The organism is Paenibacillus sp. Z6-24 (genome assembly GCF_054161335.1).
In genome coordinates this window covers 1,841,389-1,899,059 of sequence record NZ_CP096398.1, presented here as the reverse complement: position 1 = coordinate 1,899,059, position 57,671 = coordinate 1,841,389, and the positions used below count along the sequence as shown (strand labels likewise).

Here is a 57,671-nt window from a genome sequence, read left to right as displayed (position 1 = left end):
ATAGAAATAGCGATCACACTGCTCCTGCTGCTGAATCACCTGCTCTACCGCCTGCCGAAAGCGGCTGGTCAGGCTGCCTGCGACCGCCACAATCTGTGCTTTGGCAAATTTGCGTACACTGTCGATAATCCGGTACATGACCTCCTGCATCAGACGTTCCTGCTCCAGCGTGGAATGTCCCGGCAGAGCGAACCAGATGTAGCCTTCACCTGTACTTTTGCTTAAATGAATAGCTGTACCGGAGCTTTCGGCCACTTCTTCTACAATATTTTCCACAGTAAAAGCAAGCAGGTCCATGTCATGGAAGCATTTTTTGCGCTCTTCGCTGGCAGTCACACTGTAGTAGACAGGCAGCAGCAGCTTGCCCTGTACATCCAGACCAAAATGCTGCAGCCGCTGGATGCCGTACCGTTCGTCTACGATCCTGTCGGTCAGCAGCTCGGTGGTGAACTTGCGTTTAAGCAGCAGACGATGACGGCGATGTTCTTCTTCCAGCCGCTGACGCTCCTGCGATTCACTTTTCTCCTCATTTAGATGATGACAGATACTTTCCAGAACAGGGTATAGCTGGTCTGCCGTCAGGTTCTCCTTGAGCAGATAATCCCTAACACCCAGCTTGACCGCTTGCTGAGCATAGAGGAATTCCCCATGGCAGGAGATGATCACCGATTGAAGGCGGGGCTGTACCGCCTGTATATGCTGAATGAGTTCAATACCGTTCATCCCCGGCATTCCGATATCCGTTACCAGGATGTCCACCGGATGATCCTGCACATAAGTAAGCGCTTCCTCCGAACTGCTGAAGCATCCCTTCAGCAGCAGTCCAAGCCGCTCCCAGCGGATAGAACGGGACAGATAGTTGAGTACGGGCCTATTATCGTCGACCAGAATGACATTATGCATTTCACTCATCCTCCTGCTTCCTGTTGTTCCCTGATATAAATGTTCGCGATCATCCGGGACTATGCTAATGATATGTGCCGGTGTTTTATAACAATATTTATGATACAGGATTATTTGGACCATTCACGCATGCCTGCTGCATGACGATCATCGATATGCTGTACATTATGCGGCAGCCCCAATACAATCTCTGTGCCTTCTCCCGGCTGACTGTCCACACGAATCTGTACTTCCGGGCCGTAGATTATATACAACCGACGGATCACATTGCTCAGTCCAATGCCGGACACACCGGGCAGACCGGAGGAATGGGAAGAAGCCCAGTTCGGCTCCTCCCCAGGCTGCAATTGTCGATGCTGCCGATTTGCATGAACCGCTGCTGTAGTCCGATCCCTGACACTATCCACTTCTGTATCGCTGTTATCCTCTTCTGCCAGCCGCTGGATCTGCTGGCGTACCTGGTGCAGTCGTTCGGGAGCCATGCCTTCTCCGCTGTCCCGGATACTGATCCACAGCGTACCCTGTTCCAGCCAGCTTTGTATCCAGATAATGCCTCCATATTTGGAAAGCCCATGCTGGTAAGCGTTCTCAACAAGCGGCTGAACGATAAATCGCGGCAGCAGCGTCTCCAGCGCATCGGGTTCAAGTTCCATTTCCAGATGCACCCGCACTTCACGCTGGAAGTCCACCAGGCTTACATAATGACGTACTGTCTCCAGCTCTTCCCGCACTGTAACAAACTCGTTGCCCCGGTTTACCGTCATCCGCAGCAGTGAGGACAGGGAACCGAGCAGCCGGGCTGCCTCCTCCGATCCCTGTAGCAGCAGGTCCATACGAATTGCCCCCAGAATATTAAACAGAAAATGCGGATTGATCTGCGCCTGCAGCATCTCCAGTTCGGCCCGACGCCGCTCCCCCTGTTCCTGTCTGACCTGCACGATCATACGCTCCACCCGATCAAGCATTTCATCAAGGGACTGGCCGAGCAGTCCGGCTTCATCTTTTCCCCGGATGCCCGAGCGGATATGCAGATGGGTATTATCAATCTTGCGCACAACCCGGACCAGCTTGGCGATCGGGCCGGTCATGCGGGCGATGCCCAGCATCAACAGCAGTAGAAACAGCAGCACGACAATCATCTGTACCAACGAAGTCACCTGGTAAATTCGGTTAATCTTCTGCGCGGCAACACCGTAGGGCACCAGTCCTTCCAGCCGCCAGCCGGAGATCGACATGGGCCGCTCCACCTCCAGCATATCACTGTCTGCTCTCACTATCTGATCCAATGACTGCCCGATCCGTGTCTCATCCGAATGCGAGATAACCCGGTTGTCGGGACCAACCACCATCATCTGAATTGTGGAACGATACTGGTTCAGCACTTCCCTCAACCGCTGCTCATCCATACTGACGACCACATAGCCGTATACCTGTCCCGACAGCAGCCGGAGGCTGCGGGCGACCGACAGCATATATACCGGTTTGCCCTGGTCCGCTGCCTGCAGATAGGACGGATGCAGCCAGAAGTTCAGCCGTCCGCCGGGTGTGAACTGCTCACTGTGAATAAGGCTCCCCATATCCAGTCCCTGTACGTGATACTGATCCGACTGGAAATTGCTGTACATCATCTGTCCTTTGCCGTTCCAAACCGAGATGTACACCCGCTCACCGGCATAGGACAGATTATCCAGCTTGCGCATAATATCCGAAGCCTGGGTCTGTCCGACATAGAATCCGCTCTGCTGGTATTTCAGAGACAGATTCAGCTCATTGTCCAGATACAGATAATTGGAGATGTAGATCAGCCTGTTGATCTGATCGGTTAAATACAGATTCGCGGCATCGAGCGAATCGCCTGCATTTTGCTCGACGGTTTCTTTCATCATATCTTTGGTCAGCCAGCTCGACAACAGTGTTCCTGCAACTATCGTAAGGAGAAGACAACAGACCGCAGAGACAATCAGCTTGCCCCGGAGTGAGGTAGGCAGGATGCTGCGCCATCGTTTCATACGGTCCGCCTCATTTCAGTAATAGTGTGACTGGAACAGACAGGATGCTGTCTTTGCCAAAGTTAGGCTACTTCTGGTTGGCGTCCACAATCTGCTGTACAATCGTGCCGGCATTGGTAATCGTCGTATCCAAATCCTGCTTTTTCAAAATATATTTCTCAAACTCTGCGTTCACTTCCGATTCGATCTCGGATAGATACGGCACAGCCGGCGGTTTGTTAATTCCCTGGCTTACTTCAAAGGTATGGGTTAGCGACGGCAGATCAACATTCTCCGGATGTGTTCCATTATTGACGATACTTTCAAGCGCTTTGCTGACATCTTCTTTTTTCCAGGAAGAGATATCGGTCCCCTGGGCCCGGATGCCTTCGGTCGTCATCCAGCGGATGAACTGATAGGACAGATTCTGCTTTTCCGAACCGGCTCCGATTCCGTAATAATCGTAGTCATTGCTTGTATAGATGGTTTTGTCATCAGCATTGTTTTTCGGATAAGGAGCAACCGCCACTTTGAAGTCGGGCGCAGATTCAGCTGTGCCGGCAATATTGGAATTCATCCAGCTGCCCATAACGAGCATACTGGCCGAACCGCCCAGGAACTGGTCACGATAGTTCAGCTTCTGGGAAATGGCATCGCTGTACGGTACCGCAGAGTGATCGGTATGTTCGGCATCATAACGGAGCTGGAATGAAGCACGCAGATTCGGATCATCCATATTGGAAGTGCCGTCTGCCTTGAGATAGCTGTTGTTCTCCGGCTGATTGAACAGTTTTAGCAGCGTCTGGGAAGCCCATGTGTGAAAGTAGACGCCATGGTAGCTGCCATCTGGTGCCGTCAGCTTTTTGGCATACTCGCGGAACTCGTCCCATGTCCAGTCCAGCGGTACTCTCAGTCCAGCTTGATCCAGCCGATTCTTGTTGAGCAATACATAGATGATCGAACGCTTGCCTGGCAGTGCATAACGCACATCATCAACTGCAAAGTCCGCCAGGTACTCTTCGCCATAATCAAAATCAATCTGGTCATTTAGCGGGGCAAACATTCCCATATCGACACGCTGTGCATAGGTGAGTGAATTATTGACCATGATGATATCCATATTTTCACCTGATCCGGCAGCCAGATCAAGCTTTTTGATATATTCCTCCGTATCGCCCTTTTCGGACAATCCGACATAATTGACTTCAATATCAGGATGTTCCTTTTGCCAGGCTGCGTATACCTTATCCCAGTTGAACTGATCCTTGGTGTACCAGGTATAGAAGGTAATGCTTTTCTTGCCGTCTGTCGTTGCTGCGGTGTTCTGTGAAGAACCACAGCCAGCCAGCAGCAGTACTACGCACAATCCGAGTATGCAAAGTGATCTGATTTTCATAAGTAGCCTCCTTCAAATAAGTGGTCAGCCTTTGACGCCTCCAAGTGCAATGCCGCCGATAACATGCTTCTGGGCGATCAGGAAAACAATCAACAGCGGCAAAATCGCCGAGCAGGTGCCTGCCATGATCAGCGAATAATATTCACCGGTCGCATCGGCAAACCGGTTGATCCCCAGCTGCACGGTGAACAGTTCCGGCGAACGCAGGAAAATGAGCGGTGCCTGGTAATCGTTCCACGTCCAGATAAACCGCAAGATGGCATAGGTCGCAATAAACGGCTGCACCAGCGGAAGCGCAATCTGCATAAAGATCCGGGCATGTCCAGCGCCATCGATCTTCGCCGACTCGATAAAATCGGTATGAATCGACATAAACGCTTGTCTGAGCATAAACGTTCCCAGTGCGCTGAACGATTCCAGCAGCACAAGCCCGATATGGGTATCGAACAGACCGAGACTGCGATACATAATAAACTGCGGAACGAGCAAGGCTTGACCCGGAATCATAAATGTCAGCAGCACAATGACGAATAACGTATCCCGGCCCCGGAACTTGATTTTGGAAAAGGCATAAGCCGCCATCGCGGAAGCGGCAACCGAGAGCAGAATCGTCATGACGGATACTTTGATCGAATTCCAGTAATACAACAAAAATGGTGGATCTCCGAACCAGACGGTGCGGTAATTCTCAATCGCATTCCATGTTTGCGGAATCCACTGTATCGGATACTGAAATACATCGGCCTCTGTCTTGAAGGAAGCGGACAGCATCCATACAAATGGAAGCAGAAACAGAATGCCGACAACAAGCATGATAGCGGTTACAATTATTTTCGTCAAAGATACCGCTGATCCGAAAGACGGCCGGCTTGGAGCGGGTGAAGCGGTCGGTCTAAGCGGTTGTTCCATTGGAATGCACCTCTTTTGCGGTTGGTATCAGTAATTGACCCACTTTTTCTGTCCCCAGAACTGCAGCACCGTAATAAGCAGAATGACAGCAAACAAAAATACCGATTCAGCTGCCGCATAACCCATTTTTAGATTGATAAAAGCCTGGTCATAAATCTCGTAGACCATTACATTGGTTGATTTGGCCGGCCCTCCCTGAGTCAGCACAGCGATCAAATCGAATGTTTTGAACGAATAGATCACTCCCGTAATCAACAGGAAAAAGGTAGTCGGTGAGAGCATCGGTATCGTAATCGCCGAGAACTGCCGCCATTTGGAAGCTCCATCGATCTCTGCTGCTTCATACAGATCCCGGGGAATCGCCTGCAGTCCTGCCAGATAGACAATCATATTGAACCCGATCGATGTCCAGATAATGATCAGCATGATCGAAGGCAGTGCATACGTAGGATCAGCCAGCCATTTGGGCGGATTGTCCATACCAAGCGACATTAGAAAGGCATTGATGGGTCCCTGGGAAGGATGGAACAAAATCTGAAACACAATCGCCACCGCCACAATGCTGGAGATATACGGCATAAAGTAAATAATTTTGAAGAAACTTTTGAAATAAACCAGTTCATCCACCACAATCGCAATCACCAGAGATAAAAACAGAGCGACCGGAACAGCAAGCAGCAGCTTCAGATTGTTAAACATCGATACAAAAAAGGTCTTGTCCTGAAACAAATGATGGAAATTGTCCAGCCCTACCATCTCTACCCCGCTGAGCCCCTGGATAAAGTTCCATTTGGTCAGACTGATAAAAAACAGCGACACCATCGGAATCAGTATAAATACGGTCAGCCCGAGCAGCATTGGTGCGGCAAATAAATACCCGGCCAGCGTCTCTTTGGCAGTCATCGACACCCATGACCGTGAATGATTGAGCCTGGACGAGGATGAAGCGGATGCGGAACGATCCATTGGAACCAACACCTCCTGGGAAAAAGGACATCGCTGCAGCCGCGGACTGCAACGGTGTCTGGCTTATATTTCTGCTGTTATTGTATCTGTTCGAGCCGGACACCATAAGACACAGATATGACTCATTTGAAGACGGTTTTTACTTTTTAAATATGTCACAGGCATAAATATCACCATTCCATGCCAAAAACCACTTTGATCAGCTGTGGAGTCAAAGTGGTTCGGCTGTTTCATCGTGGAATTTTACTTTACACCCGTCTCTCTGTCTCTCCTCCACCTTTGCTGCGCTTGCACGTCCGCTCGTCATCTCATTTCCATTTCCACTCTTACCTCTGCCTATCCAGCCTAATTTCAAAAGCCAGCTGTTTGCCGCTTGCTTCCAGCCGTGCCCCTCGCAGTAGACCATTGCGGCAGGCCACCGACGATGCTTCTTCCGGAAAAACAATCTGCACATCCCGCGTTAACGGTATAATCTCCAACTTGCTGCCACGGTAGCTGACCCGGATGCCCTGTCCGCCGACAGCCATACCGGCTGAAGGCGTGGACGAGGATTGCATGGCTTGCGATGCGCTTACCTTCCCGGGCAGTTCCTGCACCTGCTCCGGCTGCTCTATGGAAAATGGTTCAATATCGGAGAGATGCTGTCCATCGCTCATAAACAGTGGCAGCCAGGCACCGATCCCCATGATATTACCGCTTTGCTCCCGAGGCTCCTTCTCTTCCAGTTCATAAGTAACACGTATCGTTCCGGGAACATGCTCATACCTGGCAAGAACACTTCCAATCGCTCCAAGCGGTCCTTTCCATTGCAGCGTAAACCGGCTGGCTGTACCAGTACCGTCATCTTCCAGCAGTGTACAGCATCCGCCGCCAGCCGCTGGATCAATGCCCACATCGCAGTTGAATGGCTCTGTACCGGCAATACCTTCGGCCAGATGATGCCAATGTCCGTCACTCGTCTGCCAGGCAGGCGTATAGGCGAGCGGGAATACATCTCCTTCGGCAAACCGGGTAAATCCCTGATCCCGGTATCCAGCTGCCGAAGGTCCGATCAGTCCCGGCAGACCGCTGCGATGAATACGCGCCATACCCGGTATATTATACGGATCATTCAGCGCGGTATGAATAACCAGCTGCTGCCCGGGTACCGTACTAAAGGTGGTCTGGAACCAGCCATCTGTCTCCAGCACCCGACTGCCCAGTTCGGCAGGTACTGGATAAGGAACGATCTGTTCCAGCTCCTCTCCATACTGGATACTGTAAGCTAGTGCAGCGGCTGTCCAAAGGTTATAACAGGTATGATTCGTGTATACCTCATAGCCGTGCCGCTGCTCCGGCGGATGATAATTACGAACGATATGCAGGCAGCCTTCCGGCATCTGCCACTGCTCTACCGCATTCCAGGTTAGATCGGCAGCCCGGCGGTAAGCACCTGCCAGCTGCTGCTGTCCCTGCCGATAGGTCTGAACAGCTTGCACAGTAAAAATCAATGCCGCCGCTGCTTCATTCCATTGATGCTGGGAACTACGCCCACGAATCGGCATTTCACCCAGCGGGGACAGGGACAGCAGCGAACTCATAGCCCCATATCGCAGATAGCGGCGCAGTTCCTCTGCAGCCTGACCGTCATAGCCGGAAAGCATCATCAGAGTCAGATGATACCGGGTCACCACATCATAGGCAAAAGGACAATTCGGCAGATTCAGCGGACCATCCTGATACAATCCGAGCGAAGTGAACCGGGGCAGATGATAGTTCTGCAGATAGACATCCATCCAGTCGGTTCCTTTATTCGCCAGCCCCTCCGTATGACGCATATATTCACCGGACAGCATAATCGCATTCCAGTTGATCATACGGTTGGGATTATTTATTTTGTTCATCGTAAATACGTAGGCTTCTTCAGGTACAATTCGGGATAACTGCTCCCGCCAGTAGACTGCCTGCTGCGGCACGAGACGATGGAGCAGACGATAGGCTCCCATAATCATTACCGGGAAGAAATCCGGATGTTCATCCGGCGCTTGATGCCGGACAAGCGAATCAATACTGCTGGTCAGTGCAGCCGCTGCGGATGACAGCAGATCCTCTCTGCCCTGCTGTACGAGCAGCCCAGCTGACATCGCATACGAGGGTGTAGAATAATAACGCTCTGCGCCTGAATAAGGATCGATAATTTCTCCGGTTTCCTGCTGATACTGTCGATAATGATCCACCATACGGGACAGCAGACGGATCCGCCGCGTGTTATCCCAGTCCGAAGCTTCCAGTGGATGGGTCTCCTCCAACTGACTGCAATAGTCTTCCATCGCTTTTTCCCATCCATAACGCTGTGTGTGCACCTGCTCCATGAGGTTCCGTAATCTCCCTTCATTCCTGTGCTGATCGTATCGGGAATTATTGTATCACCGGTATTCCGGCCGCAAAATCGATAGAATTGACTGATTTCAACACAATCTTGACCATCCCTTTCAGATGAGCCTGCTGACCGACTAGACAAGCGGAGAAATCGTAAATTCCAGGCTGCATTCCAGCCGCTGTTCCGGCAGATCATCCATGACTTTGCTTCTAAACCCAAGCAGGGTACGGTACAGCACAATCGGCTGTCCATCATGATCGTGGTGCGGGATGCGTTCTACCTCGACATGATACTGCTCTTTTGGAATCTGCAGCCGTATCTGTGCCCGTTTGCCTGTCCAGATCACCTCTTCGGCATGTACGTCTGGTTGTAGATGGCTAATCAGACGCTCAATCACACAATTATCGTTTCTTTGGTCTGCTCTACTTGGATGCAGTTTTCCCTTTGCCGCCTCATGGGGTGTCTTATTGGCTTCTGCATAAGCTGTCTGCGCAAACTGAAAACTATCCTGCAGATGCAGCTTCATTTCCGCTTCGCTCCTATGCCAGTGAAAATTCCGGTGCATCGCCACCAGACCTGCTTCATTCGGATACGCATCCGTCAGATCCAGCACGAAGTGCACTTCATGACCGGCAGTATGGATATGCTGTACAATCGCTGCTGCTTCAGGGCCGGAGCGCTGTTCATAGCCGTTAATCTGCGGAACCGAATGACCAGCGGATGAGATATTCAATATATGTTCTCTTCCCGTAGCAAAATATGCCTGTGTATACATTCCGGCTCCAAGATCGCAGAGGATATTTTCCCCGCTCGCATGCAGGATAAAGCTGCCCAGATCATTATGATTGTGCGGCTCATCATTATGCCCTCCTTTCGCAGCAAAAGCCGCAGTAAAAGCATGATCCATCGGGAAATGGACAACTTCGGGAAAGCAACTGCTATTATCGTCTGTTTGGAAATGATGCTTACCGGCAGAAGATTTCGCTTCTTTAAGGACAGATGGGTGATCTGCTTCCGATCCTTGCTTTATTGGCTGTTGTTGCTGAATCTCCTGCTCTGCCCGGCTGACGAGCCAGCACAGATCTGACCAGTAATAATTGAAGAGGCCTCCTCGCTGTCCGGAAGCTTGCTCCTCAGGAGATGCAGATGCGTTATGCGTTCCTTTCACCGAACTTGTACCGGCAGCATCAACAAATCCATCCTCCCAGTTCACATTCTCTCCTTGGGATGACCTGAAATAACGTGGTTCCGACCATAGTATATTCCGCAGCAAATGTCCCCAGCGGCGGCAGGGGTCTTGCCGGAGAACCGGCAGAACGAACGGAAGGGAATACGACCGCCCGGTCACCTCCGCCAGGCAGGATAATAATCCCGGCGGCAGCATCTCCTGTTCCCCACTATCCGAAAAATTAACAAATCTTCCTTCTGACAGATGAACATGTTCCGGAAATACAGCTATCGCCGCAATCTTGGGATCATCCAGCCAATACTTTCCATCAAGATCCCCTGCCGACAGCATATCCATCCAATACGTATAATAGCCAAACCCGTAGACCCAGTATCCCAGCCCTTCCGCACAGCCTCCATCCTCTCCATATCCGGCCAGAAAATGCTGTGCTGCACGCTTCATCCGTTCAATTACCGCCGTCTTCTGCTCACGATCCTCCAGCAGCAGCAAAGCTGCCATACCGCAGCCAGCTGCACATACCGCCGACCAATTGTGATGTGCCGTCTCCCAGCCAAAAGTACGTGACAGATCACCTGCAGGCTCCAGCACCCGACGCTGTACTTCATCACGCATACGCTGGATGATACGATTATCCACTTTTCCATCCAGCAGCATGGCCAGCTCGGCCAGCATACCGGCGGTCTCTGCTGCGAACAGATCGATTTCTTCCCATACCGGATAGGCAGACACCTCAGGCAGATGCGCAGGCAGACACCAGGTATACTCCCCGCACAGATTCCACAGTGCTTCTTCCAGCGCGCGCACGTAGACAGCAGCCGATTCGGCGACCGATTCGGCGACGGTACCAGTAATATCAACTTTATATGTAGTATCAGATCGTTCTTTTATTACCAGATCTCTATCGATACAACCAACATTCGGAGACTCTTTATCCAATCTCTGTCGCGAATGATCTGTATCCCTGCCGGACATACCAAGCAGCACCATCAATGCCAGCGCTCCTATCCGGCCGCGCCTTTCAAAGTAAATCCGCTCATATTGTTCACGACCACCCGTATCCGCAAATTCGCGAAAAGCCTCAAATGTCAGCGCAGGCAGCGGCTCTTCCGCCGCAAGCTCTGCATATTCCCGGATATCCTGCCACCAAGTCTCATATTCCGGCTCATCCACCGTGTACCGCAGACGCTCTCCTATATCACCGGTACGCCACCAGTCCGGCTGTTGCCCTGCATTGTCTGAACGGAAACTCATTCATTCTCGCCCCTCTCTGCTCTACTACAGACTATATAATTCGTAAATAAGATAACGCTTTCATATTGAAATGTATAGTTCTTATACACAAAAAAGAGACAGGTTTGCTTCACCTGTCCCCTTTTCTTTTTCGGTTATCGTTGATTTTGATGCCGCCCTTGAGGAATGATTAGTGCAATTTTCAGTTGAAATGCAGACCTCTTCTGCGAGATCGCCGGCGCCGGATCAGCATGTAAATGACCAGCACTAACACGATCCCAATAGCATCAATCAGCGTATCGGAGAAATGCCCCGTACGACCTGCAATCCATTTCTGATGCCACTCATCCGTTATCGCATACGCATACGCGACCAGCCCGGCCCAGAGCATAGGTACATACCGGGAAACGGTCAACAACGAAAATACTCGAATCAATAAAAAAGTCAGCAGCGCAAATTCACTGACATGACCGGCTTTACGAATAAAAAATTCCCAGAAATCATAAGGATGATGACCACTGACGGTATACCCTCCATATGTAAATTCAATCGACGGCGTAAAAGCGGCAAGTGACGATTCAGCAATCCAGTTAGACAGGAGTGGCTTGATATCCTGCTGCTGGTACGGCTGATTGGATACATTGAAAATGAGTCCCATCCATAATAGCGTAAGCACAATCCAGATCGTGAGTCGGACCACGGGCAGCCGACGGGAGCGGTATGACGGCAATGTTGAACGCATATCGCATCCTCCTTTCGGTAACTTGAGTCCCGGACAGCTGTCCGGACACATGCCCCGTATTATAACATAGTGCGGTCGGCAGTTCATGCATGTCTGCGGCCCACCCTTTGCACCCTGAATTTATACGCATCGAGTCTCACTTATATGCAGTGCCTTACATGCCCAAAGTCAAATCCATGTACATATGAGATTCAATAAATAAAACTGTACACAAACAGTCTGCTTCCGGCCGCATCTCCATAGGTAACACGGAGAATAAAGCCGGAAACAGACTGTCTATGCTATTCGATCGGACCGCGCTCCACAAAATACTTATTGGTCATATAATAAGCTTCTCCACGGGATGTCTCGACCTTGCCTTTTTTCGGATCTAGGAAGACAATCTCTTTGCATTTGGTGCAGTACCATTTGGTACGCATAAATGGTGAATCTGTTGTATAAGCAGTTCCGCATTTGCAGTCTACTTTAATCAGAATCTCATTTTGTTTGTAAGCGGAGCTCAGGTGGTCCACAGCCTCTTCCGGCTGATTCGGCACCAGCACCCGTTGATAATCGGAAAATTGATTCTGTACTTTGAAATCAGCGACCAGCTCGGGATTCAATCCGAAAAATTCCTTGCCGATACTGGTGATGAAACGGGTATTGGTTCTATAACTTTCAAGCCATTCTTCAATTTGCTGGTTAGATAAAGGCACAGTGCCCTTAATACCACTGTTCAGGGTGTAAGTCATGATGTGTAAAGCGTCACTCTGTTTGCTTGAGTACATTAGAAACCTCCTCTTTCTTCAACAGCTAATGTACTACAAAATATCGTTTTAATCAAAGCGTGAATTTAACTAAAATTCCATGTTATGCAATTCGCAATCAGCTTTGATTTAACTACGAATATCCGGTGTCCAGTCCGCTCCTCCAGTTTGTATATGTTCTGGAAATTCAGCTTGCAGCTGGTCCGCGTAATCATCAGCATTTGGATTAGTATGAATACAATTATTAATGTAAATGGTATAAACGCCCTGGGCTATAAACTTCATACACACCTTTGCATAAATATCCACCTTACCTGTAACTACATGTACGAACAAGTCATTGGCCGGCAGATTATGTAATCATGATTGCCAGACGTACACTATCCGATTTATTCTTTCTTCTGATTGGACTTCTCACATGCTATATAATCGCCCAGGTCGACCGTCCAGTCAATCCGGTTGCGGGCCACCCATAATTGCACCGCTTCATGAAAATGAACAGCATAGTCAGCAGCCGTCACTTCATTTACCCGGCAAAAATGCTCGACCAGTTGATACTTCTCCACCCAGCCATTTATTCCGGCATAACCGATATGCTTGATCATATGGCACTGAAAACACAACGATTGCAGACCGGTCAGATGCTGAATACGATCTATTTCATTAAATGCCCAAATTTCATGACAATGAAGCTTATCGATATCGCGCCCTTTCACCCGTCCGCAAAGCTGACAGGTATATCGATCACGCTCCTGTATGCGTCTGGACAGCTGGCGCCAGCGATAAGGAGTCATATACGAGCGAAGATTGATCGTCATCGTTGAGTCAGGAATTAATTCGATCTCTAATTTCATGGGATGTTCCTTTTTAGTTGAATCTCGCGTTTCCAAGGCTTATCGCCGAAGATTAAAAAGACAGTTTACTTTGCAAAAATCATCTCTTTATTGAACCTTCCATGCATAGTGCCAAATGCTGAACACAGAAACTATCTTACCAGAGTAATGGCATTTATCAAGTTAATGCGTTTAAACTTTCGGTTACGAGGGGTTTGTGGTTAGTAGAGAACATCTTTTATAATGAAGACAGGACAATGAAATCTGCCTATTCGCACTATTCACAGATTCCGTATAATTTGACTCTGTTTATAAGGCATTATACAGGAATTCGGCAAAATTTCACCTATTAATTCAGCGTTTTAGTAAATAATCGCGAATTTGACCTAATTCATATGTAAGTGTTCATGTATCAAAGTTTATTTTTATCTTTTTTTGTAAATAGTACTAGAAGTTTATGTAAACCTATGCTAAGATAAGTTCATACAGAAAGGAGGTGCGTCAACATCAATAATCACATGTTGAACGCGTCCTTTACCCAAACCGAGGTTCTGGTTTAATTATCAGAACACCGGCGGCGCGGGATGCGGTCAGAATTAAATAGCGCCATCTGGGTTAGAAAGGTCACCTGCGGGTGGCCTTTTTAGTTTGTGTTTTGCTTTTCGCTGCAATTTTGAAGGATTGACCCTACTTCCTATAGTACTAATAAGAATTATATGGTAAATTTCCATTATGACCCAACACATATTTTCTTTCCTCTTCCAGGATGGGTACTACATGTGATTGGAGGGATGCCTTACCGTTTGCTGCAGATGCCTGCCTGGTCGGTTGATCCTGTCCTACCCATTTTGATCCTTGAGGAGGAAGAATAATGAGAAAGTGTGCCATGTTATTTGTTATGTTTTTGAGTCTGGTCGGTATGCTGGTTGCCAATGCCAATCCTGTTCAAGCAGCATCGGATGATACGGTATCCCCTATGGGTGGAAGCTTTTATTCAGATTCTCACCAGTTTGTATCGGATAAAGATGTGTTTTACAGTTTTTCCTGGAATACGCCGGATACCAGCAGTATTGATGTTCGGTACTATATCGCGCCGGGAGAGCATATGATCTTTTCGACAGAGAAGTATAATTATGATAAAGCCAAATGGGAGCCGGTTGAAGTTACCCGGCTCGATTCGTCCAGGGAATATCAGCATTTCTCTATCTCTACATCCGACTGGGGCACGTTTCGCTTTGTAGCTTCCACCACGGATAGCAGAGGATATATCGCTACTGAAGTTGTTTTCTATAATGGCTGGGACGAGAATTCGGCGAATCATGAGACATTGCCGCAGTAATTGGTTCTTGTATTTGTTCTTACTGTAAAGTGATTTGTTCTTATTGCAAAGTAGTTGGTGCTTATAATTCCCATGCATAGCTATACCCTGGAGCCTCCTTCCCTGTAGTTGGGATATGAGGCTCTACCGCATGGATTTCCTTATTATTATTGGAGGACACAGCTGCTAAATATACATTGTTACCGTTACCCCTGCCTATTGTGGAAAATACATACCTCTTTACTCATGAAGTAATTGCCAATTCCTAAGATAACGCTTACAATTTAAATGTGATTCAACCTTTACTTAGTTAAATGCTAGACCTTACTTATCTTTAAATGCGATCTATGCAGGAGGACGATTTGATGATGAGCGAACAGGAAAGAGCTTCACATATATGGACGGATGAGTCTACCCGTCTAATTCTCACCCCGTCTTCAACTGCACAGGCAAGCTATTTTTTTGTACAGGAGATCGGTTATTTCAAGACAACCTTTCCCTATTTTATAGAACGGGATCATTTGCATTCCTATTTGATTTTGTATACGCTCTCCGGACGCGGCAGATTGCATTATCAGGGACAGCAGTATACGGTCGGTCAGGGGGATCTGTTTTTTATTAGTTGTAAGGAGTATCAGCGGTATGAGGCGATTCAGGAAGAAGATTGGGAATTCCTGTGGGTGCATGTGCAGGGAGCGACACTGGATGGGTACTATGAGCAGTTTCGACAGAGACAGGTACCTGTCTGCCATCCGGCTGAATCTTCCGAGATTCCCGAATTGATTCGCCAGCTGCTCCAGATTCAGATTCCGCGAAATAATAAAACAGAACTGATCAGCTCTCAAATGATTGTTCAGCTGCTGACCCGGATTCTGCTTACTTCTATCTGTACCGGGGCGAAGAACAACAGTATCCCTTCCGCTATTCTCGATTTGCAGAAATTTCTGGAAAATCATTATACCGAACCGATCACACTGGATGATCTAGCCCAAAAATATAATACTAACAAATTTCAGCTCAGCCGGGATTTCAAACAGTATATTGGACTGCCACCGATTGAGTATCTAATCAATATTCGTATTAATGCAGCCAAAAGCATGCTGCGCTATTCGGACAAAAGTATTCAGCAGATTGCCAGTGCCGTCGGAATTTACAATGTGTCTCATTTTATTAATCTATTCAAGGCAAGAGTCGATTGTACCCCGTTGGCGTACAGAAAAGAATGGACTTGATTGGCGATAATCTGTATAAGGCGACTATTTTTATACTGTCGTCTAAGTTATCTTGTCGTGCAGGGATGAATTGAAGCCTCTTCAGACTACAGCAGGCTAAAGGCTCACCTCTGCTGTCTTATTGTAGGACACTGGTCATGCTGGCTGTCAACAAAAAGGGCTATCCGTTTACTGGCGGATAGCCCTTTTAATTGCGTTTTGCGGTCTGTCTGCATGGAAGCTGTAAAGTATCTTACCTGCTCCTACAGAACCTCGCTGGTCATCATACCGCTAACTTATTGGAAGAAAAGCAGATCACTAACTTTCCATGTTCCAAAGAACACACCCACTGCTACCACATACGTAGCAATTACAACTACCCAAGCATTTGTTTTTTCCATCTCTCTTCCTCCATCCGTCATTCTGTTCGGCCGCATGCTACCTGCCGCCGATCTAACGATACTGTTAAATTGTAAAGAATTACAACCAACTTTTCAATCAGTCTATTTATACACTGCATAATACAAATCTCAATTACGATGAAAGCCTTTTGCTTAACAGCAATTCATCCCGAATGGGAATTCCATTATCCGCTATCAGCGGGATGGACGGCTTATGCAGTCGTGCCAGTCTGACCGCATCCGGGTATAATGCTGTCAGTACATATCCTCTTTTTTGATAGAACTCAAGTGCTGGCAAATTATCATTGGTGGTGATCAATTGCAATTCTGTACAACCTGCTGCACTAGCTGCATATTCTGCATGCTTCAGCAGCTGACTGCCTATACCTTTACCTGGCTGAAGACTATCCAATGAAATTAATTCACCAACTTTCTCTTCCACTCCAATTGCAAAGGTTACCAATCCGCAAATCTTGCTGTCTGCTGTCAATGCCGCATATCCTTCCAGCTCCAGACAGTTATAAATTCCACTGGATATAACCATCTCTGGACTTCCCCAGCTTTGAATAAAAAAGTGTTCTATATCCTCTCGTGAAATCTGGTTAGTGGCGAGAATCGAGTACACTGCCAGGTCATGAGCAGTCATGTCATTTTGCCTGCCAATGGGCCGGTCGGAGTAGTGCATCCGGCAGGATTGTATTCATATCGCCGAGAGCAGCATTAATCTGAGATTGTGTCAGGAACAGCGTCTCGCGCAAGTCTGTTCCCCGCAGGTCCGTATCTCTCAGATCCGCCCCAATCAAATCCGCTCCGCGCAGATCAGCCTGACGGAGATCAGCGGCAATCAGATAAGCTCCGCGCAGATTCGTACCGATCAGATTGGCAGAACGCAGATTTTTGCCGACCAGGTCGGCTCCACGTTCATAATTACGTGGTTGACCCGAAGCAGTGCGATATCGCCTGCGTGCCTCGGTACGTACCTGCTCACTGCCTTCCGTCAGCAGCCGGTTCACACGCATATGAAGTTCTCCTCTGCCAAGCTGCAGCAGTTCGGCAGGTCTTAAATCGGTCAAAGACAGCAATTCCTGTACCAGCTCAGCCGCTGCCGGATGCAATGCAGCAGCAGCTTCCAGCGTAGACAGCTGTACCAGATACCAGATCAGCTCATGCAGATGCAGCATGACCGGAAAGACTTCGAACATCTCCTGTGCAATATCTTCCTGCCGCCACGACTGTCCACCAAATGTAAACCGGGCAATCTGCTGACCTGCACCAAAGCAGTCATATACCGTACACCCACGAAATCCTTTCTCCCGCAGATTCATATGGATACCGCAGCGGTAATCCTGCTGTAAATGATAACACGGCTGTCCTGCAGCCTTGTCGATACTAAAATCTGCTGAAGCATTAAAAGCAAGTGCCGTGCAGCACAACCCTACACACTGCTCACAATCTGCCCGCAGATGTTCTCTGATCAAGACAGGGATTTCTGCAGAAGCGGAGTCGGTAAATTTACTGTATGTAGAATGCTTGGTAACGCGATTATTGAATTGGGACAAAGATGTCTCCTCCTTTAATATTTTGCATCATCCATTGATAATCCTGAAATTATTCCTATCCGGTTGTTCAATTTTGTTCGACTGGATAACATACATTTCATGGATGGTCTGTCTGTAATGCAAGCAAAAGCGCCCATCCTTTGAAAGATGAACGCTCCTGTCAACGATTCAACCCGTATGGTGACTTGCATAGCTTATTAGCATAAATTGCGATTCCGAATTAATTGGTTACTTTATTCTCAATGCGCAGTTTGTCTGCTACCATTGCGATAAATTCGCTGTTTGTCGGCTTGGATTTGCTGATATTGATCGTATAGCCGAACAGATGGCTGATGCTGTCAATATTGCCTCTTGTCCAGGCTACTTCAATCGCATGTCGAATGGCCCGTTCCACGCGGGATGGAGTCGTTTTGAATTTTTCGGCAATGGCCGGGTACAATGTTTTCGTGATCGAACCTAGAATCTCGATATTATTATACACCATCGTGATTGCTTCACGTAGATACTGATAGCCTTTAATATGAGCCGGAACACCAATTTCGTGGATGATTGCCGTGATACTGGCATCGAGGTTACGGGTTTTTGGCGGTGATGACATCGACGATTTGTTCATCAAATTGTTATTGCCGGCAGACTGCATAGTACCGCCACCGGTTGTAAGCGGCTGCCCAACCAGCTGACGAACCCGGCTTACCAGCACTTCCATATCAAACGGTTTCAGGATGTAATACGACGCACCAAGCTGCACTGCACGCTGGGTAATATTCTCCTGACCAAATGCTGTCAGCATAATTACTTTCGGAGCCGGATTCAGATTCATATCACGCAGGCGTTCCAGGACACCAAGTCCATCCAGATGCGGCATAATAATATCCAGAATGAGCACATCCGGCAGCTCAGGCAGCTGTTCTACCGTCTTCAGTACCTCTTCTCCGTTAAAAGCAACACCAGCCACTTCCATATCTTCCTGGCCTGAAATATACTCGGCCAACATATTGGTAAATTCACGATTATCATCAGCCAGTAATACTCGAATATTAGACATCAAAAATTCCCCCTTGGGTCATTGGTTAAAATCAGCATCATTTATTAGGAGCTATACACGATCATTTCTCACCATTGATTTAGCTTTTTATCATGTCTTTTATAATTTTCGACATTTTTATTATAATCCCTTCTGTCGAAAATAAAAATCGGGTTTTTTTACCATATTTTCTAAAATAAATTGAATTTACAAAACTTTCTGAATGATTATTCTAACATAAGTATCTTTATAAACGCATTCCAACCTGATTTTACTATAATAACATTTCATTTTAGGCAGTAGTTTTATGATCTCTGTACCATTTTTACGGTACTTTTGTGCAGGAGTACTCATCATTTGTGGCATACCTATGCAAGGTATTCTCCTCATCCGTCTTTGCCTATGTAATCAAAAAGGAGAGCTTACATCAAGCTCTCCTGCGTTACTGCTTTCAAATAGCCTATATTATAGTTACCTCAGCTGAATAAATCCATTACACGAGGTTACACACTCTCCTGTAGCCGTGTTAATATCCATACTTAAGCTGTCTTCGTTATTAATGAACCGCATAGGAGGAATCATCTTTGCGTGCTTCTGCCAATTTGAGCATCTCATGCGCATGATGATTTGTTTTCTCGGTAATTTCGACGCCTCCCAGCATACGTGCCAGTTCGTCGACCCGGCCATCTTCATGCAGGGAGACGACACGGGTAGCTGTACGATCTCCGACAATCTGTTTCTCGATCAGATACTGATGATCTGCCATACACGCCACCTGCGGAAGGTGAGTAATCGAGAACACCTGACATTCTGACGATAGCTTGAACAGTTTCTCCGCAATCGATTGAGCTGCGCGTCCACTGACGCCGGTATCCACTTCGTCAAATACAAGTACAGGTACCTGATCATGACGGGCAAAGATACTTTTAAGTGCCAGCATAATACGTGACAGCTCACCTCCGGAAGCAATCTTGCCCAGCGGACGAAGCGGTTCACCCGGGTTCGGAGAAATTAGGAATTCTGCTGTATCAATACCCTGACGGGTAATGCGAATATTGCGGCCATTCCAGCAGACGCCGTTGGCATCTTCGATATAGGCGATATTCACACGCAGCGAGGTACGCTGCATCTGCAGATCCTTCAGTTCCGCTTCTACCTGTTCGGCCAGCTCCTGAGCGCACTCTCGGCGCAGCTTACTCAGCTTTTCACCGGTCTCCAGCAGCTTGTTGCGCAGCTTGTCCCGTTTGTCGGTGAGCTCCAGCAGGCGCTCATCCTTATTTTCCAACAGATCGGTCTCATGCTGGATCTTCTCGTAGTATTCCAGAATCTGTTCCACGTTCTCGCCGTATTTGCGGCGCAGGCCGGAGATCAGATTCAGGCGGGATTCCACTTCTTCCAGTCGGCCCGGATTGAATTCAATATTCTCCTGATAGCTCCGCAGCTGGTAAATGGCATCTTCCAATTGGTAATAGGCGGACTGCAGCTGTTCCACAATCGGGTCCAGGTTCTTGGAGTCGTAGCGGGATACATCCCCCAGACGGGACAATGCCACACTGAGTGCTCCCATGCTGCCGTCACCGTTAAGATTATGATAGCTGCCGGATACCGCATCCATCATTTTCTCACTGTGTGCAAGGCGCAGACGCTCATCCTGCAGTTCTTCATCTTCCCCTGGCTGCAGATTGGCCGAAGAGATTTCTTCCAGCTGGAAGCGGTACAGATCCATCATCTGATAGGTTTTCTGGCTTGTTTCCTGCAGATCACGCAGTTCACGTTCTACCTTGATATAGGCATTGTACTGCTCATGATATTTCATTTTGACCGGGCCGATCTTGACATCGCCGAATGTATCCAGCAATCCAAGATGGCGTTCCGGCTTCATCAGGGACTGATGCTCATGCTGGCCATGAATGTTAACCAGCTGTTCGCCCACTTCACGAAGCATGGACAGATTGACCAGCTGCCCGTTAATGCGTGCGGTACTTTTGCCATTCACCGTTACTTCACGACGAATAACCAGATGTTCCTCTGCCGTACCCTGGATACCGAGACGGGATAGTGTATCCCATACCGGATGGGTCGCACGCAGTTCAAACAGCGCTTCCATCTCCGCTTTGTCACATCCGTAGCGTACAAGATCCGCTGAGCCTCTTCCGCCTGCAATAAGACCGAGCGCATCGATAATGATGGATTTACCAGCACCGGTCTCACCGCTCAGTACGTGGAATCCTTTATGAAAGTAAACGTCGATTTCTTCAATAACAGCCAGATTTTTAATGCTCAGCATGACCAGCATGGAGCTCACTCCTCTTCGTGTACAAGACTATGGAGCAACGCTTCTAACGAACAGGATCGCATTTCCGGCATCTCAGCAGGCAGTTTGATCCAACCGGCTGTATTGAATTACGACGTCATCTTTCGCAGAGTGATCGGTGACTCAGGAAATGAATCCCATAATCTGTTCGATGACTTTCTGGCTGTCTTCTTCAGTGCGGCAAATGATCAGCATTGTATCATCGCCGGAAAGGGTGCCCATAATCTGTGACCATTCCATGCTGTCGATCAGAGAAGCAATGGAATTGGCTGTACCGGGCAGACACTTCATGACTACCAGATTATTCGTAAAGTCAATTTGCAGGAAATTGTCCACCAGTGCACGTTTGAGCTTTTGCACCGGGTTATAGCGTTGATCCGTTGGTAAAGAATATTTATATCTTCCATCATCCGTTGGAATTTTGATTAATAATAGTTCTTTAATGTCCCGGGATACCGTAGCCTGGGTAACCTGAAAACCTGCCTGACGCAGTGCTTCTACCAGATCATCCTGTGTCTCAATATCCTGATGCGTAATAATTTCTCGAATTTTGATATGTCGCTGTCCCTTCATACAGACCTCCGTTAGTGGTATGCTCTATAGCTAGCATGCAAGTGATTATTGTCATGAACACCTATTCATATCGCTGCCATTCTTATGCAGGCAGATCTATAATTATTCGCTATAATCAAGGTGTATTCCTTTGTATAAATGGAAAATATTGTAGTCCATTTAACGACGTTTAATTCAGCTTCGCACATTATCCTATTGTAACATCCAGAACGGTAAGGTCCAACCCAGAGTGAATATTACTGTCGGGAGGAACGTTCGTTCTCATTATATAGGAATACCTGTTCGTAAATCAATAGCCAAATCAAACTTTAATCGTCAAACTTTTTACAACTCTGTATCTGTACTATGGACGACGCAGCAGCGGCGAAAAGAAGCCTTTTGCCAGCTTGACGCTTAGCAGCAGGCTTCTCCTGTATCTGCTATCCGATTGTTTCAGCTCTGTTCCGGTATGCGCTGAAGCTACAGGCTCTGCATCTGTCTAGCCATTTCCCTACTGGTGCTTGGCTGCGCCGCCTCTAAATGTATGCGAAGCTTCGGCTGCAGTCTGTGCTGAAAGCTGTTCAATATCCAGTGTATCCAGCTGTTCGACCGTGTCGTCCCCTTCACCGGAAGGAAGGTACCAGTGTGCAAGGAATTCAATATTCCCCTCTCCCCCTGTTATCGGCGAGAAAGTCAGGCCTTTTAGTACATATCCCAGTTCACGGGCAAAGGATAATACGGTCAGCAGTACTTCCTGATGAACTTTGGGATCGCGTACCACTCCGGTTTTCCCTACTTTTTCGCGGCCTGCCTCAAACTGAGGCTTGATCAGTGCTGCAATATCCGCCGGTCTGCCGAGCAGTTCCTTGAGCGGAGGCAGCATGAGCCGCAGTGAGATAAACGATACATCAATACTGGCAAAATTGGGCACAGGACCTTCCAGCTGGTCCGGTGTCATATAGCGGAAATTGGTCCGCTCCATCACACATACCTGCGGATGATTGCGCAGCGACCAGTCCAGCTGGTTGTATCCGACATCAATAGCATAGACATACTCTGCGCCATTTTGCAGGGCACAGTCGGTAAATCCACCGGTGGATGAGCCGATATCCAGCATCGTACGCCCGTTCATCTCGATGCCAAAATGCTTGAGTGCCTTTTCCAGCTTGAGTCCGCCGCGGCTGACATACGGGTGTACAGCCCCTTTGACATTCAGCGCTGTATCGCGTGCAATCTTCATGCCCGGCTTTTCCAAACGTTCGGTTCCGGCATAGACCAGGCCCGCCATAACGGCTGCCTTGGCCTTTTCACGGCTCTCATAGTATCCCTGCTCTACGAGCAGTACGTCAACCCGTTCCTTATCGCTTGCCATGGTGAGTAACTCCTACATTCATTTTAATAATAAATCGCCTCCGGATCAGTCCTGCTATGATTATCGTATTTGAATATCTATTCTGTCTATTGTAACGCCAAAGCGAATTGGGCTATTAGTTCAGTCATCTACAACTGACAGAGAAGTTGATCTGATCCATATGATATTCGCTTTTTCGCACTCTCTTTTTACAGTCTGATAGTAATTATACCTGGAGCCGAGACACTCCAACAGCAAACGAAGCGGAAAGAACCCTTCCCGCTTCGTGCATATCTATTCAACTACTGCTCACAGAGAAGTACATATCGTTCACTGTTCTCCCCAAGACAGGAATGCACAGGGAGCCGATGTACTCTCTATAATCACCTTATGCTTATACGGAATTTTTCTGGAAGGTCCAGGCTTTGCCGGGAGCCAGCGCACGCAGGGATGCAGCGATATTTTCCGGTGTTAATCCGGCTTCAGCCTGCTGATCCTTAATACTGCCATGCTCGATAAACTCATCCGGTACACCCATCAGCCCCACTGTGACTTCATGCAGTCCCTGTGCAGCATAGAATTCCAGCACCGCGCTGCCCATGCTGCCTGCCTGGGATACTTCTTCCACAACAAGCATGCGTGTACCTTTGTCCGCCAGTTCCAGCAGCATCTTTTCATCCAGCGGCTTCATGAACCGTGCGTTAATTACCGCTACGTTCATGCCGTCACGTTTAAGTTCCTCCGCCACTTCCATTCCCATCTGTACCATCGGGCCGGACGCCAGAATGGCATAGTTATCGCCCTCACGAACCTTCTCCCAAGTACCGATCGGAATCGGAACAAGCTGCTGATCCATCGCTACACCGAGACCGTTGATACGCGGATAACGGTAAGCGATTGGACCTTCGTTGTAATCCAGCGCCGTTTTCATCATATGGCGCAGTTCATTCTCATCCTTGGGCATCATAATGACCATATTCGGGATATGACGCATGAACGCGATATCATATACGCCCTGATGGGTCTCTCCATCCGCTCCGACGAAGCCGGCACGGTCAATCGCAAACATGACATTGGCATTATGACGGCAAATATCATGTACGATCTGATCATAGGCACGCTGCATGAACGTGGAATAGACCGCATAAACCGGCTTCATTCCTTCCATAGCCAATGCTGCACACATGGTCGCTGCATGCTGCTCGGCAATGCCGACATCAATCATACGATCCGGGAAGCGCTTGGCAAACGGGAACAATCCCGATCCGCCAGGCATCGCTGGTGTAACGGCTACAATACGCTCATCCTGTTCCGCCAGTTCGATCAGTGTCTGACCAAATACTTCGGTGTACATCGGATTGCCCGCAGCCTTGAGCACCTGACCGGATTCGATTTTGTATGGCGTAATACCATGCCACTTGTAAGAATCCGCTTCGGCCGGCAGATAGCCTTTGCCTTTGATAGTCACGATATGGATCAGTACAGGACCGTCCACGTTATCCGCCTGACGGAAAGTCTCCAGCAATTTGGGCAGATCATGTCCGTCGACCGGACCAAAGTAAGTAAAGCCAAGCTCTTCGAACAGCACACCCGATACCATCGCATATTTGAGGGTATCTTTAAGTTTTTCAGCTGTTTTGGCAATTTTGCCACCGATCGCCGGAATCTTTTTGAGCAGCTGTTCCACTTCGTCCTTGGCACGAAGATACCCTTTATCCGAACGGATTTTGCCCAGGTATTTGTGCATGGCACCAACGTTCGGTGCGATGGACATCTCGTTATCGTTCAGTACGACGGTCAGCTTACGCTGTTCGTGACCGATATGGTTCAATGCTTCGAACGCCATACCACCGGTCAGCGCGCCATCACCGATCACGGCAACGACTTTGTTGTCTTCTTTTTTGAAATCACGCGCCAGCGCCATACCCATGGCAGCAGACAGCGATGTGCTGCTGTGACCAGCTTCCCACACATCGTGTTCGCTTTCATTTCGTTTGACAAAGCCGCACAATCCTTTGTATTTACGCAGGGTATCAAAGCGGTCCATGCGTCCGGTCAGAACCTTATGCACATACGCCTGATGTCCTACGTCAAAAATAAACTTGTCTTTGGGACTGTCATACAAGTAATGCAGTGCCAGGGTAAGCTCCACGACCCCGAGATTGGAGGCCAGATGACCGCCGGTTGCCGATAATTTTTCGATCAGAAACTGACGAATCTCTCCTGCCAGTACGGTTAATTGTTCTGTAGTCAGATCTTTGAGATCACTTGGTTGATGAATCTGTGGAAGCAGCACACCATTTCCCCGCTTTCCTTTGGACACATATTTACATCCAAATTGATTTTAATTCAGCTATTCTTCGATATATTATTACTATTCACTATACCACAAGCCGGACTTAATTCGAAATCCTGTCACTTTTATGGAGTGAATGCGGGTGATCTATAGAATAGACGAACCTTCATGGCTATACGTAACCTTTAATGGTCACGTTGCACCAAATAGTCAGCAATTTCCTCCAGCCGACTGGAATCCTGCAGACCGGCCTGCTGCAGCGCTGCCTTGGCACTCGCTGTCAGACGGGCGACTTCCCGCTGCGATTCTTCCAGACCGATGAAGTAAGGATAGGTGACTTTTTGCATTTTGCTGTCACTTTGCGTCTTTTTGCCCAGCTTGGCTTCATCGCCAATCACATCGAGGATATCATCCTGAATCTGAAAAGCAAGCCCGATATCCGAACCGAACTGACGCAATGCAGTCAGCTGTTCTTCTGTCGCTCCGGCTGTACGCGCTCCGGCGGTTAACGAGAACATGAACAAATCAGCCGTCTTGTGCAGATGAATATACTGCAGCTGACTCAGCTCTGTCATCCCCTGCTCGCCTTGCATATCCGCCACCTGACCACCGACCATCCCGCGTGGACCGGCATATTCGGCCAGATCGCTGATGATGGCTACGACAGCTTCTGCCGGTACACCAGCCTGCAGCGCTCCGGCTGCACTGTGAAAAGCATGGGTCAGCAGCGCATCGCCGGCGAGAATCGCCATCGCTTCACCATATACTTTGTGATTGGTCAGTTTGCCGCGGCGGTAATCATCATCATCCATTGCCGGAAGGTCGTCGTGAACGAGTGAATACGTATGCACCATCTCCACGGCGCAGGCGACCGGAGCAGCTGCTTCCCTGCTGCCGCCCAGCGCTTCGGCTGCGGCAATAACAAGTATCGGGCGCAGTCTTTTGCCGCCAGCCATCAGGGAGTAGAGCATCGATTGCTGTAATGTATCCGGCACCTGCCAGCTTTCAGGCAGGGCGTTTTGCAAACGCGATTCCATGTAGGTGGAAATGTCCTGAATATACTGTTTCAGTTCTGGACGATTATTCAATATTTTCACCGCTTTCCGCTGCATCAAAAGGCTTTTTACGCAGTTCGCCGTCTTCCTCCACGATCATCTCTATTTTGCGTTCCACTTCTTCCAGTTTGGAGCCGCATACCTGGGATAGCTTCATTCCCTGTTGGAAAAGATCGATCGCTTTTTCCAGCGGTACATCGCCATGTTCCAGTTCGGAGACGATCTCTTCCAGCCGGTCCATTGCCTGCTCAAAATTAAGCTCCTGTTCCTTCGCTGCCTTTGCCATTATTGTCCGCCTCCTTAATATTTTGTACCTGACAATTCAGTTGTCCATCTTCCAGCTTGACGGTAATTCTGTCCCCGGTTACTACCTGGGAGACTGATTTGACGAGCTGTTCCTGCTGTTCATCGTATACAAGACTGTATCCCCGCGCCATGACTTTGAGCGGGCTCAGGGCATCCAGCTGTTTGAGGCCGAAACCGAGTTTTTGTTGTTTTTGCCGCAGGATCTGCTGCATTCTGAGCTCCAGCTGACGACGAGCCGTATCGGTACGTCTGCGTGCATAGATCAGCTGTTCCTGCGGATTGTGTCCGGCTAGACGCTGATTGTATCTTCCCAGACGGTCGCGCTGAATATGGGCACGCCGCTGAAGACTGCTCGTCAGACGCCGCTCCAGCATATCGAGCCGGGTCATATGCTGCACCAGCTGACGCTGTGGATGCAGCAGTGCCGGTGAACGCTTGAGACGGTTCAGCCGGTCACGCTGACGCTGGGACAGACGCAGCAGTCCCTGCTTGAGCTGACGGCGTACCTGCTGCAGCTGCGCACGCAGTTCGATAATGTTCGGTACAGCCAGCTCGGCTGCAGCCGTAGGCGTGGCTGCACGCAGATCAGCTGCAAAATCGGCGATCGTAAAGTCGGTCTCATGACCGACAGCCGAGATCACCGGAATCTTCGACTCGGCAATTGCTCGCGCTACCATTTCTTCGTTAAACGCCCATAATTCCTCCAGCGATCCGCCGCCGCGTCCGACAATCAGCACATCCGCTTCATCCATTCGGTTCAAATTGCGGATCGCCTTGACGACGGATGGAGCTGCACCTTTACCCTGAACGAGTACTGGATAGACGACAATCCGTACAACCGGATAGCGTCTGCGAATCGTAGTTACAATATCCCGTACCGCGGCTCCGGTTGGTGAAGTGATAACACCGATCGTACGCGGATACTGGGGCAGCGGACGTTTGCGTGCAGAATCAAATAAGCCTTCATGCTCCAGCTTTTGCTTGAGCTGTTCATATGCCAGATAAAGACTGCCGATCCCATCGGGCTGCATCTGTGTCGCATAGAACTGATACTGTCCATCGCGTTCATATACCGAGATGTAACCTTTGGCAATAACGCGGGCGCCTTCTTTGGGAATAAACGGAAGCCGCTGATTATACGAAGAGAACATAATCGACTTGATGCGGCTGCCTTCATCCTTGAGGGTAAAATACATATGTCCGCTGGAATGGTGAGTGAAGTTCGAGATTTCGCCTCTCAGCCATACTTCGGAGAGCAGCGAATCGGACTCCATTTTCATCCGGATATATTTGTTAATCTCCTTGATGGAGTATATACGCTGCTGTTGCTGCATAAGATCCCCTTTCTCAGTTCAGACCATGGGCACGTCTGGCCGCTACCAGCGTGTTCTGCATCAGCATGGTGATCGTCATCGGACCTACGCCGCCCGGAACCGGCGTAATCGGACCGGATACTTCCTTCACACTTTCAAAGTCCACGTCACCTGCGAGCTTGCCGTTGTCCAGACGATTCATGCCCACATCAATGACTACTGCACCCGGCTTGATATAGCTGGCATCCACAAAATTGGCACGACCGATCGCCACCACGAGAATATCCGCCTGGCGGGCGAGTTCTTTCATATTGGTTGTACGGGAATGACACATTGTTACCGTAGCATTCTCACGCTGCAGCAGCAGGGAGACCGGTTTGCCGACGATATTGCTGCGGCCGATTACGACAGCGTGCTTGCCGGACATTTCAATACCGGTACGCTTGATCATCTCGATCACACCCGCCGGTGTACATGGCAGCAGGCTATCGTCGCCGATCACCAGATTGCCCACATTGATCGGATGGAATCCATCCACATCCTTTTCCGGGGAAATGGCATCAATGATCGCTTTCTCCGCAATCTGCTTCGGCAGCGGCAGTTGCACGAGAATGCCGTGAATATTATCCTGGTTGTTCAGCTTGTGAACCATCGCCAGCAGTTCTTCCTGCGAAGTATCTGCAGACAGACGATGTACTTCGGAATAATAGCCCAAATCATGGCAGGCCTTTTCTTTATTGCGCACATAAACGTGTGAAGCCGGATCATCGCCGACAAGAACAACCGCCAGACCTGGCTGGAAGCCCTGTGCTTTCATTTTATCCACTTCCTGCTTGATGTCCTGACGAATCTCCTCGGAAATCTGTTTACCGCTAATGATTGTTGCTGCCATGATAATCGCTCCTTTGTCTGTTCGGAAAATTAATTGTTGATAGGTACCTTATAGGGTCAATCTTACCATCATTCATTTTCAAGCAGCGGGCTATTCTAAGGTGCAAAAACTTTTCGGTAGTTGCAGTTGATCAGCCTTTTTGGGATTTGAGTTTATCCAGATCATGAATCATCTTGCCGAGTACACCGTTGACAAACTTGCCGGATTCTTCAGTTCCAAAATGCTTGGACAGTTCAATTGCTTCGTTGACGGCAACTTTGGCCGGTACGCCTTCGGCAAATACCATTTCATATACTGCCAGACGCAAAATCTGACGGTCGACACGGGACAGACGGCTTACCTGCCAGTTTTGCAAATAATCTACCAAAAGCTGGTCGATCGCTTCCTTGTTCTCCCAGATGCCGCTAATCACATCGATCACATACGTTTTGAGCTGGGCTTCATCTCGCAGTTCAACTTCGGATTCGTTGTCGGCTGCCGCTTCTTCCAGCAGCATCATGATCGCCTCTTCTGCCTTGACCTCATTCATTTCCATCTGGTACAGGCTTTGTACGGTAAGTTCCCGCGCTAATCTTCTTTTCATTACGGTTTATCCTCCTGGTGATTGCGTGATGGGATATATTGCAATATCCGCGCATGAACGCACACCTTGTATTTTTCCGGTCAGGCGGCCAGCGCCTCCCGGTTTATCAAATCTGCTGCCTTTTTTGAGAAAAAGCATCAGTTGTTTTCATGTCCCATATGATTCTCGAACCTGTTTATAGCAACAAAAAAACCTGTCATTCTTCATTCCCGGTGCTGCCTGCTATAAATAAGATTGCAATCCGGGAATGATGTATGACAGGGTTCAACGAAATGGACGCCAGCGGTCCGCCAGCCATTCACTGATCCGCTGCCAGGGAATGGTTGGACCTAACCGGAGATCCCGGTTACGACCGACGATATAACCTATGAACACTAACAATGCAAAGAACAACATATCCCAAAAACCAATGGTTAGATACAGTATACCGCAGCCGATACCGGCCAGTACGCCAAGGATTCGTCCACCGTGAGTGTCCCAGATCGCTTTCCACATCATCAGGAGAACTCCCTTCTACTCCACTCTGCTTTTGAAGGCAGGGGACTGAACGATATTGGCAATATACACAGCGACAGAAGAGACCGGGATACCGGTAATGTCCTCTACCTGTGTCTGAATACTTTTCTGCATTTCTTCCGACAGCCCGGGAATGGAATGTTCTCCATCCACAATGGCCCGGATCATAATCTCAAGACCTGATTCTACCACACGTACGCGTGTTTTGACATCACGTACACCGCGTGTACGCTCAGCCACTTTGAGCGCCATGTTCTCGATCGTCTCCAGTGAAATCTGCACATCCCCAAACTCCGTACGCTGATGAACGGAATTCAGATGACCGCGCTCGGTACGGATAGATACGTAGAAAAAACGGATACTCAGCAGGAATAGGATAACTGCCACCACAATGACAGTTATATAAAGGACCTGCTCATTCCGGTAATCAAGCTCCATCGGCACCTGACCACTGAGCAGCAGGATAGCCAGCACAGATAAAATTCCAATACTCAGGCTGTAAATGAACAATAACAGCCGATCCATGATTTTAGCCAAGAATGTGCAGCCTCCTTACATTATAGTAAACCCCTGACAGTGACGTCGGGGGTTCAGTATTGAGCAGGTTGATGCCGCTCATTTATTTTACGCGTTGTGTAAATTCGGTCTCTTCGATCCGCTCAACGGTCTCCAGATGAACATCGTGAATCTGTACATTCACTTCCACCACATTCAATCCGGTCATCGTCTCGATCGAACGCTTGACGTTGCGCTGAATCTCAGCCGCCACTTCAGGCAGACGGTGTCCGTACTTGATAATGACGGATACATCCACAGCCGCTTCACGCTGTCCCACTTCCACTTTTACACCGCGGGATAGATTTTTGCGGCCGAGCAGCTCAGCGATACCGCCCGCAAAACCTCCGCTCATTCCTGCTACACCGTTCACTTCAATCGTAGCCAGTCCTGCAATCACTTCGATGACTTCCGGGGCAATCTGGATTTCTCCAATATCGGTCCGTTCGAATTCAGTCGGTAATGTGCTCATTTTCTACACCTCCTGCCAAGTAAACTAAATATACCACGTACCCGGTTTATTGACAAACCGGATTACACCTCATTCTCTTCAAGGAACTTGATATCAAAATCACCGCGGACAAACGTCTCATGACTCAGCAGACGCATATGGAACGGGATCGTTGTATGAATGCCTTCGATCGCAAATTCATCGAGCGCACGCTTCATTTTGGCAATCGCCTCATTACGTGTTGGCGCCCATACGATGAGCTTGGCAATCATCGAATCATAATAAGGTGAGATGGTGTAGCCTGGGTATGCACCGCTATCGACACGCACACCAGGACCTCCCGGCGGAAGGTAGAATCCGATTTTACCTGGACTTGGCATAAAGTTGCGCTCAGGGTCTTCCGCATTGATGCGGCACTCGATCGACCAGCCGTTGATTTTTACATCTTCCTGGGTAAAGGAGAGCGGATTGCCTTCGGCAACACGGATCATTTCCTGAATCAGATCCACTCCTGTAACCATCTCTGTTACCGGATGTTCCACCTGGATACGGGTATTCATCTCCATAAAGTAGAACTGGCCATCCTGGCCGAGCAGAAATTCAAGCGTGCCTGCACCGGAGTAGTTAACCGCCTGGGCTGCACGCACTGCCGCAGCGCCCATTTCCGCACGAAGTTCCGGAGACAGTACCGGACAAGGCGCTTCTTCCACCAACTTCTGGCGGCGACGCTGCACGGAGCAATCGCGTTCGCCCAGATGCACGGCATTGCCGTGACGGTCAGCGATAATCTGTACTTCCACGTGCTTCATACCGGTCAGGTATTTCTCCAGATAGACGCCGCCGTTACCGAATGCCTTTTCCGCTTCCTGCTGGGCATTCGTAATTTGTTTGACAAGAGATTCTTCATCTTCTGCAAGACGAATCCCTTTACCGCCACCACCGGCTGTTGCCTTAATGATGACCGGATAACCGATACCGCGTGCGATTTTCACCGCTTCTTCCAGATCTTCGACGATACCGTCGGAGCCCGGGATAACCGGTACGCCAGCTTCCAGCATCGTACGCTTCGCTTCGGACTTGTCACCCATACGGTTGATCGCATCCGGGGATGGTCCGATAAACGTAATATTGCAGGATTCACAGATTTCTGCAAAATCCGCATTTTCTGCGAGGAATCCGTAACCCGGGTGAACCGCATCACATTCGGTCAATGTGGCCACACTCATCAGGTTGGTCAGATTCAGATAACTGTCTTTGGACAGGGTAGGTCCTACACAATAAGCTTCATCCGCAAGACGGACATGCAGTGAATCACGGTCCGCTTCGGAATAAATCGCTACCGTAGAGATGCCGAGTTCACGGCATGCACGGATAATACGAACCGCTATTTCACCGCGGTTCGCGATTAATATTTTCTGAAATTTCATTTTGCCTTTCCTCCTCCGGCCTTATACACGAACAGCACTGATTATTCCGGTTTTACAACGAACAGAGGCTGTCCGTATTCAACGAGCTGCCCATTCTCAGCGAGCACTTCCACGATTGTTCCGTTCACTTCGGCTTCCAGTTCGTTCATCAGCTTCATCGCTTCGATGATACATACTACCGATTTGTGACTTACTTTCTCGCCTACGCCTGTAAACGGTCCTGTCTCAGGAGACGGGGAACGATAGAAAGTTCCGACCATTGGAGACACAATGGTATGTAGGGTCGGATCCACTTCCGGTGCAGCAGCTGCAGGCGCAGCGGATACAGCCGCTTGTGGAGCAGCTGCCGGCTGGCTGACAGGCTGCATTGCAGGTGCAGCAGTTGGAGCCTGTACATAGACCGTCTCTGCTTTGCCCGGCTTGCGGATGACCAGACGGGAGCCTTCATTTTCAATTTCGATTTCCTGTACGGATGTCTCATCCACCAGTTGAATCAGTTCTTTAATTTCGTTTAATTTAAACATCTATTAATTCACTCCTTTGGCTTCGTTGCCTGTAAGCTGAGTATAATGTAAAACACTCAGTTAGGGGTAGTTTCACATAACGCTATGTATTATAGCATATTCATGAAAAAGGCGGGAACATCTTCTTTAAAATGATGTTCCCGCCTTGAATAACGCTATATAATATTGGCTTTATATCCAGAAATTAGCGGCGATCCTGCGGTCCGCCGACAAATGCCTGTTCTTCGGTATCGAGACCGTAGGCGGTATGCAGGGCAGATACCACATCGTTCAGCCTGCCTGCTTCAATAACGCAGGATACCTTGATTTCGGAAGTGCTGACCATCTTGATGCTGACACCCTGATCGGAAATTGCTTTGAACATCTGTGCGGCAACACCCGGATGACTGACCATGCCTGCACCGACGATGGACACTTTAACCAGATCAACTTCGGAAGTCACTTCATCGTAAGGAAGCTCGCTGCCGATGTTTTCAATCACATTCAGCGCGCCAAGACGGTCTTCGAGGCTGACGGTAAAGGAAAAGTCCGCTTTGCCGTTCATGACACCGCTCTGTACGATAATATCTACGTCGATTTTGGCGGATGCCAGTTCACCGAACATTTTGGCGAGTACACCAGGCAGGTCGTTGACCCCTCTGATTGTAATCCGCGCCACATTTTTATCGTAAGCGATTCCACTGACTACCGCTCCCTGTTCCATGCTTGCTTCCTCCTTCACCACAGTTCCTTCATTATAGTTAAAGCTGGACCGTACGACGAGGCGCACGTTGTTGTGTTTGGCATATTCCACTGCACGCGGATGCAATACGGCTGCGCCGAGGTTGGCAAGTTCCAGCATTTCATCATAAGAAATTTCATTCAGCTTACGTGCGCATTTGACGATACGCGGATCTGTTGAGTAGATGCCATCGACATCCGTATAGATCTCGCACGTATCCGCCTGAATTGCTGCTGCCAGGGCAACCGCTGTTGTATCGGAGCCGCCGCGTCCGAATGTGGTAATCTCACCGTCTGCCGTCGTCCCTTGAAAACCAGCTACAATAACGATTTTCCCGGCATCCAGCGCATTCATTACCCGTTCGGGACGAATGGCTGTAATCCTTGCCCGGCCATGTTCCGCTTCCGTCTCAAAGCCTGCCTGCCAGCCGGTAAAGGATACGGCTTCACGTCCCTGCTGATGAATCGCCATCGACAGCATAGCAATGGAAATCTGCTCGCCAACTGTCATCAACATATCCATTTCCCGTGCAGGTGGATTCGGATTCAGCAGTCGTGCCTGATCGATCAGATCATCGGTCGTGTCACCCATTGCCGAGACGACAACGACGCACTGATGACCTTCATCCTGCTTTTCAATAATGCGCTTTGCTACACGTTGCATGCGCTCAATATCACCGACGGAGCTCCCGCCGAACTTCATCACGTACAAAGCCAAGACCTCTTCACTCCCTACTTGATACAGGCATACAGCAAGGCCGCAGCCCGGATTGAACAGCGTATCCAGCATGTTATGCATTTTAATGCATGAAAATGCTTAATCTTTACCAGTATAATACGACAACGCGCTAAGTACTACCGCAAATTTTAGATATCCATGGATTGATAGAGAAAAAGCTGTCCCTGTCCCCCTGCTGGAGGAGGAAGGAACAGCCTTTACCTATTTATGGCGAAGTCGCCGATTTGCAGATCATTACGCGCGGGATACGTATTTACCTTCGCGAGTATCAATGATCAGTTTGTCGCCCTGATTGATGAACAGAGGAACCTGAACCGTGTGGCCAGTCTCCATTGTTGCACTCTTCGTCGCACCTGTAGCAGTATTTCCTTTGATACCCGGCTCTGTCTCAGTAACTTCCAGCTCAACGGATGTTGGCAGGTTGATTCCGAGGATTTCGCCCTGGTAGCTAACGATATTAACAGTCATGTTTTCTTTGAGGAATTTGAGTTCCCATTCCAGCTGGCTTTCGTTCAGCTCGAACTGATCGTAAGTCTCGTTATCCATGAATACGTGCTCGCTGCCGCTTGCATACAGGTATTGTACGCCGCGGTTTTCGATTTGTGCACGGGCAATCGTCTCGCCTGCACGGAATGTGCGCTCAACGATGTTACCGTTACGCAGGTTTTTGAGCTTGGAGCGCACGAATGCAGCACCTTTACCTGGTTTTACGTGCTGGAATTCGATAACGGAGTAGATGTTGCCTTCCACTTCTACGGTCAAACCTGTTTTAAAATCGTTAACTGAAATCAAAATAACGCCTCCTCATATATGGTAAAGCCAAGTTCGATACAATATATGCCTATCTGTAGAGCCGAACGGTTCCAAAAAGGACCTGTCCGGCAGACTGCCTATATATTGTACTATACCCTATAATCTACAGGATATTCTGTTAAGGGTTAAACTCTGTGACCATCGGACACTTTAGGCTGCAAGGAATCTGCTTATGCAAGCTTGATCCGTGCAGCCTGTTCATCTCGTTAATCCCAGTTTATTTTATTCGGCAAGCATCCCTCATGATCCTGCTAATAGCAGGAAGAAGCTGCTTAGACCGGTAAAATCGTGAACTCTTTGCTGGAATGAGTCAGGATGCGGATACCGTCTTCGGTAATCAGCACATCGTCCTCAATACGCACGCCGCCGAATCCAGGTATGTAAATGCCCGGTTCTACGGTAACGACCATGCCCGGCTGCAGCACGGTATCGCTCAGCTTGGACAGGCGGGGCTCTTCATGGACTTCCAGACCAATGCCGTGACCGGCGCTGTGACCGTAGGCGTCTCCATAACCATGCGCTGTAATAATGTCGCGGGAAAGAGCATCCGCTTCCCTGCCGGTCATTCCCGGTTTGAGATGCTGCAGCGTATGCAGCTGGGATTCCAGCACTACATTATAGATTTCACGGTGTTTGTCGGAAGGTGTGCCGACAAATACTGTCCGTGTGAGATCGGATACATATCCGTTATAGATGGCACCAAAATCAAACGTAATAAACTCATCATGACCGATCGGCTTATCGCTGGCCACTCCGTGCGGCAGAGCCGAACGTACACCGGAGGCGACAATCGTCTCAAACGAAGGACCCGAAGCTCCCTGACGACGCATGAAAAATTCCATTTCAAGCTCCAGCTCTTTCTCGGTAACGCCGGGCTTAATGTAGCTCAGAATATGGTCGTACGTACGGTCAGCGATAGCGGTTGCCTGTTCGATAATGGCAATTTCTTCAGCATCCTTAAAGTTACGGATGGTTTCAAGCATGCCGGAGACCGGAACGAGTTCCACCGGAGCCAGATGCTGTTTGTAGGCGGCATATCTGCTGTAAGGTACCTGATCCTGTTCAAATCCGATAGAACGTACACCCCAGTTGGAAAGCAGTTCTTTGATAGTATCCACTACGTTTGGAGCATGCTCGGCCACGGTGAACGCTGCCGCCTGTTCGGGTGCCTGTGTCATGTAACGAAAATCTGTTAACAGGTAAGCCTGTTCTGCCGTTACAATAACATAGCCTGCCGAACCGGTAAATCCGGTCAAATACCTGCGATTGACGCTGCTTGTGATGAACATCGCTTCAAGCTGGCGTTCCTTCATGGCCTGACGCAATTTGTTTAAACGTGCTGTACTCATTGAACCTCTCCCCTTCGCTCCGTTCTGTCTTGCAAATAGCCAGAGATTATTTTACCATACCCTGCACATTTTTGAGAATAGTCAGTTAAATAATTCACTTTTACGGCTCCTGCCATGCATATTCTGGTAAAGATACGTAAAATCCGCTACAATATGAGTAGCAGCATTTCTGTTCTGCAGAGGCTGCTGTACCAGTCCATTTTTACTTTATACTGGTATAGGAATACGCAAAATCATCATGCAAATGATGAAGAATAATGGAAGGGTGACCTTACTTGCCAAAACAATCCACTCCAGTCAGCTATGGCGGCCAGGCTGTAATTGAAGGCGTCATGTTTGGCGGAAAGCACGTTAACGTAACCGCCGTAAGACGCAAAGATGGTGAGATCACCTATCTGGAAGTTCCCAGAGAAGACAAACCCTGGGTGCGTACACTGCGCCGCATTCCGCTTCTGCGCGGTATTGTCAGTCTGATTGACTCCAGCGCCAAAGGCTCCAAACATCTCAATTATGCTGCAGATGCCTATTCCGAAGATCAGATGGACCCGGAAGAATACGCGCAGCAAAAGAAAAAAGAAGAATCTAAGACCAGCCTCAGTATGATACTAGGCGTGGCGGTTGTCGGTGTACTGTCGCTTGTTGTCGGCAAGTTGATCTTTACCCTTGTACCTGCCGTACTAGAAAGCCTGCTATTCAAAAATCTGTTCCATAACCTTTTCCTGCACAATCTGCTGGAAGGTGTTATTAAAATCATATTGCTGCTCGTCTATTTGTGGGGAATCTCCCAGACACCGATGATCAAGCGTCTGTTCCAGTATCATGGAGCCGAACACAAAGTGATCACCGCTTTCGAAAATGGAGCGGAACTGACACCGGAAAGTGTACAAAAGTTCAGCCGTCTGCATTACCGCTGCGGCAGCAGCTTCATTATCCTGACGGTCATTATAGGCGTAATTATTTATTCCTTTTTCCATTGGGACGGACTGGGCGAACGGATTCTCCAGCGGATTGTCCTGCTGCCTGTTGTGATCGGCGTCTCGTTTGAATTCCTCAAATTCACCAACAGTCTGCGTGATATTCCGGTGCTGCGCTATCTCGGTTACCCGGGTCTGTGGCTGCAGCTGCTGACTACCAAAGAACCAACGCTGGATCAGCTGGAAGTCTCGATCGCTTCCTTTAACCGGATGCGTGAGCTGGATACGCAGCTCGCCCGTGCGTCTTCACCATCGGTAGCACCTGAAGTTGCTCCTGACCCTGTGAAAGGATGATAAACATGAGAAAGTCACCTGCTCAAATGATTGTTTTTGTCGTTGCGATACTGTTGGCGGTGATTGGGTTGGTCAAGAACATCTACCAAATGATATTCATGCCTGCTACCTTTAACTGGGGCGGACTGATTGTGACGGTAATTATTCTGGTTATTGCAATTATGCTGCTGCGCTCCTCTCCCGCTTACAGCGGCGGCGGACGCAAACAGCCGAAAATCAAGCCTTCTGCCCGCACTATGGCAAAAGTAAAAGCACAGCAAGGCAATTACAAAAATGTCTCCAAAGCTTCTCCTTTTGCCAAAACCGGTTCAACAGGCCGCAGCACCACCGGCTCCGGCAGCAACAAACCGAAAAAGAATTATCCATTCCAGGTTATTCAGGGCAATAAAGGCAAGGATGATGAAGAACTGCCAAAGTATCACTAATTGGAATCGGCAGTGAAACGATTGGTTCTGTTAAATAAAACTCCAGCGATCACATGGAAGCAGTTCACCTGCTGCAAATGATCGCTGGAGTTTTTTTGTTGTCCTGCAAGTTATGTCCGTCGACTGTGTCCAAATCAAAACCCCCGCTGCATCTACAGCGGGGGTTTTAATTGAATTTTCTTTATCTCTGAAAAGGCTCGTTTGTTATCTTTTCTTATCTTCTGTCTATTTCTGTATACAGTTGTTACTGTCCCCAGTAGGAACGCAGCTTGCTGACGATATCGAGCGGATTCTTTTTCAGATCTTTGTAGCTGAAGAAAATGCTGCCTTTGATGTTGCTGTATTTGGCATTATACTTCAGCTGGTTAATAATCTCGTTGGATGTATTCCAGCCAATTTCCGGTGTGTTGATCTTGTAGATGGCATGGCCGATATACAGATCCACGCCTGTGTTCTTGGTCTCATTAACCCACCAGTCTACGACTTTGTCGTAATGAGCGGCTGGCAGGGAGAAGCTCCAGTATACCTGTGGAGCGATATAATCGATCCAGCCATTTTTGATCCATGTACGTGTATCGGCATACATGCTGTCATACGCGGTTACGCCAGCTTTGGTATCGGAGCCGGTCACATCATTGGATTTGTTGCGCCATACGCCGAATGGACTGATCCCGAAGCGTACAGACGGCTTGGACGCATGAATGGATTTGCCCAGATCACGGACAAAGCTGTTAATATTGGCGCGTCTCCATTCACTCTTGCTTGTGTAGCTGCCTTTATAAGCTGTATATGCTTTGTCATCATTGAATTTTTTGGCAGATGTCTCGGATGACGGATAGAAATAATCATCCAGATGAACACCATCAATATCATAATTATTAACAGCTTCCATAATGGTATCGATAATCGATTGACGGGCTGCCGGGACACCCGGATTGATATAATATTTGCCGTCAAAATAAATGACCCAGTCAGGATGCTGACGTACCACATGATTGGACGCCAGGGAAGCCGTCTTGGAATCGGTAGTGGCGCGGAAAGGATTGAACCAGGCGTGCAGTTCCATGCCGCGCTTATGCGCTTCGGCTACCATGTATTCCAGCGGATCGTAACCCGGATTTTTGCCCTGTGTGCCGGTCAAAAACTTCGACCAAGGCATAGTTGCGGATTGATACAGCGCATCGCCGGAAGGGCGAACCTGTACGAATACTGCATTCATGCCCATCGCTTTCAGATCATCGAGTTCTTTGGAGAATTCCTGCTTTTGCTTAGTTGCATTGGAGCTGCTAGGCCAGTCCAGGTTGAATACGGTGGAGATCCAGGCACCGCGCAGTTCTTTGGCAGCTGATGGGCTGCCGGATGTGGTGCCGGAAGGCGAAGCATTGAGCGTGCTTCCTTTGCCGCTTGTGCTGCCTGTGGTGGAATCTGCCCCGCCTGCACTCGTCAGCGTTACGGTCTGTGTGGATTGGTTCCAGTTGACTCCCAGTCCAAGACCTTCACCGATAAAGCGCAGCGGAACCATCACGCGGCCGCCCTTGATCTGTACCGAAGTATCCAGTGCCACCTGCTTGTTGTTCACTTCAGCAGCAGGCTGTCCGGCTGTTAATACCAGCTTGTCTTCACCATGAGTGATTGTGACTTCACTTTTTTGCTGATCCCAGGCGATGCCTGCGCCCAGATTTTCACTGATCAAACGCAGCGGTACCATGGTAACATTGGTGTCCCTGGTAATATACGGAGCAGCATCTCCCTGAATGGTTTTGCCATCCAGTACGATTTTGATGTTGGTATCAGCAGCATACAATGTACTGCTCACCAGAGGAAAAACAACGACCATAGCAAGAAATAATGATAAATACCGATAAATTTTCATTCATGTACCTCCAGTAAATCTTTTAACTTTTCCTTTGACTTGGCTTCCATGCTTCTTCCACGACTATACTTCCTATACGATCTAATCGGTTGAATAAACCTACTTTATTAGACCGATTCTATATCCAAAAGTTGCGGACAAAATAAAAGACATCTGCCAGATAATCGACAGATGTCTGCCCTATGAATCGCTAATCAGCTCATTTTGCAGTCTTTGCAGTTCAGCTACCCGTTCCGGATCGCGGCGGAAATATTCCACCAGCGTCTCGATCTGGGTAATGGAGTCCCAGCTCAGATGATGCTCGATGCCTTCAACGTCCTTATATATATAGTCAGGATTTACACCAATAATTCCGAGAAAATCTTCCAGCAGCTGATGGCGGTCCACCAGACGCTTGCCCATCTTTTTTCCTTTGCTGGTCAGTACCAGTCCGCGATATTTCTCATAAATCAGGTATTCATCCTTATCCAGCTTCTGGATCATCTTCGTTACGGATGAAGGATGAACTTCCAATCCCTCCGCAATGTCCGATACACGCGCATATCCCTTCTGGTCAATCAGCTTATAGATGCGCTCCAAATAGTCTTCCATACTGGGCGTTGGCATCTTGCTCCCCCTTTAATCTACACGTTCTTATTTGTCATACAGGTGCCGCATAATACGTCTCTGGCACATAATTCATTCAATAATCATACATGGAATGTAGACAGCTTGGCAAGTTTTAACAGACTTTTTCACTATAAAAAGAACCTTCAATGCTGCCGCAAAGCCCATGCATTGAAGGTTCTCCGGTTATGATGACCGCCTGCTTATCGGTCTGCCCATTTTACTTTACAATGGCTCCATTTGGCATGCCTTCCGGCACGGTAGCCAGCGTCAGTTGATCGCCGTGGGAAGCAGCCAGGATCATGCCGCGTGATTCTTCACCCCGCAGTTTGACAGGCTTCAGGTTGGTCACGCAGATGACCTTGCGTCCGACCAGTTCTTCCGGCGTATAGAACTTGGCGATGCCGGATACGACCTGACGCTGTTCGGTGCCAAGGTCCAACTGCAGCTTGAGCAGCTTGTCCGCTTTTTTCACCGGCTCGGCAGAGATAACCTGTGCCACGCGCAGTTCAACTTTGGCAAAATCATCAATAGTGATCTCTTCTTTTTGCTCGATCAGTTCTACAGCGGGTGCTGTTACGGTCTGCTGCTCGGTCGCTGCCTGATCGCTTGTATCGTCTGCCGCTTTGAGTACACCGCCCATCGCTTCCACGATATAAGCGACTTCTTCCTTGGCATCCAGTCTCGGGAAGATCGGATCCCCCTTCACAACACGGGTACCTGCAGGCAGCTGGCCGTACGTACGAATGCTGTCCCATACGTTCAGTTCGTCGCTCGTCGCACCGATCTGCTCACGGATCTGTTTTGGTGCGCGTGTCAGGAACGGCTGCAGCAATACAGAGATAATGCGCAGGGATTCAGCCAGATGGTACATTACGGAATCGAGCTGGGCACGATTGGCTTCATCCTTGGCCAGTACCCATGGCTGGGTCTCATCAATATATTTATTTGTACGGCTGATCAGCTGGCTGATCGCTGTCAGGGCTACCGAGAACTCCAGCTTCTCCATCGCCTGCTCCACTTTGTCAATTGTCTGCTGTACTGTCTCTTCCAGCAGTCCATCCACTTCCAGCACACGACCGGCATAGGCGGGGATAGTACTGTCACAATATTTATCGATCATGGCTACCGAACGGTTGAGCAGATTGCCCAGATCGTTGGCCAGATCGGAATTCACACGGTCTACAAAGCTCTCTGGCGTAAATGTACCATCCGAGCCGAACGGCACTTCACGCAGCAGGTAGTAACGCAGTGCATCCAGACCATAACGATCAATCAGTGTAACCGGATCCACAACATTGCCTTTGGATTTGGACATTTTACCGTCCTTCATCAGCAGCCAGCCGTGACCGAATACTTTTTTGGGAAGCGGAATATCCAGCGCCATCAGCATGATCGGCCAGTAGATCGTATGGAAACGAACGATCTCCTTGCCTACCAGATGAATATCAGCCGGCCAAAACTTGTTGAACAGCTCCGGATTGCCGGTACCGTAGCCCAGTGCTGTAATGTAGTTGGACAGCGCATCAATCCAGACGTAGACAACATGCTTTGGATCGTCCTTGACTTTAACGCCCCAGTCGAAGGTTGTGCGGGATACCGCCAGATCTTCCAGGCCCGGTTTGATAAAGTTGTTGATCATTTCATTTTTGCGGGACTCCGGTTGAATGAAGTCGGGATGATCCTGATAATATTGCAGCAGACGATCCGCGTACTTGCTCATACGGAAGAAGTACGATTCTTCCTTGACCAGTTCTACTGGGTGACCGCTGTCCGGACTTTTACCACCGGTTACTTCACCCTTGTCATTGCGGATCACATCGACCAGCTGAGTCTCGGTGTAATAGGTCTCATCCGGAATACTGTACCAGCCTTCATACTCGCCTTTGTAAATGTCGCCCTGCTTCAGCAGACGGTCGAAGATTTCCTGCACGACTTTTTTGTGGCGATCTTCTGTCGTACGGATAAAGTCATCATAGGAAATATCCAGTTTATCCCACAGGCTCTTAATGCCTTCCACGATGCCGTCAATAAACTGCTGCGGTGTCTGTCCTTTCTCCTCCGCCTTGCGTTCGATCTTCTGGCCGTGCTCATCGGTTCCGGTCAGATAACGAACCTCATACCCTCTCATGCGCTTGTAACGGGCCATGGCGTCTCCGGCTACCGTTGTGTACGCGTGCCCGATGTGCAGCTTGTCACTCGGATAGTAGATCGGTGTTGTAATGTAAAATGTTTTGTTGTCAGACATGATTATTCCTCCTTGGTTAGAATCAACGAAAACAGCAGTGGGCATAAGCATAGCGGCATATGCAGCCGGATACGATAAATCTGATGAGGATTCTGATGTTAAAGGCACAGCAAAAAGCCCCCATCCCTAATGGGACGAGAGCTTGTACTCACGTGTTACCACCCAACTTCCCTGCTCATTTGCATCAGCAGGCTCAGCAGCCTCTACAGGCCGGCCATTAACGCTGGCTCACGCTGCAGCCTTACGCACCACACTCTTACCGAGTGTCATCCGCTCGACTCCAGTTCCTCCCGGACCATCTTCTACAGCGGCTCCCAGACCGGTTCACAGCTGCTCCGGCTCTCTGTACTGGGCCTAACCCGTATACTTATCCATTCACTGGAAACGTATATATGACTTGTGTAATTGAATATACCTAATTCTCACAGAAGCTGTCAAGCATTACGACGGTTCTGTACCCGCTCCGGCTCTTCCGATGAGGAACCTGCTGGAAATCCAACGGTTCGTCCTCTGCGTTCGCTGGCAGGAGGAACCATATCGATTCCTCCCGGATGAAATGGATGGCATTTGCCGATCCGTTTCACCGCCAGCAAGCTGCCTTTGAGCACTCCATGAATCTCTATCGCTTCCAGCGCATACTGGGAGCAGGTCGGATAAAAGCGACAGCTCGGCGGCTTGAGCGGAGAAATGAATTTGCGGTAAATATGGATCGGCACCTGCACTGCGCGGCGGCTCCATTTTTGAGACTTATTCACTGGCTTTTCCCTGCCGCATACTCTGTTTCCGTAGCAGGCACGCTTGTTTTCAGATGCAGTGCTGGTCCTTCTTTACCATCTCCACCCTGGCCGTCAGCAGATTGCACATCAGCCGGTAGATTGCCCAGCTGCATCCGGCAGTCTTTGCAATAACCGAATACTTCAAACTTGTGGCGAATCACTTCGAACTGCTCCGGCATATCCGTCATATCCATTGGGCAAAAGGCGATCGGATATGTTTTCTCGCACTGCAGGCAGATCATATGATGGTGATGGTGATCCTGGCTGCAATGGCTTTTGAACTTGACGCCATCCTCGAACACAATTTGCTCGAGCACCCCCAGTTCCTGCATTACCCGCAGATTACGGTATACCGTATCAAAACTCAGTCCGCTGTATTTTTGTCCCATATATTCATAGACATCCTTGGCTGTCAGATAACCCGGCGCTTCGGCAAACAGTTTGGCCAGTGTACGCCGCTGATCGGTAATCCGCAGTCCCTGTTTTGACATAATATTAATAATTTCCTCAGTAGACAGCATGAGTCTTCCTCCTGTCATGGTTCCAGCTATTTTCTATTCTAACCATTGTTTGTTTTATTCGTAATAATAACTATTATACACCAAAACAGGGATAATGCCGAATTATTATTGCCCTGATTTAGGTCAATCCATCTAATTTTAAAGTTGATTCTGATTTCATGCAACCAAGCATAATAAATAAAAAAACCGGAGCTGCAATGCAGACTCCGGTTTAAATGGTATACGGCTGCAACACCGCATCTTCATTTCGGATGGAACAAATAGTAAGAGTATTGAAAATTATTGCTTTTTGGCCGGCAGCTGACTGAACAGCAGGTTAACCGGCAGATTGCTGCCCGGTGCTGCTGTGAACCAGATCTCTACGGATTCTGTATCCAAAGCTCTCGTACGATAAAGTACTACGTTATCGTTGGCAGAAGTTGCTGCACCGTTATTTTTGATTGCTGTGCTCACGCCATTTACAAAGATGTAACCGGAGTAACGTCCACCACGCGCATTAAAGGAAATCAGCGTGTTTGGAGCTACCATATCCAGCTTGATTTTGTACAGTACACCAAAGTTACCGGCATTGGATGCTTCGGTCATGGACATTGGATCTGTACCTGTCAGGTTCGGATCACTGTTGTTGTCGCCCAGTGGAATACGTACATTCGAGTTGCCGATCAGACCTGGTACATGCATAATGCGTGTTGCATTGTCATAGGTACCACGGTTGTGGATACCGTCACGATCCAGCTTAGGCAGGGTAGCCATGGAAGCGATCGGATCGGCATTTTCGTCAACCATCATCACGGTGTATTGAATATTGGAATCGCTGACCAAATCACCATATAGGGAAATAACATTATCCGGCTTAATGGTAGTTGCATTCAGCTGATTGAAAATAATCTGACTCTGTCCAGGCTGCACGACAACAGTCTGTGCGTCCGCCCCGGATTGAATCGATTTGTAATAACGGTCGATAGACACTTTACCCGCTGCAGTAGCGTAGATGTTAGGTCCGCCGAAGCCGACATCCTGGATATTCAATGTAGCAGGTGTTGCATTCGTATTGGTTGCAATCACGTACATTTTCACACGTTTGCCTGTCTCATTAACATGGTGAACCATAATACGAGTCTGACCGGAAGCATTCTCCTGGTAAACGATACCTTCAGAAAGTGTTCTTTCCGGACTGTTACTACGGATCAGACGTACTGGCTCCGAAGAAACCTCGGAAGTCATTGTCTGCCATGTTGGAATCTCGGCACCATTAATGTTGAAAGAATCTCCAACTGGTGTGAACAGCGGATAGAACTGCTCTGCTGTGTACAGTGTTTCATTGGTAATATTGATTGTTTTGCTGTACGTGCCTGTAGCACCGTGCTTGTCCGTTACTGTCAGCGTGATCGTCTGTGGCCCCGGCGTAAAGAAAGCCAGTTCCTTGTTGACCCACTGTGTTTTGGATGCAACGATGGCATTCTCATCATCCGTACTCATATCGGTATAACTGATAGCTTCACCCATGCGATAGGATTCACTGTTGGTCGTGAACATCGCTACCGGCGGCTGGTTCGGAGGCAGTACATTGATCGTGACTGTGTATGGATCACTCCATTGACCTTTGGAATCCATAATCTGATAGGTCACTACATGAGCTCCAGCTTCAGCGAAAACATCTTCGCGTCCTGTCCAGCGCTCATCAGCAACGGGGCCACCATCAGATGTTTTTGTTTTGGTGGTGTACTGTACTGTTGTCTGTGTAGCATAGATCGCAGTAGGCGATACGGTAAATGAAGCTGTAGGTTTTACCTGCAGATCCATGATGACCATTTTGCCCTGTACTGTATAAGGAATATTCAATGCTGCCGTGATGGAAGTCAACGGTACCATGAATACATTTTTCTGCTGGAAAGCAGGGCCTTTCATCAGTGTGCGCACACCGTCTACTGTGTAGTACTTGCTGTCTGTTGTGAAGCGCAGTTCTTTACCGTCCTTTTTCATGACGGTTTCTTTGGTCTTGGAATCATATGTAAGCGTCAGTCCAACACGCTCTACCAGTGCACGCACAGATACATAGGATACTCCATTTTTAACCGTCATCGGCTGGTTGGAATAATACAATTTACCATCACGGTAAATCTGATTGGAATTCATCATGAAAATCAGTTTGTTAGGTCCTGCAGAATAAACATCTGCAACTACAGATGGCTGGCTGGCAGTTGGCGCAGCTGGTGTTGCAGGTGCCGGTGTAGATGGTGCTGTCGCCGGATTTGCAGGCGAAATAGTTCCGTCTACCGCTGCATCATCTGCTCCAGTCTGATCCTCTGTACCTGTTGTAGCTGGATCAGGATTAATGGATGGAACCGTATAGGTATTTGGGGCATTATCATACACATCCTGCACAATACCTGTTTCTGCATCGCCCTCGGCTGCAAATGCCTGACTGGCAGGAAATGCTGCAGCAATCTGAGTAGAGGCGAGTACAGCCACTAGAAAACTCTTCTTGAATTTCATTATTCGACTCCTTCTTGTAGCAATCTACTGTAATTTAAATGTCAAAAAACAGAATCCCCCCGAAATGACACATTATTAAGACGCAGTACTTTCCAAAAAGTTTCTGTCTTCTTGAGGAAAGATTGCCGGTTTTTTTTCGATTCACATTTTGGACACAATTGAAGAGGTAACTACAGGTTATATTGATTTTACTGGATATGTAAATTCTTCTTTATCCTCCTGACATTGAAAATAATGACTCTCTATTTTTATTGGGAACAGCATATATAACCAGACCTGTTTGTATGAATAGACAGGTCTGGTTATACATGCTGATATCCTGCGGTACAGTATACTTTTATTTCAGCCTGTTTCGAAATAGAACGATTAACAGTACAGGCCGGATAATCTTCATTTATACTTCTATGCTATACCGTTCATTTAAGCTGACCGGCAGTTTGCCTGCAGCGACATAACCGCTGCTTGCGGAATCGGAAAATGCTTGGCAATCGCGTGCATTTCCAAACAATCTGTAATAATGAGACCTTCAAATCCCATTTGCTGCCGCAGCTACCTGTTCGGCCTGCATAGCAGTAACCGCGGCTGCTCCATGTTCAGCCACTTTTTCCTGCTTCTCGATTCCCGGGAATAAGACTGAGCTCTTCACGGTCAATCCTGCTGACCATCCCGCCTTCCTGGTCAATCGCAATGAATAAAGGCGGCAGTTCTTTGTGCTCGGCCATCTGCTGCAGCTGAGCAGACAGCTCTGTAATCTGGCGTGGAGTACCAATATTACGGCGGAAATAAATGATCCCACCTATGTGATGCTGTTCGATCAATATCCTAATCACTAAACTTCCTAAATAGACTTACCTGCAGAATACTTTTCTCTCTATAACACTTTTATACTTCCTTTTATAATTCTTATATTTGCTGAAAACATGAATCAGCCTTCCTGTCGCAACCGACAGAAAGGCTGATTCAGCTACATATTCATTATGATAGTTCTCATCCGCATCCCCCGAATGCGCTCTAAACAATCATCTGCGGCAAAGATTTCATTTCAAAATCCCTGCAGAATGTCCATGTATATTCATTACACTGATCTGGTACGTATATTGGCGTACATGTGAATTATACACAGGTCGCCTGGCGGCGTCCTTGTTCGATCAGCCGATAGGCACGTTCTACTTCTTCGTCAGTCGGGGAAGGCACGCCATCCAGCGGATAGATGCGGCCCAGCGACTCCCATTTGTAGATGCCCATCTGATGATAAGGAAGGATCTCAAATTTTTCTACCCCTTTGAGAGTAGCGATAAATTCGCCCAGTGCAATCAGATCTTCTTCTGCATCATGAATGCCGGGTACAAATACATGTCGTATCCACATTTTGCGATCATGATCCGATAACCACTGTGCCAGTTTCAGCGTACGCTCATTGGATACTCCGGTCAGTTTTCGATGCTTTTCATTATTGATATGCTTCAGATCCAGCATAACCAGATCCGTAACTTCCAGCAGTTCGTGAATCTTTTCCCCATCATTGTAGCCGTTGCTGTCCAGAGTAGTATGAAGATTCCAGCGTTCTTTTACCGCTTTGAACAATGCTTTAACAAAAGGAGCCTGAAGTGTCGGTTCGCCGCCCGATACGGTGAGTCCGCCGCCAGAGCTGCGGTAGTAATTGAGATAAGGTTCGATCTCAGCCAATACTTCTTCCAGCTGCATCACCTTGCCTCCGTCCAGATTCCAGGTATCGGGATTATGACAATACTGGCATTTCATCAGACACCCCTGCATAAATAGTACGAAACGAATACCTGGACCATCGACAGTACCGAATGTTTCCAGCGAGTGAACACGGCCTGTTACCATGATCATTCAGCCCCTTTCCTTGTGGTGTGATTTGCCATTGCTTTTATGTTAGAAATTAAATTTGCCCTGTAGATGCACCGCTCAGAAGGAATGGATTGCTCTTCTGCCGCTTGTTGTGGAAGGATATCTGGAATGACTGCTGAAGCAGTCGATATCCTGGCACAAAGGCGGCGTCAGAGCAATTCCATCTCCTTCTTCGCTCTGTGCAAGGAGACCATTTAATTTCTAAAAGAAATGCGGTTGGCAAGCATTGGTGCGGTAATTTGAATACATTTTTTAGATGATGGTACTGTCCAAGCTTTTGCTTGGAACAGTACCTTGTTTTAGTTGCAAATATTGAACTGGTATTAAATAAGATTTAATACACTTTGAAGAAAATGTTCATTAATTGCTTTTGCTTAAGGATTGCTTCGATTTTCTTTGAATTTGCTGATGATTGGTTTTTACTTTTTATTACATTGCGTTATGGAATGTGCGGTTGATGACATCGAGCTGTTGTTCGCGGGTCAGCTTAATGAAGTTAACGGCATATCCGGATACGCGGATGGTCAGTTGTGGGTAGTTTTCCGGGTGATCCATGGCGTCGATCAGCTGTTCACGATCGAAGACGTTGACGTTCAGATGGTGAGCGTCGCTGCCGAAGTATCCGTCCAGCATAGCTACCAGGTTGGCTTTGCGGATCTCTTCTTCTTTGCCGAGTGCTTTTGGCACGATGGAGAAGGTGTTGGAGATACCATCCAGGCTGTGTTCATAAGGCAGTTTGGCAACAGAACTCAGGGATGCCAGGGCACCTTTTTTGTCACGACCGTGCATTGGGTTCGCACCTGGTGCAAATGGTTCGCCGGCTTTACGTCCGTCTGGTGTAGTACCTGTTTTCTTGCCATATACCACGTTGGAAGTGATCGTCAGTACGGATTGAGTCGGTACAGCTTCACGATACGTTTTGTGCTGGCGAATCATGCCCATAAATGTCTCTACCAGTTCAACGGCAATCTGGTCAACACGGTCATCATTGTTACCATAGCAAGGGAAGTCGCCTTCAATTTCAAAGTCTACAGCAATACCCTGTTCGTTGCGGATTGGTTTGACTTTGGCATACTTGATTGCGCTCAGGGAGTCAGCTGCTACCGACAGACCGGCGATACCACAGGCCATTGTACGCAGAATGTCACGGTCATGCAGTGCCATTTCAATACGTTCGTAGCTGTATTTGTCATGCATATAGTGAATGATGTTCAGTGCATCCATATACACTTTGGACAGCCACTGCATCATTGGTTTGTAGCGTGCGATAACTTCATCATAGTCCAGATATTCGGAGGTGATGGCAGGGAATTCAGGACCTACCTGAGCACCGGATTTCTCGTCTTTACCACCATTAATTGCATACAGAAGTGTTTTGGCCAGGTTGGCACGGGCACCAAAGAACTGCATTTGTTTACCGATACGCATTGCGGATACACAGCAGGCAATACCATAATCATCGCCGTAGAATGGCCGCATCAGATCATCATTTTCATACTGGATGGAGCTGGTCTCGATCGATACTTTGGCACAGTATTTTTTGAAGCCTTCCGGCAGTTTTTCGGACCAGAGAACAGTCAGGTTCGGTTCCGGTGCAGGTCCCAGATTGTACAAGGTATGCAGGAAGCGGAAACTGCTCTTCGTTACTCTTGTCGTTCCGTCTACAGCCATACCACCGATAGACTCGGTTACCCATGTTGGGTCACCACTGAACAGTTCGTTGTAATCCGGTGTGCGCAGGAATTTGACGATACGAAGTTTCATTACAAAATGGTCAACCAGTTCCTGAGCTTGCTCTTCATTCAGTGTGCCTTCCTGCAGATCGCGCTGGATGTAAATATCCAGGAAAGAAGATACGCGTCCAAGAGACATGGCTGCACCGTTTTGTTCTTTGACAGCAGCCAGATAACCGAAGTACAACCATTGGAAAGCTTCTTTGGCGTTTTGAGCCGGTTTGGAAATATCCATACCGTGAGCAGCAGCCATTTGTTTCAGTTCATTCAGTGCACGATACTGTTCGCTGATTTCTTCGCGCAGGCGGATTGTGGATTCATCCATGCCTTCGCCAATTGTCTGATCATGCTCTTTCTGTTTTTGTTTCATCAGGAAGTCTACACCGTACAGTGCTACCCGGCGATAGTCGCCAATGATACGACCGCGGCCATAAGCATCCGGCAGACCGGTTACGATACCGGATTTGCGGGCTGCACGAATCTCGGCTGTGTAGGCATCGAATACACCTTGATTATGTGTTTTGCGGATGTTGGTGAATGTATCCACGATCGATTGTGGAACTTCAAAGCCATAAGCTTTACAAGCATCGATGACCATTCGGATACCGCCATAAGGCTGAATGGAGCGTTTAAACGGCTCGTCGGTTTGTACGCCGACAATCTGTTCTTTGTCTTTGTCCAGATAACCAGGACCATGGGATACGATTGATCCCGGTGTGTTCACGTCAACGTCCCATACGCCGCCTCTTTCACGTTCTTCTTTGGACAGCTGGGATACGATTTTCCAGAGGTCATTTGTATTTTGAGTAGGGCCTGCCAGGAATGATTCATTTCCAAGGTAAGGGTTGATATTCTCATCAATAAAGTTTTTAGTGTCCACATGGTTGGTCCATTTGCCTTTGTTAAAACCTCTCCATGCATCCTGTTGTGACTGGTCCATTACGTTTCTTTCGATTACCGACATTGATAATCCCTCCAATACTTGTGAATTTAATCACAAATTATTTTATGGCTATGCCTTGACTAAACATGACGCCGGTTACTTGTGCTCCGGCTATGTCTTTATTATGACGGACAGAGCTGTTTCAAGATGTGATATATATCACAAAATAAGATGCTAATTATGATTTTTATCACTTTCTGTCATTGATACAGCATTTCTCAAAATATATAACAGCTTACTAGTCGGATTAAGCGGATTCAGGACAATACAGTTATGTTTTATTCCAAGCTTCTTCCGATTATCAATACAGATGACAATGGATTAAAGATACAGTTGCTGTAAGTTTGGACTGTTCAAATTGATGTGAATCCAATTTAAAGCAAATGATGATTTGCGGATTAGGGCATCAACCACTCCAGAAAGGAATAAGGGCCCCTCCTCCGGTTAAGCCTGAAGATCCTTTAGTGGTGGAAGAAGATGAGGATCTCCAGGCTTAAATGTCGTCGGTTGCTCTTATTTCCTTTCTTGCGTTCCGTGCATATTGCATCATTTATGTTGCAGGCAATCAGCTAATTTTGTATACAGCGCCTTGGTCTCGTATAATTCGTAAGTTGAACAGTATTTTGTTACAGTTTAGGCTTGATCAGCGTACAAGTAGCTGTTTTCTCCACTAATCATCTTTCGGTGCTTCTAATTCTTGATTGTAATCAGACAGGCTAAACATTAAGCAGCTGAACTGAAAATGAAGCAAGTGCACGCAGCGGAGGTAAGGGGATTCTCTTTCAAGCCGACATTTAAGAACGGAGGCCGGAAGGAGAATCCCTTACCGGAGCGCCTGCTGTCTCCCTTCCCAGCCAACCCACAACATTCTTCCCATTAAAATGAGCACATAGCCCAAGCACACTGGTAGTTACAGCTACAGCAAATGGTACGCAATCACATCGATAATAAAAGAATTGCTTCCACCCCCTGCATACAGCAGCCGATGGAAGCAATCCCGATGATCATAAAACTACGTTGTATGGTTGTATGCTGCCTTGGTAAAACTACTTACTTGCTATTATAACTTTCTTGCTATACATTTGTAGCCTTACTCGAATTTACCGTAGAAAGCGTTACGGTATACATCAGCCAGTTCGGTGACCAGCGGCATTTTAGGGTTGGCAGTTGTACATTGGTCTTCAAACGCACGGTCAGCCAGGTAATCAACATGTGCTTCAAAGTCTTTCGCATCAAAGCCCAGTGCTTCAAACGATTCCGGGATACCCAGTTTGCGGTTCAGGTCACGGATGGCGTTGATCAGGCTGGTTACGCCTTCTTCGGTAGTACGCGCTGGCAGTCCCAGGATACGGGCGATTTCAGCGTAACGTTCGTCAGCGATGAAGTGCGAGTATTTAGGGAACGATGCGAATTTGGTTGGTTTCTTCGCATTGTAACGGATAACATGCGGCATCAGGATCGCATTGGTACGTCCGTGTGCTGTATGGTATTGACCGCCCCATTTGTGAGCCAGACTGTGGTTAATGCCCAGGAACGCATTGGCAAAGGCCATACCGGCTATTGTCGAAGCATTATGCATTTTCTCACGTGCCAGTTTGTCACCTTGCAGTGCCGATTGCTCCAGGTATTGGAACACCAGCTGGATCGCTTTGATTGCCAGACCATCAGTGTAGTCATTGGCCATATTGGAGACATACGCTTCAATCGCATGAGTCAGTACGTCCATACCGGTATCTGCTACAGCTACACGCGGCAGGGAGTAGACGAACTCAGGATCTACAATCGCTACGTCCGGAGTCAGCTCGTAGTCGGCCAGAGGATATTTGGTGTTACCTTTTTCTTTATCCGTGATAACCGCAAACGATGTTACTTCCGAACCTGTACCCGAAGTGGTTGGGATAGCGACGAACTGTGCTTTTTGTCCCAGATGCGGGTATTTGTAGATCCGTTTGCGGATATCCATGAATTTTTGTTTCAGGTTATCGAATTCCACATCAGGGTATTCGTAGAACAGCCACATGCCTTTGGCAGCATCCATTGGTGATCCGCCGCCCAGTGCGATAATGCAGTCCGGCTGGAAGCGTTCCATCATTTGACGGCCGCGTTCTACAGTCGTGGTCGATGGATCCGGTTCTACGTCGGAGAATACTTCGATCGCTACCGGAGTCTGACGTTGACGCAGGTAATGTTCTACTTTTTCCACATAGCCCAGCTGTACCATCATTGGGTCGGTTACGATAATAACACGGCTGATGTTCGGCATTTTGGCAAGATATTGAGTCGAACCTTTTTCAAAGTATACTTTGGAAGGAATCTTGAACCATTGCATATTCACGGTACGACGCGCCACCCTTTTCACATTAATCAGATTCACTGCTGTTACATTGGAAGAAGTCGAGTTACGTCCATACGATCCGCAGCCCAGTGTCAGGGAAGGCAGGTTCGTATTGTAAATGTCACCGATAGCGCCATGTGTCGAAGGCGAATTCACGATAATACGTCCGGTTTGAAGACGATCTGCGAACTTCTGAATCACTTCATCGTTGTTGGAATGGATAGCCGAAGAGTGACCCATACCGCCGAACTCAACAACTTGTGCCGCACGCTCGATACCTTGTTCTGCATTTTTCACTCTATAACAAGCCAGTACAGGACTTAATTTTTCAGCGGACAGCGGGTATTTGGTACCTACACCTTCCAGTTCAGCGACCAGAATCTTGGTGTCAGCCGGTACAGTGATACCACTTATTTCAGCAATTTTTACAGCTGGTTGACCTACAATTGCCGGGTTAACTGCACATTTCTCTATGTTCATGGCTCCTGCAGTCAGTTTGCCTACTTCTTCTTTGCTGAGGAAGTAGCAGCCGTTATCAATCATGAGCTTTTTCACTTGTTCGAATACAGGTTCTTCGATAATAACCGCCTGTTCGGATGCACAGATCATGCCGTTATCGAACGATTTGGACAGGATCAGGTCCGTTACGGCCTGTTTCAGGTCTGCACTTTTCTCGATAAAGGCAGGTACGTTACCAGGACCTACGCCCAGTGCAGGTTTGCCACAGCTGTAAGCTGCTTTGACCATTGCACCGCCGCCGGTAGCCAGGATAAGCGCTACGTCAGGATGATTCATCAATGCATTTGTTTTGTCCATGGAAGGATTCTCGATCCACTGGATACAATCTGCCGGTGCGCCATGTTTGACTGCAGCTTCGAGCAGGATTCTTGCAGCTTCCTTACTGCACTGTTGGGCAGATGGATGGAAACCGAAGATGATCGGGTTACGTGTCTTGATCGCGATCAGTGCTTTAAACATTGTGGTGGATGTCGGGTTGGTTACCGGTGTGATCCCCATGATGGTACCGACCGGTTCAGCGATTTTCTGGAAATTGTCGTAAGCATTGTCTTCAATCACACCGACCGTTTTTTCGTTTTTGATGCTGTGGTATATATATTCAGTAGCAAAGATGTTTTTGGTAATCTTGTCTTCGTATACCCCTCTGCCTGTTTCTTCAACAGCCAGCTTGGCAAGATACATATGTTTGTCCAGTCCGGCAAGTGCCATCGCCTGTACAACTTCATCAATTTGTTCCTGATTCATTTTCATAAATGCGGATTGTGCTTTGTTCGCTTTATCAATCATTTTTTGAATTTCTTCCTGTGCAGTAACTTCTACGGTGCGAGTGGCATCATTTTTTACAGCCATTTCTCTCATCCTCCTCAGAATGTGTGGTGCTTTCTGTCTACGCACTGATCATAACATAGAGATATAAATCATAATGTGATTTTTTTCACAATCAATTTTTATTTTTAAAATATTAAACATTGGCTTTTTTCTTTTTGCATTTTGAACTAACTGGAGATATAATAAAAGTGAAAATAATCACAAAGTTTAATTTTTAAAATAATCATTATACTATTAAATACACTGATTTAAAGGAACATAGATCGAATTTGAATTTAGTAAATTTTTCCTTAAAACATAATGCAATCCGATTATTTTCGCGTATAATTGGGAGATGAAGGGGAGGACGAACATGAACAAATCTGCAGAAATGATGAACACTAATATCGTAGGAAATACCTCGAGCTTTTCGGAGATCAATCTGGAGCGGATGCTGGCCTATGCAACGGAGCGCAGCATTCCTTCCGGATCGCACCTTTTTTGGGAAGGCGATCTGTCTGACAAGCTTTACTACATCAAAAGCGGACGTGTCAAACTGACCAAATCCACTGACGAAGGTAAAGAACTTATCCTATATATGTATCAATCTGGTGATATGATCGGACAGGCTGATCCGTTCTCCGGTACACGGCTCGGATTTACTGCAGAGACTCTGGAAGATACGGAAGTCGCGGTCATTGAGCATAAGGATCTGGAACTGATTATTTGTCAGCACTGCGATTTTGCTATCGACTTTATGAAATGGATGGGTACGCATCATCGGCTGACCCAGACCAAAGTGCGTGACCTGATGCTGTACGGTAAACCAGGTGCACTCTGTTCAACCCTGATTCGTCTCAGTAATACGTATGGTGAAAACTATAATGAAGATGGATCGATACTGATCAACAAGAAAATCACCCACACCGATCTATCCAATATGATTGGAGCTACACGAGAAAGTGTAAACCGGATGCTCAGTGACCTGCGCAAAAAAGAAGTCATCGAATACGAACATGGCATGATCATTATTCATGATCTGGAAGCTCTGCAGGAAGTATGTCACTGCGAGCTCTGCCCGAGAGAAATCTGCAGAATCTGATTGCGCCGGCATCTCTCCCCGGCGCCTCCTGATTACGCGAACAATATAAATAATGTATATGCAAAAAGCTTTCCGCTGATAAATATCAGACGGAAAGCTTTTTAATTACGCAATTTTTACTGGTACCGATTCGCCATGGGGGCATTAATCGACCCAATGCTCTGCCCAATTCTGGATTTGTTCCATTACAGGCTGAAGTGCCCGGCCTTTGTCGGTCAGTTCGTACTCGATTCGTACTGGAGTCTCCGGATATACCTGACGGGTCAAGATTCCGCTTCCTTCCAGATCTTTCATCCGCTCCGAGAGCATTTTGTCGCTCATCATCGGAATAAGGTTAGAGATATCTTTAAAACGTTTTGGTCCGCTCATAAGTGACTGAATAATCAGACCATTCCATCTTTTTCCTAAAAAAGAAAACGCGGTCTCAAAACGAGGGCATAATCCCAACTGATGCTGTTCCATGTCTTTTCACCTCTTCATCCGTCCATAGCACAATAGTGGGTTGTCGTAAGCTTTTTATATATAAACTTCATGTACGCTTACAATTAGTTAGCATATATATTTTAACACATTTTACCTAATAAGAAAACGAAAACATTACGGTTCCTACTTGTTTCCTTACAGCTGCAGGCTCTGACCAATAAGTTCACGCAGCTGCTTGAGATCATCAGCAATAGTATCAGTCAATGATCTATTATACAGCACTGCCGCTGGATGATACATAGGAAAAATACAATATTCTTGCTCGGACAAATGATATCCTTGCTCGAGACGTTCACTGTCTACCTGCTGAATCCGTCTGCGTATCAACTGTCCATGCCATGCAGTGATGGTATACTCTTCACCGAGCAGCCGCTGCAGACCAATATTGCCCAGTGTAATCAGAATTTGTGGCTGTACTATAGCAATTTCCCTGTCCAGAATAGGGGCAAATGCCAGCACTTCAGCCCGGGTAGGGGTGCGATTGGATCGGCTGAGACGATCCGGGCTTCCTTTAACTGGCTTGTCTTTGTACGGACGACTGCGGACAGCACTCGTAATATACAAATCGTCTCTCGTAATATCCAGCGCTTCCAGATAACTATCCAGTACCTTACCAGCCTGACCTGAAAATGGTCGTCCATTCTGTATTTCTGTTGCCCCTGGCGCCTCCCCTACCATCATTAGCATACCGGGCCATCTGCCAAATCCGGTCAAAAACCCTTCAAGCCGCAAGTCCTTCACTCGTTCCAGACAGGCGTGTACCAGTTCGGGCGGCAGCGGTACAGATCCGATATGCGTAGATGTCTGATTTTGGTTTGACATATCCATACCTCATTTACCCAATAATTTGTATACATATTGTATTTACCCAAATTTCCACAAGCTACTTATGTAAAAAATACGTCTGCGGACATTCCCGCAGACGTACTCTGTTCATTGCTGTATCTCAGCTTCCATCATAAAAGCAAGGCTTACCGGCAATCGTGTATACTATAGGGTTCATTCAACAAGGTTGCTGGAGTATGATCAAAATATCTTCGTTTGACCGAAGAACGTATTCAGCCTGTCTCCTATGCTGAAAATGCGCTGGCTATCTGCTTAATTAAAGAATTATACCAGTACTTTGCCGCC

At 48.0% G+C, this 57,671-nt stretch carries 49 protein-coding genes (2 of these 49 only partly in view); 5 read left to right on the top strand and 44 right to left on the bottom strand.

All coding sequences use genetic code 11. The annotated features are described in order from the left end of the window. From M1D61_RS08345 to M1D61_RS08300, 10 genes are all read right to left on the bottom strand, one after another. A protein-coding gene (locus tag M1D61_RS08345) for a response regulator transcription factor (RefSeq protein WP_458121929.1) crosses the window boundary here: on the bottom strand, nucleotides 1–912 show its 5' portion. 708 nt of this gene lie to the left of the window's left edge; 912 of the gene's 1,620 nt are visible here — the first part of the coding sequence; it begins with the start codon at nucleotides 910–912; its stop codon lies beyond the left edge, outside the window. 101 nt (nucleotides 913–1,013) lie between these two features. Further along, nucleotides 1,014–2,912 (bottom strand): sensor histidine kinase, encoded by a 1,899-nt coding sequence (locus M1D61_RS08340; protein WP_458121928.1) that lies wholly within the window; start codon nucleotides 2,910–2,912, stop codon nucleotides 1,014–1,016. 67 nt (nucleotides 2,913–2,979) lie between these two features. Continuing rightward, on the bottom strand, nucleotides 2,980–4,287 hold the full coding sequence (locus tag M1D61_RS08335) for an ABC transporter substrate-binding protein (RefSeq protein WP_458121927.1): 1,308 nt from the start codon (nucleotides 4,285–4,287) through the stop codon (nucleotides 2,980–2,982). A 24-nt stretch (nucleotides 4,288–4,311) separates the two neighbouring features. Continuing rightward, nucleotides 4,312–5,196, bottom strand: coding sequence for a carbohydrate ABC transporter permease (locus M1D61_RS08330; RefSeq protein ID WP_458121926.1), 885 nt, complete (start codon nucleotides 5,194–5,196; stop codon nucleotides 4,312–4,314). Between the two features lie 27 nt (nucleotides 5,197–5,223). Then, nucleotides 5,224–6,162, bottom strand: coding sequence for a carbohydrate ABC transporter permease (locus M1D61_RS08325; RefSeq protein WP_458121925.1), 939 nt, complete (start codon nucleotides 6,160–6,162; stop codon nucleotides 5,224–5,226). Between the two features lie 326 nt (nucleotides 6,163–6,488). Next, nucleotides 6,489–8,513: a glycosyl hydrolase gene (locus M1D61_RS08320; protein ID WP_458121924.1), complete on the bottom strand. Its 2,025-nt coding sequence runs from the start codon at nucleotides 8,511–8,513 to the stop codon at nucleotides 6,489–6,491. Between the two features lie 141 nt (nucleotides 8,514–8,654). After that, complete coding sequence (locus M1D61_RS08315; protein ID WP_458121923.1) at nucleotides 8,655–10,961, bottom strand: heparinase II/III domain-containing protein; 2,307 nt, start codon at nucleotides 10,959–10,961, stop codon at nucleotides 8,655–8,657. A gap of 181 nt (nucleotides 10,962–11,142) precedes the next feature. Further along, nucleotides 11,143–11,682, bottom strand: coding sequence for a VanZ family protein (locus M1D61_RS08310; RefSeq protein WP_458121922.1), 540 nt, complete (start codon nucleotides 11,680–11,682; stop codon nucleotides 11,143–11,145). A 281-nt stretch (nucleotides 11,683–11,963) separates the two neighbouring features. After that, nucleotides 11,964–12,449 carry a hypothetical protein gene (locus M1D61_RS08305; RefSeq protein WP_046214957.1) on the bottom strand — a complete coding sequence of 162 codons (486 nt, stop codon included), beginning with the start codon at nucleotides 12,447–12,449 and terminating at the stop codon, nucleotides 11,964–11,966. Between the two features lie 368 nt (nucleotides 12,450–12,817). Beyond that, entirely contained in the window at nucleotides 12,818–13,282 is a 465-nt protein-coding gene (locus M1D61_RS08300; protein ID WP_458121921.1) for an HNH endonuclease, read from the bottom strand. A gap of 850 nt (nucleotides 13,283–14,132) precedes the next feature. Between M1D61_RS08300 and M1D61_RS08295 the strand changes: the two genes are divergently transcribed. Both M1D61_RS08295 and M1D61_RS08290 read left to right on the top strand, forming a co-directional pair. Beyond that, on the top strand, nucleotides 14,133–14,600 hold the full coding sequence (locus M1D61_RS08295) for a hypothetical protein (protein WP_458121920.1): 468 nt from the start codon (nucleotides 14,133–14,135) through the stop codon (nucleotides 14,598–14,600). A 344-nt stretch (nucleotides 14,601–14,944) separates the two neighbouring features. After that, a complete protein-coding gene (locus M1D61_RS08290; RefSeq protein ID WP_458121919.1) occupies nucleotides 14,945–15,811 on the top strand; it encodes a helix-turn-helix domain-containing protein in 867 nt (288 codons plus the stop codon). 513 nt (nucleotides 15,812–16,324) lie between these two features. Here the strand turns inward: M1D61_RS08290 and M1D61_RS08285 are convergent. The 20 genes from M1D61_RS08285 to M1D61_RS08190 all read right to left on the bottom strand — a co-directional run bounded on the left by M1D61_RS08285 (nucleotide 16,325) and on the right by M1D61_RS08190 (nucleotide 36,530). Next, the gene (locus M1D61_RS08285; RefSeq protein ID WP_458121918.1) at nucleotides 16,325–16,837 is read right to left on the bottom strand and encodes a GNAT family N-acetyltransferase; all 513 of its coding nucleotides are present in this window, start codon (nucleotides 16,835–16,837) and stop codon (nucleotides 16,325–16,327) included. A gap of 1 nt (nucleotide 16,838) precedes the next feature. Next, nucleotides 16,839–17,678, bottom strand: a complete 840-nt coding sequence (locus M1D61_RS08280; RefSeq protein ID WP_458122453.1) for a pentapeptide repeat-containing protein — start codon at nucleotides 17,676–17,678, stop codon at nucleotides 16,839–16,841. Between the two features lie 292 nt (nucleotides 17,679–17,970). Next, complete coding sequence (gene spo0A, locus M1D61_RS08275; protein ID WP_458121917.1) at nucleotides 17,971–18,795, bottom strand: sporulation transcription factor Spo0A; 825 nt, start codon at nucleotides 18,793–18,795, stop codon at nucleotides 17,971–17,973. Between the two features lie 535 nt (nucleotides 18,796–19,330). Further along, a complete protein-coding gene (gene recN, locus M1D61_RS08270; RefSeq protein WP_046214951.1) occupies nucleotides 19,331–21,070 on the bottom strand; it encodes a DNA repair protein RecN in 1,740 nt (579 codons plus the stop codon). Between the two features lie 141 nt (nucleotides 21,071–21,211). Continuing rightward, nucleotides 21,212–21,661, bottom strand: coding sequence for a transcriptional regulator AhrC/ArgR (ahrC, locus tag M1D61_RS08265; RefSeq protein ID WP_046214950.1), 450 nt, complete (start codon nucleotides 21,659–21,661; stop codon nucleotides 21,212–21,214). A 490-nt stretch (nucleotides 21,662–22,151) separates the two neighbouring features. Next, nucleotides 22,152–23,012: a TlyA family RNA methyltransferase gene (locus tag M1D61_RS08260; RefSeq protein WP_458121916.1), complete on the bottom strand. Its 861-nt coding sequence runs from the start codon at nucleotides 23,010–23,012 to the stop codon at nucleotides 22,152–22,154. A gap of 373 nt (nucleotides 23,013–23,385) precedes the next feature. Further along, a complete protein-coding gene (dxs, locus tag M1D61_RS08255; protein ID WP_458122452.1) occupies nucleotides 23,386–25,287 on the bottom strand; it encodes a 1-deoxy-D-xylulose-5-phosphate synthase in 1,902 nt (633 codons plus the stop codon). A gap of 185 nt (nucleotides 25,288–25,472) precedes the next feature. Further along, entirely contained in the window at nucleotides 25,473–26,399 is a 927-nt protein-coding gene (locus M1D61_RS08250) for a polyprenyl synthetase family protein (RefSeq protein WP_458121915.1), read from the bottom strand. After that, nucleotides 26,368–26,628, bottom strand: a complete 261-nt coding sequence (gene xseB, locus M1D61_RS08245; RefSeq protein ID WP_046214948.1) for an exodeoxyribonuclease VII small subunit — start codon at nucleotides 26,626–26,628, stop codon at nucleotides 26,368–26,370. The genes M1D61_RS08250 and xseB overlap by 32 nt, the downstream gene beginning before the upstream one ends. Continuing rightward, the gene (gene xseA, locus M1D61_RS08240) at nucleotides 26,597–27,982 is read right to left on the bottom strand and encodes an exodeoxyribonuclease VII large subunit (protein WP_458121914.1); all 1,386 of its coding nucleotides are present in this window, start codon (nucleotides 27,980–27,982) and stop codon (nucleotides 26,597–26,599) included. The genes xseB and xseA overlap by 32 nt, the downstream gene beginning before the upstream one ends. Nucleotides 27,983–27,995: 13 nt before the next feature. After that, nucleotides 27,996–28,853: a bifunctional methylenetetrahydrofolate dehydrogenase/methenyltetrahydrofolate cyclohydrolase FolD gene (folD, locus tag M1D61_RS08235; protein ID WP_458121913.1), complete on the bottom strand. Its 858-nt coding sequence runs from the start codon at nucleotides 28,851–28,853 to the stop codon at nucleotides 27,996–27,998. A gap of 130 nt (nucleotides 28,854–28,983) precedes the next feature. Continuing rightward, nucleotides 28,984–29,436, bottom strand: coding sequence for a transcription antitermination factor NusB (nusB, locus tag M1D61_RS08230; RefSeq protein ID WP_458121912.1), 453 nt, complete (start codon nucleotides 29,434–29,436; stop codon nucleotides 28,984–28,986). 264 nt (nucleotides 29,437–29,700) lie between these two features. Further along, the gene (locus M1D61_RS08225; protein ID WP_046214944.1) at nucleotides 29,701–29,934 is read right to left on the bottom strand and encodes a DUF2273 domain-containing protein; all 234 of its coding nucleotides are present in this window, start codon (nucleotides 29,932–29,934) and stop codon (nucleotides 29,701–29,703) included. Nucleotides 29,935–29,949: 15 nt separating this feature from the next. Next, the gene (gene amaP, locus M1D61_RS08220) at nucleotides 29,950–30,489 is read right to left on the bottom strand and encodes an alkaline shock response membrane anchor protein AmaP (RefSeq protein WP_046214943.1); all 540 of its coding nucleotides are present in this window, start codon (nucleotides 30,487–30,489) and stop codon (nucleotides 29,950–29,952) included. 82 nt (nucleotides 30,490–30,571) lie between these two features. Continuing rightward, nucleotides 30,572–30,979: an Asp23/Gls24 family envelope stress response protein gene (locus tag M1D61_RS08215; protein ID WP_017815282.1), complete on the bottom strand. Its 408-nt coding sequence runs from the start codon at nucleotides 30,977–30,979 to the stop codon at nucleotides 30,572–30,574. 62 nt (nucleotides 30,980–31,041) lie between these two features. After that, nucleotides 31,042–32,385 (bottom strand): acetyl-CoA carboxylase biotin carboxylase subunit, encoded by a 1,344-nt coding sequence (accC, locus tag M1D61_RS08210; protein WP_458121911.1) that lies wholly within the window; start codon nucleotides 32,383–32,385, stop codon nucleotides 31,042–31,044. Between the two features lie 41 nt (nucleotides 32,386–32,426). Beyond that, on the bottom strand, nucleotides 32,427–32,909 hold the full coding sequence (accB, locus tag M1D61_RS08205) for an acetyl-CoA carboxylase biotin carboxyl carrier protein (protein ID WP_458121910.1): 483 nt from the start codon (nucleotides 32,907–32,909) through the stop codon (nucleotides 32,427–32,429). A gap of 184 nt (nucleotides 32,910–33,093) precedes the next feature. Beyond that, nucleotides 33,094–34,347 carry an aspartate kinase gene (locus M1D61_RS08200; protein ID WP_458121909.1) on the bottom strand — a complete coding sequence of 418 codons (1,254 nt, stop codon included), beginning with the start codon at nucleotides 34,345–34,347 and terminating at the stop codon, nucleotides 33,094–33,096. A 255-nt stretch (nucleotides 34,348–34,602) separates the two neighbouring features. After that, a complete protein-coding gene (efp, locus tag M1D61_RS08195) occupies nucleotides 34,603–35,160 on the bottom strand; it encodes an elongation factor P (protein WP_046214940.1) in 558 nt (185 codons plus the stop codon). A gap of 293 nt (nucleotides 35,161–35,453) precedes the next feature. Beyond that, nucleotides 35,454–36,530, bottom strand: coding sequence for a M24 family metallopeptidase (locus tag M1D61_RS08190; RefSeq protein ID WP_458121908.1), 1,077 nt, complete (start codon nucleotides 36,528–36,530; stop codon nucleotides 35,454–35,456). 275 nt (nucleotides 36,531–36,805) lie between these two features. Between M1D61_RS08190 and M1D61_RS08185 the strand changes: the two genes are divergently transcribed. Together M1D61_RS08185 and M1D61_RS08180 are read left to right on the top strand one after the other, a co-directional pair. Beyond that, nucleotides 36,806–37,798, top strand: a complete 993-nt coding sequence (locus M1D61_RS08185; RefSeq protein ID WP_458121907.1) for a DUF1385 domain-containing protein — start codon at nucleotides 36,806–36,808, stop codon at nucleotides 37,796–37,798. A gap of 5 nt (nucleotides 37,799–37,803) precedes the next feature. Beyond that, nucleotides 37,804–38,223, top strand: coding sequence for a hypothetical protein (locus M1D61_RS08180; RefSeq protein ID WP_458121906.1), 420 nt, complete (start codon nucleotides 37,804–37,806; stop codon nucleotides 38,221–38,223). Between the two features lie 244 nt (nucleotides 38,224–38,467). Here the strand turns inward: M1D61_RS08180 and M1D61_RS08175 are convergent, their stop codons facing one another. The 11 genes from M1D61_RS08175 to adhE all read right to left on the bottom strand — a co-directional run bounded on the left by M1D61_RS08175 (nucleotide 38,468) and on the right by adhE (nucleotide 54,997). Further along, nucleotides 38,468–40,096 carry a family 10 glycosylhydrolase gene (locus M1D61_RS08175; RefSeq protein WP_458121905.1) on the bottom strand — a complete coding sequence of 543 codons (1,629 nt, stop codon included), beginning with the start codon at nucleotides 40,094–40,096 and terminating at the stop codon, nucleotides 38,468–38,470. Nucleotides 40,097–40,276: 180 nt separating this feature from the next. After that, nucleotides 40,277–40,702, bottom strand: a complete 426-nt coding sequence (gene mntR, locus M1D61_RS08170; protein WP_017815291.1) for a transcriptional regulator MntR — start codon at nucleotides 40,700–40,702, stop codon at nucleotides 40,277–40,279. Between the two features lie 220 nt (nucleotides 40,703–40,922). After that, nucleotides 40,923–42,950: a methionine--tRNA ligase gene (metG, locus tag M1D61_RS08165; protein WP_458121904.1), complete on the bottom strand. Its 2,028-nt coding sequence runs from the start codon at nucleotides 42,948–42,950 to the stop codon at nucleotides 40,923–40,925. A gap of 434 nt (nucleotides 42,951–43,384) precedes the next feature. After that, a complete protein-coding gene (gene yidD, locus M1D61_RS08160; protein WP_458121903.1) occupies nucleotides 43,385–43,705 on the bottom strand; it encodes a membrane protein insertion efficiency factor YidD in 321 nt (106 codons plus the stop codon). After that, entirely contained in the window at nucleotides 43,702–44,247 is a 546-nt protein-coding gene (locus M1D61_RS08155; protein WP_458121902.1) for a Fur family transcriptional regulator, read from the bottom strand. Before M1D61_RS08155 ends, yidD begins: the two co-directional genes overlap by 4 nt. 279 nt (nucleotides 44,248–44,526) lie before the next feature. Further along, complete coding sequence (locus M1D61_RS08150) at nucleotides 44,527–46,743, bottom strand: stalk domain-containing protein (protein WP_458121901.1); 2,217 nt, start codon at nucleotides 46,741–46,743, stop codon at nucleotides 44,527–44,529. Nucleotides 46,744–47,163: 420 nt separating this feature from the next. Next, nucleotides 47,164–47,241 carry a hypothetical protein gene (locus M1D61_RS08145; RefSeq protein ID WP_458122451.1) on the bottom strand — a complete coding sequence of 26 codons (78 nt, stop codon included), beginning with the start codon at nucleotides 47,239–47,241 and terminating at the stop codon, nucleotides 47,164–47,166. A gap of 95 nt (nucleotides 47,242–47,336) precedes the next feature. After that, nucleotides 47,337–47,573 carry a glycoside hydrolase family 3 N-terminal domain-containing protein gene (locus M1D61_RS08140; RefSeq protein WP_458121900.1) on the bottom strand — a complete coding sequence of 79 codons (237 nt, stop codon included), beginning with the start codon at nucleotides 47,571–47,573 and terminating at the stop codon, nucleotides 47,337–47,339. Between the two features lie 283 nt (nucleotides 47,574–47,856). Next, a complete protein-coding gene (gene pflA / locus M1D61_RS08135) occupies nucleotides 47,857–48,594 on the bottom strand; it encodes a pyruvate formate-lyase-activating protein (RefSeq protein WP_458122450.1) in 738 nt (245 codons plus the stop codon). A gap of 453 nt (nucleotides 48,595–49,047) precedes the next feature. Further along, nucleotides 49,048–51,315, bottom strand: a complete 2,268-nt coding sequence (pflB, locus tag M1D61_RS08130; protein ID WP_458121899.1) for a formate C-acetyltransferase — start codon at nucleotides 51,313–51,315, stop codon at nucleotides 49,048–49,050. Between the two features lie 1,069 nt (nucleotides 51,316–52,384). Then, on the bottom strand, nucleotides 52,385–54,997 hold the full coding sequence (adhE, locus tag M1D61_RS08125; RefSeq protein WP_458121898.1) for a bifunctional acetaldehyde-CoA/alcohol dehydrogenase: 2,613 nt from the start codon (nucleotides 54,995–54,997) through the stop codon (nucleotides 52,385–52,387). A gap of 331 nt (nucleotides 54,998–55,328) precedes the next feature. Here adhE and M1D61_RS08120 point away from each other — a divergent pair, with 331 nt between their 5' ends. Beyond that, nucleotides 55,329–56,057, top strand: a complete 729-nt coding sequence (locus M1D61_RS08120) for a Crp/Fnr family transcriptional regulator (RefSeq protein WP_458121897.1) — start codon at nucleotides 55,329–55,331, stop codon at nucleotides 56,055–56,057. A gap of 144 nt (nucleotides 56,058–56,201) precedes the next feature. On the opposite strand, the gene M1D61_RS08115 is transcribed toward M1D61_RS08120, so the two are convergent. From M1D61_RS08115 to M1D61_RS08105, 3 genes are all read right to left on the bottom strand, one after another. Further along, nucleotides 56,202–56,519, bottom strand: coding sequence for a winged helix-turn-helix transcriptional regulator (locus M1D61_RS08115; RefSeq protein WP_046214926.1), 318 nt, complete (start codon nucleotides 56,517–56,519; stop codon nucleotides 56,202–56,204). 156 nt (nucleotides 56,520–56,675) lie between these two features. After that, nucleotides 56,676–57,362, bottom strand: a complete 687-nt coding sequence (locus M1D61_RS08110; RefSeq protein WP_458121896.1) for a uracil-DNA glycosylase family protein — start codon at nucleotides 57,360–57,362, stop codon at nucleotides 56,676–56,678. A gap of 288 nt (nucleotides 57,363–57,650) precedes the next feature. Further along, nucleotides 57,651–57,671: the 3' end of a ThuA domain-containing protein gene (locus M1D61_RS08105; RefSeq protein WP_458121895.1), read on the bottom strand. Its footprint extends 711 nt past the window's final position; only the last 21 of its 732 coding nucleotides appear in the window; the start codon falls outside the window, past its right edge; it ends in the stop codon at nucleotides 57,651–57,653.

Bases quoted from the DNA above. Each gene is read 5' to 3' on its own strand.
- M1D61_RS08340 (WP_458121928.1), bottom strand. From the start codon at position 2,912: ATGAAACGATGGCGCAGCATCCTGCCTACCTCACTCCGGGGCAAGCTG.
- M1D61_RS08335 (WP_458121927.1), bottom strand. From the start codon at position 4,287: ATGAAAATCAGATCACTTTGCATACTCGGATTGTGCGTAGTACTGCTG.
- M1D61_RS08330 (WP_458121926.1), bottom strand. From the start codon at position 5,196: ATGGAACAACCGCTTAGACCGACCGCTTCACCCGCTCCAAGCCGGCCG.
- M1D61_RS08325 (WP_458121925.1), bottom strand. From the start codon at position 6,162: ATGGATCGTTCCGCATCCGCTTCATCCTCGTCCAGGCTCAATCATTCA.
- M1D61_RS08320 (WP_458121924.1), bottom strand. From the start codon at position 8,513: ATGGAGCAGGTGCACACACAGCGTTATGGATGGGAAAAAGCGATGGAA.
- M1D61_RS08315 (WP_458121923.1), bottom strand. From the start codon at position 10,961: ATGAGTTTCCGTTCAGACAATGCAGGGCAACAGCCGGACTGGTGGCGT.
- M1D61_RS08310 (WP_458121922.1), bottom strand. From the start codon at position 11,682: ATGCGTTCAACATTGCCGTCATACCGCTCCCGTCGGCTGCCCGTGGTC.
- M1D61_RS08305 (WP_046214957.1), bottom strand. From the start codon at position 12,449: ATGTACTCAAGCAAACAGAGTGACGCTTTACACATCATGACTTACACC.
- M1D61_RS08300 (WP_458121921.1), bottom strand. From the start codon at position 13,282: ATGAAATTAGAGATCGAATTAATTCCTGACTCAACGATGACGATCAAT.
- M1D61_RS08295 (WP_458121920.1), top strand. From the start codon at position 14,133: ATGAGAAAGTGTGCCATGTTATTTGTTATGTTTTTGAGTCTGGTCGGT.
- M1D61_RS08290 (WP_458121919.1), top strand. From the start codon at position 14,945: ATGATGAGCGAACAGGAAAGAGCTTCACATATATGGACGGATGAGTCT.
- M1D61_RS08285 (WP_458121918.1), bottom strand. From the start codon at position 16,837: ATGACTGCTCATGACCTGGCAGTGTACTCGATTCTCGCCACTAACCAG.
- spo0A (WP_458121917.1), bottom strand. From the start codon at position 18,795: ATGTCTAATATTCGAGTATTACTGGCTGATGATAATCGTGAATTTACC.
- recN (WP_046214951.1), bottom strand. From the start codon at position 21,070: ATGCTGGTCATGCTGAGCATTAAAAATCTGGCTGTTATTGAAGAAATC.
- ahrC (WP_046214950.1), bottom strand. From the start codon at position 21,661: ATGAAGGGACAGCGACATATCAAAATTCGAGAAATTATTACGCATCAG.
- M1D61_RS08260 (WP_458121916.1), bottom strand. From the start codon at position 23,012: ATGGCAAGCGATAAGGAACGGGTTGACGTACTGCTCGTAGAGCAGGGA.
- M1D61_RS08250 (WP_458121915.1), bottom strand. From the start codon at position 26,399: ATGCAGCGGAAAGCGGTGAAAATATTGAATAATCGTCCAGAACTGAAA.
- xseB (WP_046214948.1), bottom strand. From the start codon at position 26,628: ATGGCAAAGGCAGCGAAGGAACAGGAGCTTAATTTTGAGCAGGCAATG.
- xseA (WP_458121914.1), bottom strand. From the start codon at position 27,982: ATGCAGCAACAGCAGCGTATATACTCCATCAAGGAGATTAACAAATAT.
- folD (WP_458121913.1), bottom strand. From the start codon at position 28,853: ATGGCAGCAACAATCATTAGCGGTAAACAGATTTCCGAGGAGATTCGT.
- nusB (WP_458121912.1), bottom strand. From the start codon at position 29,436: ATGAAAAGAAGATTAGCGCGGGAACTTACCGTACAAAGCCTGTACCAG.
- M1D61_RS08225 (WP_046214944.1), bottom strand. From the start codon at position 29,934: ATGATGTGGAAAGCGATCTGGGACACTCACGGTGGACGAATCCTTGGC.
- M1D61_RS08215 (WP_017815282.1), bottom strand. From the start codon at position 30,979: ATGAGCACATTACCGACTGAATTCGAACGGACCGATATTGGAGAAATC.
- accC (WP_458121911.1), bottom strand. From the start codon at position 32,385: ATGAAATTTCAGAAAATATTAATCGCGAACCGCGGTGAAATAGCGGTT.
- accB (WP_458121910.1), bottom strand. From the start codon at position 32,909: ATGTTTAAATTAAACGAAATTAAAGAACTGATTCAACTGGTGGATGAG.
- M1D61_RS08190 (WP_458121908.1), bottom strand. From the start codon at position 36,530: ATGAGTACAGCACGTTTAAACAAATTGCGTCAGGCCATGAAGGAACGC.
- M1D61_RS08180 (WP_458121906.1), top strand. From the start codon at position 37,804: ATGAGAAAGTCACCTGCTCAAATGATTGTTTTTGTCGTTGCGATACTG.
- M1D61_RS08175 (WP_458121905.1), bottom strand. From the start codon at position 40,096: ATGAAAATTTATCGGTATTTATCATTATTTCTTGCTATGGTCGTTGTT.
- mntR (WP_017815291.1), bottom strand. From the start codon at position 40,702: ATGCCAACGCCCAGTATGGAAGACTATTTGGAGCGCATCTATAAGCTG.
- metG (WP_458121904.1), bottom strand. From the start codon at position 42,950: ATGTCTGACAACAAAACATTTTACATTACAACACCGATCTACTATCCG.
- M1D61_RS08155 (WP_458121902.1), bottom strand. From the start codon at position 44,247: ATGCTGTCTACTGAGGAAATTATTAATATTATGTCAAAACAGGGACTG.
- M1D61_RS08150 (WP_458121901.1), bottom strand. From the start codon at position 46,743: ATGAAATTCAAGAAGAGTTTTCTAGTGGCTGTACTCGCCTCTACTCAG.
- M1D61_RS08145 (WP_458122451.1), bottom strand. From the start codon at position 47,241: ATGCACGCGATTGCCAAGCATTTTCCGATTCCGCAAGCAGCGGTTATG.
- pflA (WP_458122450.1), bottom strand. From the start codon at position 48,594: ATGGTAACAGGCCGTGTTCACTCGCTGGAAACATTCGGTACTGTCGAT.
- pflB (WP_458121899.1), bottom strand. From the start codon at position 51,315: ATGTCGGTAATCGAAAGAAACGTAATGGACCAGTCACAACAGGATGCA.
- adhE (WP_458121898.1), bottom strand. From the start codon at position 54,997: ATGGCTGTAAAAAATGATGCCACTCGCACCGTAGAAGTTACTGCACAG.
- M1D61_RS08120 (WP_458121897.1), top strand. From the start codon at position 55,329: ATGAACAAATCTGCAGAAATGATGAACACTAATATCGTAGGAAATACC.
- M1D61_RS08115 (WP_046214926.1), bottom strand. From the start codon at position 56,519: ATGGAACAGCATCAGTTGGGATTATGCCCTCGTTTTGAGACCGCGTTT.
- M1D61_RS08110 (WP_458121896.1), bottom strand. From the start codon at position 57,362: ATGTCAAACCAAAATCAGACATCTACGCATATCGGATCTGTACCGCTG.